The 57,671-nt window shown below is 62.2% G+C and carries 46 protein-coding genes (1 of these 46 running past the window's edge); 19 read left to right on the forward strand and 27 right to left on the reverse strand.

Translation table 11 applies throughout. The features are described from left to right. The 15 genes from P0D71_RS22610 to P0D71_RS22680 all read right to left on the reverse strand — a co-directional run. Positions 1-932: electron transfer flavoprotein subunit alpha/FixB family protein (locus P0D71_RS22610; RefSeq protein ID WP_408482204.1), on the reverse strand; the 932-nt coding region annotated here is incomplete at its 3' end. A 10-nt stretch (positions 933-942) separates the two neighbouring features. Continuing rightward, positions 943-1,692, reverse strand: a complete 750-nt coding sequence (locus P0D71_RS22615) for an electron transfer flavoprotein subunit beta/FixA family protein (RefSeq protein ID WP_091804525.1) — start codon at positions 1,690-1,692, stop codon at positions 943-945. Positions 1,693-1,732: 40 nt separating this feature from the next. Next, the gene (locus P0D71_RS22620; protein WP_408482206.1) at positions 1,733-2,893 is read right to left on the reverse strand and encodes a CaiB/BaiF CoA transferase family protein; all 1,161 of its coding nucleotides are present in this window, start codon (positions 2,891-2,893) and stop codon (positions 1,733-1,735) included. A 206-nt stretch (positions 2,894-3,099) separates the two neighbouring features. Further along, the gene (locus P0D71_RS22625) at positions 3,100-4,668 is read right to left on the reverse strand and encodes an AMP-binding protein (RefSeq protein ID WP_408482208.1); all 1,569 of its coding nucleotides are present in this window, start codon (positions 4,666-4,668) and stop codon (positions 3,100-3,102) included. Between the two features lie 130 nt (positions 4,669-4,798). Next, a complete protein-coding gene (locus P0D71_RS22630; protein ID WP_408482210.1) occupies positions 4,799-6,157 on the reverse strand; it encodes an MFS transporter in 1,359 nt (452 codons plus the stop codon). Positions 6,158-6,500: 343 nt separating this feature from the next. Further along, positions 6,501-8,057, reverse strand: coding sequence for an acyl-CoA synthetase (locus tag P0D71_RS22635; protein WP_408482211.1), 1,557 nt, complete (start codon positions 8,055-8,057; stop codon positions 6,501-6,503). A gap of 89 nt (positions 8,058-8,146) precedes the next feature. Next, positions 8,147-9,232 carry an NAD(P)H-dependent flavin oxidoreductase gene (locus P0D71_RS22640; RefSeq protein ID WP_408482213.1) on the reverse strand — a complete coding sequence of 362 codons (1,086 nt, stop codon included), beginning with the start codon at positions 9,230-9,232 and terminating at the stop codon, positions 8,147-8,149. After that, positions 9,225-10,019, reverse strand: coding sequence for a crotonase/enoyl-CoA hydratase family protein (locus P0D71_RS22645; RefSeq protein WP_408482215.1), 795 nt, complete (start codon positions 10,017-10,019; stop codon positions 9,225-9,227). The genes P0D71_RS22640 and P0D71_RS22645 overlap by 8 nt, the downstream gene beginning before the upstream one ends. 87 nt (positions 10,020-10,106) lie before the next feature. Next, positions 10,107-11,105: an acyl-CoA dehydrogenase family protein gene (locus tag P0D71_RS22650; RefSeq protein WP_408482217.1), complete on the reverse strand. Its 999-nt coding sequence runs from the start codon at positions 11,103-11,105 to the stop codon at positions 10,107-10,109. A 26-nt stretch (positions 11,106-11,131) separates the two neighbouring features. Next, complete coding sequence (locus P0D71_RS22655) at positions 11,132-12,289, reverse strand: acyl-CoA dehydrogenase family protein (protein ID WP_408482219.1); 1,158 nt, start codon at positions 12,287-12,289, stop codon at positions 11,132-11,134. Between the two features lie 48 nt (positions 12,290-12,337). Next, positions 12,338-13,906 (reverse strand): acyl-CoA synthetase, encoded by a 1,569-nt coding sequence (locus tag P0D71_RS22660; RefSeq protein ID WP_408482221.1) that lies wholly within the window; start codon positions 13,904-13,906, stop codon positions 12,338-12,340. 36 nt (positions 13,907-13,942) lie between these two features. After that, positions 13,943-14,878: an SDR family oxidoreductase gene (locus tag P0D71_RS22665; protein ID WP_408482222.1), complete on the reverse strand. Its 936-nt coding sequence runs from the start codon at positions 14,876-14,878 to the stop codon at positions 13,943-13,945. Between the two features lie 75 nt (positions 14,879-14,953). After that, positions 14,954-16,141, reverse strand: coding sequence for a lipid-transfer protein (locus tag P0D71_RS22670; protein WP_408183771.1), 1,188 nt, complete (start codon positions 16,139-16,141; stop codon positions 14,954-14,956). 26 nt (positions 16,142-16,167) lie between these two features. Further along, a complete protein-coding gene (locus tag P0D71_RS22675) occupies positions 16,168-17,307 on the reverse strand; it encodes an acyl-CoA dehydrogenase family protein (RefSeq protein ID WP_408482224.1) in 1,140 nt (379 codons plus the stop codon). A gap of 154 nt (positions 17,308-17,461) precedes the next feature. Further along, positions 17,462-20,206 carry a winged helix-turn-helix domain-containing protein gene (locus P0D71_RS22680; RefSeq protein ID WP_408482225.1) on the reverse strand — a complete coding sequence of 915 codons (2,745 nt, stop codon included), beginning with the start codon at positions 20,204-20,206 and terminating at the stop codon, positions 17,462-17,464. A 330-nt stretch (positions 20,207-20,536) separates the two neighbouring features. Between P0D71_RS22680 and P0D71_RS22685 the strand changes: the two genes are divergently transcribed. Then, positions 20,537-21,556 carry an SGNH/GDSL hydrolase family protein gene (locus P0D71_RS22685; protein WP_408482226.1) on the forward strand — a complete coding sequence of 340 codons (1,020 nt, stop codon included), beginning with the start codon at positions 20,537-20,539 and terminating at the stop codon, positions 21,554-21,556. Positions 21,557-21,770: 214 nt separating this feature from the next. After that, entirely contained in the window at positions 21,771-22,442 is a 672-nt protein-coding gene (locus P0D71_RS22690) for a hypothetical protein (protein WP_408482227.1), read from the forward strand. Between the two features lie 16 nt (positions 22,443-22,458). Here P0D71_RS22690 and P0D71_RS22695 read toward each other — a convergent pair whose 3' ends face one another. Further along, a complete protein-coding gene (locus P0D71_RS22695) occupies positions 22,459-23,034 on the reverse strand; it encodes a cytochrome b (protein WP_177205130.1) in 576 nt (191 codons plus the stop codon). 241 nt (positions 23,035-23,275) lie between these two features. Between P0D71_RS22695 and P0D71_RS22700 the strand changes: the two genes are divergently transcribed. The 3 genes from P0D71_RS22700 to P0D71_RS22710 all read left to right on the forward strand — a co-directional run bounded on the left by P0D71_RS22700 (position 23,276) and on the right by P0D71_RS22710 (position 25,840). Then, the gene (locus P0D71_RS22700) at positions 23,276-24,592 is read left to right on the forward strand and encodes a PQQ-dependent sugar dehydrogenase (RefSeq protein WP_091804570.1); all 1,317 of its coding nucleotides are present in this window, start codon (positions 23,276-23,278) and stop codon (positions 24,590-24,592) included. A gap of 298 nt (positions 24,593-24,890) precedes the next feature. Next, entirely contained in the window at positions 24,891-25,160 is a 270-nt protein-coding gene (locus P0D71_RS22705) for a hypothetical protein (RefSeq protein ID WP_408183759.1), read from the forward strand. 92 nt (positions 25,161-25,252) lie between these two features. After that, positions 25,253-25,840, forward strand: coding sequence for a hypothetical protein (locus P0D71_RS22710; protein WP_408183757.1), 588 nt, complete (start codon positions 25,253-25,255; stop codon positions 25,838-25,840). A 40-nt stretch (positions 25,841-25,880) separates the two neighbouring features. Here P0D71_RS22710 and P0D71_RS22715 read toward each other — a convergent pair whose 3' ends face one another. From P0D71_RS22715 to P0D71_RS22735, 5 genes are all read right to left on the reverse strand, one after another. Further along, positions 25,881-26,534 carry a response regulator gene (locus P0D71_RS22715; protein ID WP_091804579.1) on the reverse strand — a complete coding sequence of 218 codons (654 nt, stop codon included), beginning with the start codon at positions 26,532-26,534 and terminating at the stop codon, positions 25,881-25,883. Positions 26,535-26,867: 333 nt separating this feature from the next. Further along, positions 26,868-28,250 (reverse strand): MFS transporter, encoded by a 1,383-nt coding sequence (locus tag P0D71_RS22720; protein WP_408482229.1) that lies wholly within the window; start codon positions 28,248-28,250, stop codon positions 26,868-26,870. A 238-nt stretch (positions 28,251-28,488) separates the two neighbouring features. Continuing rightward, positions 28,489-29,748: a serine hydroxymethyltransferase gene (gene glyA, locus P0D71_RS22725; RefSeq protein ID WP_408482230.1), complete on the reverse strand. Its 1,260-nt coding sequence runs from the start codon at positions 29,746-29,748 to the stop codon at positions 28,489-28,491. A gap of 79 nt (positions 29,749-29,827) precedes the next feature. Then, positions 29,828-31,042, reverse strand: coding sequence for a M24 family metallopeptidase (locus tag P0D71_RS22730; RefSeq protein ID WP_408482232.1), 1,215 nt, complete (start codon positions 31,040-31,042; stop codon positions 29,828-29,830). Positions 31,043-31,179: 137 nt separating this feature from the next. Beyond that, complete coding sequence (locus tag P0D71_RS22735) at positions 31,180-32,190, reverse strand: GlxA family transcriptional regulator (RefSeq protein ID WP_408301544.1); 1,011 nt, start codon at positions 32,188-32,190, stop codon at positions 31,180-31,182. A 305-nt stretch (positions 32,191-32,495) separates the two neighbouring features. Here P0D71_RS22735 and P0D71_RS22740 point away from each other — a divergent pair, with 305 nt between their 5' ends. Next, on the forward strand, positions 32,496-32,846 hold the full coding sequence (locus tag P0D71_RS22740) for a DUF4148 domain-containing protein (protein WP_091804595.1): 351 nt from the start codon (positions 32,496-32,498) through the stop codon (positions 32,844-32,846). Positions 32,847-32,988: 142 nt separating this feature from the next. Further along, positions 32,989-33,774 (forward strand): alpha/beta hydrolase, encoded by a 786-nt coding sequence (locus tag P0D71_RS22745; protein ID WP_408183744.1) that lies wholly within the window; start codon positions 32,989-32,991, stop codon positions 33,772-33,774. Between the two features lie 109 nt (positions 33,775-33,883). Here P0D71_RS22745 and P0D71_RS22750 read toward each other — a convergent pair whose 3' ends face one another. Then, entirely contained in the window at positions 33,884-34,273 is a 390-nt protein-coding gene (locus P0D71_RS22750; RefSeq protein WP_408301548.1) for a hypothetical protein, read from the reverse strand. 430 nt (positions 34,274-34,703) lie between these two features. On the opposite strand from P0D71_RS22750, the gene oxlT reads away from it, so the two are divergent. From oxlT to P0D71_RS22785, 7 genes are all read left to right on the forward strand, one after another. Then, the gene (gene oxlT, locus P0D71_RS22755; RefSeq protein WP_408183740.1) at positions 34,704-36,035 is read left to right on the forward strand and encodes an oxalate/formate MFS antiporter; all 1,332 of its coding nucleotides are present in this window, start codon (positions 34,704-34,706) and stop codon (positions 36,033-36,035) included. Positions 36,036-36,099: 64 nt separating this feature from the next. Beyond that, on the forward strand, positions 36,100-37,842 hold the full coding sequence (gene oxc / locus P0D71_RS22760; RefSeq protein ID WP_408482234.1) for an oxalyl-CoA decarboxylase: 1,743 nt from the start codon (positions 36,100-36,102) through the stop codon (positions 37,840-37,842). A gap of 25 nt (positions 37,843-37,867) precedes the next feature. Then, positions 37,868-39,118 carry a formyl-CoA transferase gene (frc, locus tag P0D71_RS22765; protein WP_091804609.1) on the forward strand — a complete coding sequence of 417 codons (1,251 nt, stop codon included), beginning with the start codon at positions 37,868-37,870 and terminating at the stop codon, positions 39,116-39,118. A gap of 104 nt (positions 39,119-39,222) precedes the next feature. Beyond that, positions 39,223-39,654 (forward strand): PAS domain-containing protein, encoded by a 432-nt coding sequence (locus tag P0D71_RS22770; protein ID WP_091804612.1) that lies wholly within the window; start codon positions 39,223-39,225, stop codon positions 39,652-39,654. A gap of 161 nt (positions 39,655-39,815) precedes the next feature. Beyond that, on the forward strand, positions 39,816-40,742 hold the full coding sequence (locus P0D71_RS22775) for a LysR family transcriptional regulator (RefSeq protein ID WP_408482235.1): 927 nt from the start codon (positions 39,816-39,818) through the stop codon (positions 40,740-40,742). Positions 40,743-41,096: 354 nt separating this feature from the next. Continuing rightward, the gene (locus tag P0D71_RS22780) at positions 41,097-42,314 is read left to right on the forward strand and encodes a YbfB/YjiJ family MFS transporter (protein ID WP_408482236.1); all 1,218 of its coding nucleotides are present in this window, start codon (positions 41,097-41,099) and stop codon (positions 42,312-42,314) included. A gap of 159 nt (positions 42,315-42,473) precedes the next feature. Next, positions 42,474-43,745 carry an MFS transporter gene (locus P0D71_RS22785; protein ID WP_091804622.1) on the forward strand — a complete coding sequence of 424 codons (1,272 nt, stop codon included), beginning with the start codon at positions 42,474-42,476 and terminating at the stop codon, positions 43,743-43,745. Between the two features lie 18 nt (positions 43,746-43,763). On the opposite strand, the gene pstS (P0D71_RS22790) is transcribed toward P0D71_RS22785, so the two are convergent. Continuing rightward, positions 43,764-44,798 carry a phosphate ABC transporter substrate-binding protein PstS gene (gene pstS / locus P0D71_RS22790; protein WP_408482298.1) on the reverse strand — a complete coding sequence of 345 codons (1,035 nt, stop codon included), beginning with the start codon at positions 44,796-44,798 and terminating at the stop codon, positions 43,764-43,766. Positions 44,799-45,067: 269 nt separating this feature from the next. On the opposite strand from pstS (P0D71_RS22790), the gene P0D71_RS22795 reads away from it, so the two are divergent. Beyond that, positions 45,068-46,018, forward strand: coding sequence for a CHAD domain-containing protein (locus P0D71_RS22795; protein WP_408482239.1), 951 nt, complete (start codon positions 45,068-45,070; stop codon positions 46,016-46,018). 61 nt (positions 46,019-46,079) lie between these two features. Here the strand turns inward: P0D71_RS22795 and P0D71_RS22800 are convergent, their stop codons facing one another. Further along, positions 46,080-47,117 (reverse strand): transporter, encoded by a 1,038-nt coding sequence (locus tag P0D71_RS22800; protein ID WP_408183725.1) that lies wholly within the window; start codon positions 47,115-47,117, stop codon positions 46,080-46,082. Positions 47,118-47,425: 308 nt separating this feature from the next. Between P0D71_RS22800 and pstS (P0D71_RS22805) the strand changes: the two genes are divergently transcribed. Then, positions 47,426-48,451 carry a phosphate ABC transporter substrate-binding protein PstS gene (gene pstS / locus P0D71_RS22805; protein ID WP_091804637.1) on the forward strand — a complete coding sequence of 342 codons (1,026 nt, stop codon included), beginning with the start codon at positions 47,426-47,428 and terminating at the stop codon, positions 48,449-48,451. Between the two features lie 59 nt (positions 48,452-48,510). Here the strand turns inward: pstS (P0D71_RS22805) and P0D71_RS22810 are convergent, their stop codons facing one another. Further along, a complete protein-coding gene (locus tag P0D71_RS22810; protein ID WP_408482240.1) occupies positions 48,511-51,105 on the reverse strand; it encodes a DNA-binding protein in 2,595 nt (864 codons plus the stop codon). A 364-nt stretch (positions 51,106-51,469) separates the two neighbouring features. Between P0D71_RS22810 and P0D71_RS22815 the strand changes: the two genes are divergently transcribed. Then, the gene (locus tag P0D71_RS22815; RefSeq protein WP_408482241.1) at positions 51,470-52,126 is read left to right on the forward strand and encodes an arylsulfatase; all 657 of its coding nucleotides are present in this window, start codon (positions 51,470-51,472) and stop codon (positions 52,124-52,126) included. A 378-nt stretch (positions 52,127-52,504) separates the two neighbouring features. Then, entirely contained in the window at positions 52,505-53,137 is a 633-nt protein-coding gene (locus tag P0D71_RS22820; RefSeq protein ID WP_408482242.1) for a helix-turn-helix domain-containing protein, read from the forward strand. Positions 53,138-53,168: 31 nt separating this feature from the next. Here the strand turns inward: P0D71_RS22820 and P0D71_RS22825 are convergent, their stop codons facing one another. Both P0D71_RS22825 and P0D71_RS22830 read right to left on the reverse strand, forming a co-directional pair. Continuing rightward, the gene (locus tag P0D71_RS22825) at positions 53,169-56,168 is read right to left on the reverse strand and encodes an FAD-binding and (Fe-S)-binding domain-containing protein (protein ID WP_408482244.1); all 3,000 of its coding nucleotides are present in this window, start codon (positions 56,166-56,168) and stop codon (positions 53,169-53,171) included. Positions 56,169-56,208: 40 nt separating this feature from the next. Then, a complete protein-coding gene (locus P0D71_RS22830; protein WP_091804652.1) occupies positions 56,209-57,246 on the reverse strand; it encodes a DUF1338 domain-containing protein in 1,038 nt (345 codons plus the stop codon). Positions 57,247-57,411: 165 nt separating this feature from the next. Between P0D71_RS22830 and P0D71_RS22835 the strand changes: the two genes are divergently transcribed. Next, a protein-coding gene (locus tag P0D71_RS22835; RefSeq protein WP_177205131.1) for a LysR substrate-binding domain-containing protein crosses the window boundary here: on the forward strand, positions 57,412-57,671 show its 5' portion. Its footprint extends 673 nt past the window's final position; the window shows 260 of its 933 coding nt (coding positions 1-260); the start codon lies at positions 57,412-57,414; its stop codon lies off the right edge, out of view.

Here is a 57,671-nt window from a genome sequence, read left to right on the forward strand (position 1 = left end):
ACCAGTTGCGGCACGGCATCGAACAGATCGGCTTCCAGGCCGTAATCGGCAATGCTGAAGATCGGCGCCTCCGGATCCTTGTTGATCGCGACAATGACCTTCGAATCTTTCATGCCCGCCAGATGCTGAATCGCCCCCGAGATTCCGCACGCCACATACAGTTGCGGCGCAACGATCTTGCCGGTCTGGCCCACTTGCCAGTCGTTCGGCGCAAATCCCGCGTCCACCGCCGCGCGGCTCGCCCCCAGCGCGGCACCGAGCTTGTCGGCGAGCGGTGTGAGGACTTCGTTGAATCGATCGCTGCTGCCAAGCGCACGCCCGCCGCTCACGACGATCTGTGCACCGGCAAGTTCGGGCCGGTCACTTTTCGCGACCACGCGTTCGACGAAGGTGGACAAACCACTGTCCGCAACCGCGTCGACCGTTTCAATGTGCGCCGCGCCGCTTTCGACCGGCACGGCATCGAATCCCGTCACGCGCACGGTCAGCACCTTCACCGGGTCGCTGCTTTGCACCGTCACCAGCGCATTGCCCGCGTAGATGGGACGCTGGAACGTGTCCGGACTCACCACCCGAACGATATCCGAGACCTGCGCCACGTCGAGCAGCGCCGCGACGCGCGGCGCGACGTTCTTGCCAGCGCTAGTGGACGGAAACAGGATATGGCCGTAACCCTCGGCGAGCGCGACAACCTGGGCCGCGATATTTTCGGCGAGACCGTCGCCGAGATGCGGCGCATCTGCGTGGAGCACGCGCGTCACGCCTGTGATCGCAGCGGCGGCTTTTGCCGCACCGGTTGCTTCATGCCCGGCTACGAGCACATGAACCTCGGCGCCGCATTGCAGGGCGGCCGCAACCGTGTTCAGCGTGGCGGTCCTGATCGAAACCTGGTCGTGTTCAGCCACGACCAGCACTTGATTGGATGCAGTCATGTCGATTCCCTCAGATGACTTTCGCTTCGTTCTTGAGCTTCGCGACCAGCGCCGCGACATCGGGCACCTTCACGCCCGCACTGCGCGCGGCCGGCTCCGTCGTGCTGAGCGCCTTCAGACGCGGCGCGACATCCACGCCGAGTTGTTCCGGCGTGACGACATCGAGCGGCTTTTTCTTCGCCTTCATGATGTTGGGCAGCGTCGCATAGCGCGGTTCGTTCAGGCGCAAGTCGCTCGTAACCACCGCCGGCAGCTTGAGCCGCAACGTCTCGAGCCCCCCATCGATTTCGCGCGTCACCGTCGCGCAATCGTTCGACACCTCCACCCGGCTTGCAAATGTAGCCTGCGGAAAACCAGCGAGCGCCGCCAGCATCTGCCCGGTCTGGTTGCAGTCGTTATCGATCGCCTGTTTGCCGAGGATCACCAGCTGCGGTTGCTCCTTGTCGACCAGCGCCTTCAGCAGCTTGGCGACGGCGAGCGGCTGCAACTCTGCATCCGTCTCGACCAGAATGCCGCGATCGGCGCCGATCGCCATCGCCGTGCGCAAAGTCTCCTGAGAGGCGCCCGTGCCGCACGACACCGCGATCACTTCGCTGACCACGCCTTTTTCCCGCAGACGCACCGCTTCTTCGACGGCGATTTCATCGAACGGATTGATGCTCATCTTGACGTTCGCCAACTCGACGCCAGAGCCGTCCGACTTGACTCGAACCTTGACGTTGAAGTCCACCACGCGTTTCACCGCGACCAGTACTTTCATCTTTTGTCTCCAAACCCAACTTGTCTTTTCTGATGGCGCTTTACGCTTCAAGCCGGTAGCCCAAGCCGTGATCGCGCATGCGTGCAACAGCAGCTTCGTCGAAGCCCCAATCGCGCAATGCGGCGAGCCCATGTTCGCCGCGCTGCGGGGCCGGCTGCGCGATCTTCGAAGGCGTCGCGGAAAAGCGCGGCGCAGGCGCCGGCTGCACGACACCCGCTACCTCGACGAAGCTGCCGCGAGCACGGTGTTGCGGATGCGCCGGCGCTTCCGAGAAGCTCAACACCGGCGCAACACATGCATCGCTGCCTTCGAACACCGCACACCATTCGTCACGCGTGCGCGTGAGAAAGGCCGCTGTGAAGCGTTCGCGCAGCACGGGCCAGCCGCTGCGATCGTGCTGTGCCGGCAGGCCCGCTTGCGCGAGGCCGAGCTTCGAAAGAAGCTCCGCGTAAAAGCGCGCTTCGACCGCGCCAACCGCCATGTAGCCGCCGTCTTTCGTGCGATAACTGTCGTACCAGGGCGTGCCGCCATCCAGCAGATTGCTGGCGCGCTCTTCCCGCCAGTTACCCGAGGCGAGCAGACCCCAGATCACCGAGCCCAACTGCGCCGCGCCTTCGATCATCGCGGCGTCGACGACCTGGCCTTCGCCGCCGCGCTGCACGTTGAACAATGCCGCCACCACACCCAACGCCAGCAGCATGCCGCCACCGCCGTAGTCGCCCACGAGGTTCAACGGCGGCACGGGCGGCTCACCGGCGCGGCCAATACCCGACAACACGCCGGACAGTGCGATGTAGTTCAGATCGTGGCCTGCCCGCTCGGCGAGTGGCCCGGTTTGCCCCCACCCCGTCATGCGCCCGTACACGAGCCGGGGATTGCGAGCCAAAGCGGCTTGCGGTCCAAGCCCGAGACGCTCCATCGTGCCGGGGCGAAACCCTTCGATCACGACGTCGGCGCGCGACATCAGATCCAGCGCGGCCTCGACCGCCTGCGGCTGCTTCAGATCGAGCGTGACCGAGCGACGGCCGCGCCCTGTGACGTCCGCACGCTTGCCGTTGGTCTTCGGACCCAGATCGGCAGGTGGAAGCGGCCGGTCGATACGCAAGACATCTGCGCCCATATCGGCCAACAACATGGCGCCGAAGGGCCCCGGACCGATCGCCTCGAATTCCAGCACGCGAATACCGCTCAAAACACCCATCGTCCCTCCACTCTGCGTTTTGCATGACGGTGCGCCGCGCGCACCGTTATTGGTTGGCACCCACCGTTGAAGTCGGCCCTGCCTGAGTAGAAGTAAGCCAGAATGCGCGCAAACCGGCACCACCCCGGTCGGGTAGCAGGGCGGATCAATCTAACGGCCACTGATACAGCGCGGGCTCTTTTTGACAGAACGCTGAACCGCTGTCGCTAGCTGACCTGACGATCCTGACCCACCCAGTACTTTGCGCGAATGGCTTTCTTGTCGACCTTGCCGATCGCCGTCAGAGGCAAAGCAGTTTCGAAGAATAGAGTCTTCGGCGCCGACACAACGCCCTTGCGCGCAGCAACGAACTCGATCAACGCGCTTGCGCTCACCGTCGCCTGTGGTTTCAGCACGACCACGGCGGTCACCGCTTCGCCCCACTTCGGGTCGGGCACGCCAATCACGGCAGACATGGCCACCGCCGGATGGAGCGCGAGACAGCTCTCCACTTCGCTGGAATAGACGTTGAAACCGCCGGAAATAATCATGTCCTTGGCCCGGTCGACCAGATACACATAGCCCTCGGCATCCCTACGTGCCATGTCGCCCGTGTGCAGCCAGCCACCCGCGAAGGCTTTATCGGTTTCGTCAGGCCGGTTCAGGTAACCCGACATGACCAGCGATCCACGCACGCAAAGCTCGCCGACCTCGCCGGCCGGCACTTCCGCGTGATCGGCGTCGAGCAGTTTGACTTCGTTGCCGGGGAGTACACGGCCACAAGAAGCCAGCAGATGCGGCCTCGCAGGATCGTGCTCGTCCGAGCGCAGATAGCTCACCGTCATGGGGGCTTCCACCTGACCATAAATCTGCCCAAAGATCTGACCGAACTTCTGCAGTCCCTCCTCCAGACGCGCAGGCGTGATAGGAGACGCCCCGTACCAGAGGCGTTGCAGACTTGCCAGGTTGTAGTCGCCGAGGACCGGCGATTCGAGCAGCCCGTAGATCTGGCTGGGCACAAGAAACGTGCAATTAATGCCGTGGGTCTGAATAGTCTCGAGGAATCGCTCCGGGTGGTACTTGTCCATAAAGAAGACCGTGCCGCCGCGTAGAAAGGTGGGCAGGATGAACGCGCCCGCTGCGTGGGAGATCGGCGTTGCCGCGAGGAAACGAGGCTGCGCCGGCCATTCCCAGCACGCCAGTTGCTGCAGTGTCATCGTTACGATTGCGCGATGCCGTTGAAGCACGCCCTTGGATTGCCCAGTTGTGCCTCCGGTATAGGAGATCTTGGCAATGTCGTCGGGCTGGGCGTCATATTCCGCTTCGGAAGGATCCATGCTGGCCGAGGCCACCTGGATATCTGTGCCAAACGCAGACGGGCCCAGCGTGAGCACGTGCTCGACGATACCGAGGCGTGCCAACGCGGCCCCGCGCCCGGCATAGCGGGCGGTGTCCACTACCAGCGCTTTCATTCCACTATCGCGCAGCACATACGCATGATCGTCCTCAGAGCCAAGTGGATGCAACGGGATAAGACGCAGTCCGAACAGTTGCGCGGCGATCAGCACGACCACCGCATCAGGACTGTTGCCTGACAATAGCCCGATGCCATCCTGGGGGCGAACTCCGATGGACTCGAAATACGCCACCATACGCTTGCAACGGCACGCAAGCTCTTCATAACTTAGCCGCAAGCCATCACCGACAAGGGCTTCGCGCGACGCAAAGGCCTTAAAGGCTGAACGGTACAGCGCGCCTACCGTGGCGCCTTCGTGGGGCGCAATCTTGCTGGGCATTTCAACGTCCTTTTTGCTGTAGTGCTCGGGCACACGGGTGCTGACCGGTGCCCGGGATCGTTGCGCTGCCTCGCGCGAGGCAGCTTATACAATCGATCCACGCCTGAGCGCGCGACGGTTCACGCGAGGTTCACGCGAGGTTCGACGGGTATTCGACCGGTGCGGAGCCGTCGGTTGCGGAACGTTTCAGCCACAGCGCCACCGCCTGGATCAGCAGTGGAATCGCCAGCAGCGAAAACACCGTGCTCACGTCGAGGTTGAATTTCAGCATCAACCCACCTGCAACCGGACCCAACATACCGCCGAACCGGCCCATGCCGGTCATCCACGACACGCCGGTCGCGCGGCCGCTGGTTGGATAGAACGACGCAGCCAAAGCCGCCATCGACATCACCGCGCCATTCACGCACACGCCGGCAGCAAACGTACTGACCGCGAGAAGCATGAGACTGCCCTTTTGCTCGCCGAGTAGCCAGATGGCCAGCGCCCCGCCGGCAACGGCAATCGCCACGACGCTGTTCTTCTCGAAGCGCCCCATCAACCACCCCAGGCAAAGGGTGCCTGCCATACCGCCTAGCGAGAACAGCCCGGTAATGAAGGAAGCCTGACTGGTGGTAACGCCGCTGCCCCGCAGCAACAGCGGCATCCAGCCGTTCAACAGGTAATACACAAACGCAGCACAGAAGTAGGCGCACCACAGCATCAGCGTACCGAACCGGAAACCGCGCGACAAAATCACTGACACGCCCTGCTTTCCCCGGGTTTCCACGTCCTCTGAAATCACGAAGTGAGCCCCGTCGAAAGATGTATCGGGGGCGATGCGTCGCAGCACAGCTGCCACGCGCTCTGACGGCAAGCCTCGCGATACCATGAATCGCAGCGGCTCGGATAGCACGAATATCGACACTACGGCGAGGACGAGCGGTACCACGCCGCCGACGACAAAAATGCTCGCCCAGCCAAACGCGGGGACCAGGACCGCCGCAATCAGTCCACACGCCGCCGCGCCCAGCATGACGCCACAATTCACAAAATTGACGAGAAGCGGACCGCGGCGAGTTGGGGTGTATTCGTACACAACCGTTAAAGCCACCGGCATCGCCGCCCCCAACCCCAAGCCGGTGATGAAGCGCAGCGCCGCGAGTGCGGCAACGCTGCCGGCCAACGCGGTCAGGATGCTCCCGATTGCGGACGTCATCATCATGATGATCAACACCCGTTTAGGGCTGCTCCAGTCTGACAGCGCCCCCCCGAGCAGCGCGCCAGCCGTCATTCCCAGCACGCCAGCACTCATTGCAGTGCCCAATTGGGCTTTCGTGATATGCCATTCGCCAATGAGTGATGGCGCCGCATAGCCGATGGCAGCAATGTCATACGCGTCGACTGTGAGAATCAGAAAACACAACGCGATGACGAGCCATTGATAGTGCGAGAAGCTTCGGTTGTCGATGAACTGCTTTACGTCTATTGTCTGCGATGGCAAATGCATGCCTGTCTCCTATTCTTACCGGTCCGCAACATTCACGGAGTTATAGAAATATCGTCATTCATGGCACGCGGAATGAGTGAACTGCCAACCTCATCCACTGCCCCTGGGAACATCAAGCAGGTAATTCGATTCCGCCTGGAAGGTTTGTCGCACCCGCAGATCCACGCCCGTCGCTCCGCTTGCCATGTCCATCAGCGTCATTGCCAGAGCGACTTCCTCACAGATTTGTCTCCTTTTGTATTAGTTATACTTATTTAAAAAATAACAACTCAATCCATTCGGTATGGGTAGTACTGGTGTCCTCAACCACATCGAACGCCATGACGCGCGATGGCGAGGCTGGTCAATTAATGTTGCGTTGCCTGCAGGCCCAGTACGGCGCACGGATGTCCCGCTTCAGAACCTTGCCGGCAGCCGACAACGGCAGTTGCTCCCGGAACTCGACGGTCTTCGGGCACTTATAGGCGGCGATGAACAGGCGGCAATGTCCGCGAATATCGTCTTCGCTAAGCGTCTCGCCAGGCTTGCAGACCACCACGGCATGCACGGCCTCGCCCCACGTGTCGTGCGGAATTCCGATGACCGCGCAGGCGGCGACCGCGGGATGCCGCGCGATCACGCTCTCCACTTCGGCGGAGTAAACGTTCTCGCCACCGCTGACGATCATGTCCTTGATGCGGTCCACGATGTAGAGATAACCCTGCGCGTCCATGTACGCGCCGTCGCCGGTGTGCAGCCAGCCGTCGCGAACGGCCTGCGCGGTCTCCTCGGGCTTCTTCCAGTAGCCGGCCATGACGTTCGGCCCGCGCACGACGATCTCGCCGACCGTGCCGCGCGGCACTTCCTCGCCGTCGCTATCGACCACCTTCACCATCAGTCCCGGCAAGCCGCGACCGATCGAGCGGTACAGGCCGCTTTTGCGGCCCGCTTCATCGTGGTTGGAAGGTGAGTTCGCCGAAATGCTCGGACACGCCTCGGTCATTCCGTACGAATGCGCGAGCTGCAGACCAGGCAGGGCTTCGATCAGCCGGTCCAATAGCGTTTCCGGGATCGGCGACGCACCGTAGGTGAGGCGCTTCAGGCTGGTCAGATCGGTGCGGGCAAAGTCGGGATGATTGAGCACCGTCTGGATCATGGTCGGCACGAGCAGTGTGTCGCTTACGCGCTCCTCGCCGATCGCCTTGAGCACCTCGCCCGCGTCGAAGGCCGGAATGACGACATGCGCCTCGCCGGCGATGAACTGCACGAGCGCGCGTCCGAGTCCGGCGACATGGAAGAACGGCGCCGCATGCAGAACCGCGCTGTCGGGCAAGGGCGCGGACTCGGCAATTCGCATGATGCACGACGACCAGACGTTCAGATGCGTCTGCATCACGCCCTTCGGAAAACCGGTCGTGCCGCCGGTGTACATGATGCACGCGAGATCGGCGCCACCACGGCCGGCGTCAGGCATCGGCGCAGCGGCCGCGATCAACGCGTCGACCGAGAGCATGCCGGGCGGCGCCGCGCCGTCGCCGGCATGAATCAGGATCGGCGCGGTCCGGGCGAGCGCGCACACTTCCGGCGCGATATCGGCGAAGTGGTCGTCGACGATCAGGATGCGCGTGTCGCAATCGTTCAGCGAATAGGCGATCTCCGCCACGCTCCAACGAATGTTGACCGGGTTCAGCACGCCACCGCCCCACCACACGCCCATTACGTATTCGAGGTAGCGGTCGGAATTGAGCGCGAGCATGGCGACGCGATCATCCGCTGTCATGCCGATTCCACGCAACGCGGCCGCCAGACGCGCGGCCCGATCCGCGAACTCGCGAAACGTCCGCCGACGTCCCTTGAACGAAATCGCCACCCGGTCCGGGTTCTGCTGAAGCGAGCGATGCAGGCCCTGGGTCAGATACATGCTGGTCTCCTTGGCTGTGTATGAGCGTTTAAGGCCGCCGTGCTGCGAACCTCACCGGATCTTGCGCACGCACGCGAGGCAAGAGCGGTTCAAGCCACGGACATGGACGCGGGACACGAGCGCGCGTCCGCGCCGACAACGCGCTGCGCGAACGCGTGCGCTGCCTGCGCCGCGTCGCCGATCAATTGCTCGACGATCTGCGCGGCCGGAACAATCGCGTCCGCGAAGCCGCCTGCCGGTCCGAGCGATACGATGCCGGCCTCCACGTCGCCGTCCTGATAGACGCGTTGCCGCGTCCGCGACGACAGGATCAGATCGCCAAAGTCGCTGTGCCGGCGAGCACCCGCGGCTTCGAGCCGCTGGACCTCACGCGCGGCCTCGTTGTCCAGCACGCGCCAGGTGTCGCCGAGCGATGCGAGGATCGCGGTCGAGCAATGCGCGTCGGCGGCGACAATGCGCTGCTTCAACGCATCGTGTGCGGCGATTTCCGAGGCGACCATGAAGCGGCTGCCCATCACCACGCCGTCGGCGCCTAGCGCAAGCGCGGCGGCAATCTGACGACCGTTGCCGATACCGCCGCCGATCACGAGCGGAACATGAATCTTCTCTAGCGCATAAGCCCCGTTCACGAATGCGGAAAGCTGATTGGCGCCGGGATGGCCGCCTTCTTCAAGGCCCACCAATGCGAGTGCATCCACACCGAGGCGCTGCGCGCTCACTGCATGGCGCACGCTCGGGCATTTGTGGATCAACACACCGCCGCCCCTTCGAATCGGCTCTACCAGTTGCTCGGGCGACGCGCCCGCGCTTTCAAAGTGACGCACGCCTTCTTCGAGCGCGATCCTGATCCAGTCGGCGACGTCGCGATTCAGTGCGGCGCGGCGCGACAACGTCAGATTCACGCCGAAGGGCCGGCCCTCGGTCAACGTTCTGCAACGGCGCACATCGCTGCGCAATGCATCCGCACTGCTGAACGAGCGCGCGGTGATAAAGCCCATCGCACCCGCGTTCACCACCGCCGCGACAATGCCCGACTGGCCGAGGTAATGCATGCCGCCGAGCAGGATCGGATGGCGAATGCCGAAGCAATCGGTAATGCGTGTGCGAAAGCGCTGCGTGGTTGCCGGCTCGCGAGCGCCGTCGCATGCCAGACGATCGGCGGTCGCTCTATCCATTGAACGACGGCGACCGTTTCTCGATGAACGCCGCAACCGCCTCGCGATGGTCTGCCGTTTGATGCGAGAGCGCCTGATAAGCCGCCGACATTTCCAGTAGCGTATCCAGCCGGCAATGCATGCCTTCGCGCAGTAAGCGCTTGGCCAGCCGCACTGCGTGAGGCGGATTGGCGGCGATCGAACGCGCGAGGCCTTGCGCGACGGTGAGGAGTTCGCCGTGCGGCACGACGCGGGACACCAGATTCCATTCGAGCGCCTGTTGCGCGTTGATCATCTGGCCCGTGAAGGTCAACTCCGCGGCGCGCGACAAACCGATGATGCGCGGCAGCAGCCACGCGCCGCCGTCGCCGGGAATGATGCCGAGCTTGACGAAGCTCTCGGCGAATTTTGCAAGCTCGGACGCAATGCGGATATCGCACATGCAGGCAAGGTCGAGTCCCGCGCCGATCGCCGCGCCATTCACGGCGGCAATGACCGGCACCTCCAGATTGAACAACGCCAGCGGAAGTTGCTGAATACCGCGCCGGTAGTCCTGGCGAATCTCCATGCCGGGCAGCGTGCCCGACGCATGCCGTTCCATGTCGTGGATATTGCCGCCCGACGAGAACGCCGTGCCGGCGCCCGTCAGGATGACGGCCCGCACGGAACGGTCGGCTTCGATGCGCGCGATCGCCGTCAGAAACTCCTCCACCGCTGTGTTGCCGGTGAGCGGATTGCGTCGTTCCGGTTCGTTCATCGTCAACGTGACGATGTGTCCGTCCTGTTCGTACTTCAGAAATTGGCTCATAGGATGTCTAATCGTCTCCGCTGCTGTATAGGTTTTCCGCTGACGCCGGAGCGGCGTGAGCAGATGCGCTCTCTGCCATTCGCCTCTTCATGCGGCGGCGCATGGCGCGGTTCGCGCGAAGTCCGCGAACGTGCCGTGCTCCTGCGCGAGCACCGCGTTCCCCACCATGCGATTCCAGAATGCCTCCGAGCCGTCCGCCATGCGCCATTCATGCAGCCTGCGCGTATAGAGCTGGAGATCGTATTCGGCGGTGACGCCGATTGCGCCATGCAACGCATGCGCCGTCGACGCCACCAGCGGCACCGCCATGCTCGTGCGCGCTTTGGCGATCGCTGTCGCGAGCCGCTCGGGCACGGCGCCCGCGCCTGAGAACGCCAGTTCGGATGCCATCCCGGCCGACGCCACGTGCTGGGCCATCACGCTCAACTGATGCTGCACCGCCTGAAATTTGCCAATCGACTTGCCGAATTGCGAGCGATCGTTGCAGTACTGCAGCGTCATGGCGAACACGCGATCCATCGCGCCGGCGATAGCGGCCGCATGGATCGCAGCACTGAACCGCAGCACCTCTTCGCCGTTCGCGCCGAGCGGCGCGGGCACGGCATCGATGCCCCAACTCAGCGTGCCGCTAAAGCTGCCGTGCACGCCGCAGGGTTTGCGTTCGGCTCGCGCGGCGTCGAGCAGCAGCAAATCACCGTCGACATTGGCCAGTACGTGGTCACAGGTCATGCCGAACGGCACCTGAGGCGCCTCCAACGCGCCATTCTCGCGACGGCGGCAAGCGCCCGCGAGCGTCGTCATGCCGGCAGGCGCCGCGACTCCGGTGCCGCGCAGGAGCGCACGCGCCGCGATGCTCTGTGCGAGCGGCACGGGGACCGCATAGTGCCCAAGGGCCGTGAAAACCGGCGCGCTTGCCGGCAACGACAGTCCGGCGCCGCCGTCGCTTTCCGGCGTCAGCAACTCCAGAAAGCCGGCCTCCTCCACTGCGTTCCAGATAGACGCGGGCGTGCCGCCGTTCTCGATTGCGCGGATCGCTTCGGGTGTGGCGCGGTCGCGCAGAATAGCTTCAATGGCTTCGGTGAACATGCAGGTCTCTTCCTCGTCCAGATGGGTTAGCGCAAACCAAGACCGCGCGCGATCATGCCGCGCAGCACTTCGCGCGTGCCGCCGCGCAGCGAGAAGGTCGGCGAGATCTGGCTGAGGTAGGCCACCGTGCGATACAACTCGGGATCGATGGTCTGGGCAGGGTCCGCGCTGATCGCCGCTTCCAGTTGCGCGGGAATGGCCTGTTCGAACTCGGTGCCGATGTCCTTGACGAGCGCAGCCTCGACCACCGGGCTTTCGCCATGCGCGAGTCTCGCGGTCACCGCGATCGACAGGCAGCGCAGCGTGGCCAGTTGCGTTGCGAAGCCGCCGAGCAAGGCGAGGTCGGCGTCGTTCGCGCCGTGGCGGCGCAGTTGCGCGCGCCAGCAGTCGAGCAGCACCACGCTCGAATAAAGCCGCTCGGGGCCGCTGCGTTCGAAAGCCAGTTCGGCTGTGACCTGCTGCCAGCCGGCGCCTTCGTCGCCGATCAACGCGTCGTCGGCTAGGAATACGTTGTCGAACGTCACTTCGGAGAAGTGGGCGTCGCCAGTGAGATCCACGATCGGCCGCACGTCGACGCCGGACAGCGACAGATCGACGATGAACTGCGACAGCCCCTTCTGCCGATCCTCCGGCACGCCCGACGATCGCACCAGCGCGATCATGTACTGGCAATGCTGCGCGTTGGTCGTCCAGATCTTGCGCCCGGTCAGACGCCAGCCGCCGTCGCAGCGCACCGCACGGGTTCGCACGCTCGCGAGATCGGAACCCGAGTCGGGCTCGCTCATGCCGATGCAGAAGAACGCGCTCGCGGCACAGATGCGCGGCAGGTAGAAGTCCTTCTGCGCCTCGGTGCCGTAACGCAGAATCAACGGCCCGCTTTGACGGTCGGCGATCCAGTGTGCCGCGACCGGTGCACCCGCGGCCAGCAGTTCCTCGACCAGCACGAAGCGACGAAACGCGTCCATGCCCGCGCCGCCGTAACTCGCCGGCAGGGTCAACCCGATCCAGCCGCGCGCCGCGAGACGTCGGCTGAACTCCGCGTCGAAGCCCATCCAGGAACGGGCACGAACATCGTCCGGCGCCGCTGGCAGGTGCTCGTCAAGAAAGTGCTTCACGTCCGCACGGAACGCTTCGGCCGCGGCGGGCAGCGCCGTCAGGTGGAAAGCATCCAACAGGTTGTTCACGTCTCACTCCAGATTTTTGTAGTCGCCTCGCCGCTGCGCGTCTGCGGGTTATGAATCCGCACGCTCCGCTCGTGCGTCATAGCGCTCACGCAGTGCCTGCTTGTACAGCTTGCCGGTAGGCAGGCGCGGCATCGCGTCGATGAAATCGATCGAGCGCGGCACCATGTAGCGCGCCACTCGCGTGCGCAGGTAAGCCAATAGCCGTTCCGCGAGCGCGTCCGACGGCACCACGCCGGGCATCGGTTCGACAATCGCTTTGACCTGCTCGCCCATCTCGGCGTCGGGCACGCCGATCACCGCCGCATCCTGCACATCGGGATGCACGGCCAGCGCGTCTTCGATCGCTTGCGGATAGATGTTGACTCCGCCGGAGATGATCATGAACGCCTTGCGATCGGTCAGATACAGATAGCCGTCGCTATCCACATGACCTATGTCGCCGACCGCCGTCCACGCCGGATAGCGGGGATGTTGTGCGGCACGGGTCTTGTCGGGATCGTTGTGGTAGTGGAACGGCAACTGGTCCCGCTCGAAATAAACGGTGCCGGTTTCGCCGACCGGCAACTCGTTGCCGTCGTCATCGCAGATATGAATGACGCCGAGCAGCGGGCGGCCCACCGAACCGGGATGCGCGAGCCACTCCTCGGTGCTGAGCGTGGTCACGCCATTGCCCTCAGTCGACGAGTAATACTCCTCGATGATCGGCCCCCACCAGTCGATCATCTGCCGCTTGACCTCCTGTGGGCACGGTGCGGCCGCATGAATCGCCACCCGGTGGCTCGACAGGTCGAATGCATCGCGCAGCGAGGAGCCGAGCTTGAGCAGGCGGATCAGCATGGTCGGCACCCACTGGCTGTGCGTGACGCGATAGCGCTCGATCGCCCGCAGCGCTTCGAGCGGATCGAACTTCTCCATGAAGACCACGGTGCCGCCGCCGAACTGCGTCTCGATTCCGTAGCCGAGCGGCGCGGTGTGATAGAGCGGCGCCGGCGACAGATACACCGTTTGCGCGTCAAAACCATAGCGCTCGAACTGCGGGCGGCGCGCGGAACCGGAACCTTCGGTCACGCGGCCCTGAGGCTGCGCGCGAATAATGCCCTTCGGACGGCCGGTCGTGCCCGAGCTATAGATCATCATGGCGCCCAGCCATTCGTCGTCAAGACGACTGGCGGGATAGCGGCCGGTCATGGCTTCATAGCTTTCCCAGCCGGCAATGGTGCCGTCGACCATCAGCCGCAGACGGCACGTCGGCATCATGCTGGTCAGTCCGGCCGCGAGCTCGCGCATTGCATACGAACTGACCACCACTTGCGCGTTGCTGTCCTCGATGATGCCGGCTGCTTCCGCCGCGGTCAGGTAGCGGTTGACCGGCGTGATCATCAAGCCGGAACGCAGCGCCGCCCAACACACCTCGAAGCAGCGCATGTTGTTCTCGAGCACCATCGCGATATGGTCGCCGCGCCGCAGCCCCGCTGCGTACAGACACTGCGCGAAGCGATTCGAACGCTCGTCGAGTTCGCGATAGGTCAACACCTCGCCGCTCGTGCTGTTGATCGCGGCGGCCTTATCCGGTGTCAGTTCGGCATGGTCGCCGAGGTATTTCGGGGTTCCGCTCATGCAGACTCTCCTGCGATGCGTGAAGGTTTCGGGCGCTTACGCTACCGTCTCCGGAATTTCGCCGGAGGTCAGCGCATTCGGCGCGGCCTGCTCCACCAACCCCGGTATCAAAGCACCGAGTTCCGCCACATCCCAACGCCCGTCCTTCTCGATGCGCGGGCCGGCATGCCAGCCCTCGGCCACCGTGATACGGCCACCGCGCACGCCAAACACACGCCCGGTGATACCGCTCGACGCACTGCTGCCCAGCCATGCCACGAGGGGCGCGACATTGCCGGCATCCAGCGGATCGAAGCCCGGTGCGGCGCCCGCGGTGAATTCGTCGCGCCGCTTCGCGAAGATGTCCTCAGTGAGCCGGCTCATTGCGGTCGGATAGATCGCATTCACGGTCACACCATAGCGCTCCAGTTCGCGAGCCGCAATCACCGACATGGCGGCGATACCGGCCTTTGCCGCGCCATAGTTGGCCTGGCCAGGATTGCAGTACAGACCCGACGACGAACTGGTGTTGATGAGCCGCGCCACCCGCTCGCGACCCGCCTTGGCCTCCTCGCGCCAATATGCGGCGGCGTGGCGTGACGGCGCAAAAGTGCCGCGCATGTGCACGCGAATCACCGAGTCCCAGTCTTCCTCGCTCATGTTGACCAGCGTGCGATCGCGCAGAATGCCCGCGTTGTTGACCAGCACGTCGAGTCCGCCGAAAACGGAAATGGCCGTGTCGATCATGTTCTTCGCGCCCTGCCAGTCGGCCACGTCGTCGAAGTTCGCGACAGCTTCGCCGCCGAGCGCTTCGATTTCGGCGACCACATCAAGCGCGGGGCCGCTCGCCGCGCCCGAACCATCTCCCTTGCCGCCGAGATCGTTGACGACGACTTTCGCCCCCTGACGGGCGAACTCCAGAGCGTATTCACGTCCGAGGCCTCGACCGGCGCCGGTGACGACTACAACGCGATTCTTGCAAAGCTGCTGCATGGGAAATCCTCAGTGCTGTTTGCTATCCAGACGTTTGCGCAGGAAACGACTTGCCGCCGGCCTGCGCTCACGCGTTCAGTGCTTGCCGTACAGCGTCACGACACACGCGCCGCCCAGGCCCAGGTTGTGTTGAAGCGCGAGCTTCGCGCCTTGCACCTGGCGCTGGTCGGCGGTGCCGCGCAACTGGTGGGTCAACTCATAACACTGCGCGAGGCCGGTCGCGCCCAACGGATGCCCCTTGGAAAGCAGGCCGCCTGACGGATTGACCACCACCTTGCCGCCGTACGTGTTGTCACCGTCGTTGACGAACTTCTCGGCGCCGCCTTCCGGGCAGAACCCAAGCGATTCGTAGCAGATGACTTCGTTGTGCGCGAAACAGTCGTGCAGTTCGCACACGTCGATGTCTTCCGGTCCGATACCGGCCTGTTCGTAGACCTTGTTCGCGGCCGAACGCGTCATGTGCGTGCCGACGTAGTTCAGCATCGACGGCGGATCGAACGAAGCCGGCGGATCCGTCGTGAGGGATTGCGCAACGATCTGCACACCCGTGCGCAAGCCATGCTTCTTCGCAAACTTCTCGGAGACGAGGATCGCCGCCGCGCCGCCGCATGTCGGCGGGCAGGCCATCAGACGCGTCATCACGCCGGGTATCAGCACCGTGTCGTTCATCACGTCTTCGGTCGTCACCTGTTTGCGGAACAGTGCGAGCGGGTTGTTGGCCGCGTGGCGGCTCGCCTTCGCGCGCACCGCGGCGAAGGTTTCCATGCGCGTGCCGTAACGCTGCATATGCTCGCGGCCCGCGCCGCCGAATGTGCGCAGCGCCTGCGGAAGATGCGCGAGGTCGGCGGTGAGGCCGTGCATGATCGGCACGAAACGCGCACGCGTCACCGGCCGGTCGTCCCAGTGCGATTTCAATGCACCGGCCTGCATCTGCTCGAAGCCGAGCGCGAGCACGCAGTCGGCGTCGCCGGTCGCGATTGCCTGGCGCGCGAGATAAAGCGCGGTCGAACCCGTCGAGCAATTGTTATTGACGTTGACGATCGGAATGCCCGTCATGCCCACTTCGTACAGCGCGGTCTGGCCGCACGTGGAGTCCCCGTAGACGTAGCCCGCGAATGCCTGCTCTACGAGGTCGTACGCAATGCCCGCATCGGCCAGGGCGCGGCGGGTCGCTTCAGCGCCCATTTCGGTGTAGCTCTGGCTCGCGCCGGGCTTGGCGAACTGGATCATGCCGACGCCCGCCACCAGTACTTTTTCGCTCATGATGCTGCCTCAAAAGGTAAGGAGACTTAAAGCTTGCGCGAGATCAGATCCCGCAGAACCTCGCTGGTCCCGCCGAAAATGCGCGTGACGCGCATGTCGGCAAAGGCACGGGCAATCGGATACTCCAGCATGTAGCCGTAACCGCCATGCAACTGGACCATTTCGTCGATGCACTTCCACATCGCTTCGGTCGCGAAGAGCTTGGCGATGGCCGCTTCCTGCAGCGTGAGCTTGCGCTCCATGTGTTCGCGGATGTAGTAATCGACCAGCGTGCGGACCGCGACGGCTTGCGCCTTCACATCGGCCAGCTTGAATTTGGTGTTCTGGAAGTCCCACACGGTTTGATTGAAAGCGCGACGGTCCTTCACGTATTGCAACGTCAGTTCGAGTTGCCGCTCCAGCTTCGCGGCGCAATACACCGCGATGATCAGGCGCTCTTGCGGCAACTCTTCCATCAGGTGAATGAAGCCGCCGTTCTCGTTACCGATCAGGTTGCTTGCCGGTACGCGCACGTTGTCGAAAAAGAGTTCGGCAGTGTCAGCCGCGGCCTGCCCGACTTTCTCGAGCTTGCGGCCACGGCGAAAACCGGCACGGTCGGTTTCGACCATGATCAGGCTCACGCCCTTCGCACCCGCCGACGGGTCGGTCTTGCAGACCACGACCACCATGTCGCAGTTCAGGCCGTTGGAGATGAAAGTCTTGCTGCCGTTGATCACGTAGTCGTCGCCATCGCGCACCGCGGTCGTACGGATCGACTTCAGATCAGAGCCCGTGCCGGGCTCGGTCATCGCGATGGCGAGAATCTTTTCGCCGCGGCAAATGGGCGGCAACCAGTTGCGTTTCTGCTCTTCGGTGCCGAGGCGCACGATGTACGGCGCGGTGATATCGGAGTGCACGGAATAGCTGAAACCCGACACGCCGGCACGATGCAGCTCTTCCGCGACGATCGCCGAATGACCGAAATCTCCGCCGCCACCGCCGTATTCTTCCGGGACGGTCACACACAGCAGACCTTCCCGCCCCGCCTTCAACCACGTCTCGCGATCGACACAGCCGGCCTCGTCCCACTTCGCCTGACGCGGCAGGCATTCACGTTCGAAGAAACGCCGCGCGGTTTCACGCAGCATCTCGTGATCCTCGCGATAGACATTACGTTTGACTTCCACCGCACGCTCCTTATCGATTGAATGCGTTGGCAGCGCTGACCGGGTTTGTCGGTCGGCTGCTTCCATAAACGCATTGTGCGTGGCGGGGGTGGGGAGCGAGCCTACCCCCGTAGAGTGGGGGTAGGCAGATGGAGGACTGCGGGTGAGACGGCGGTTATCGCGCGCCCGCGTCGCGCATCCTGGCGACGGCGCCGTCGCGGCCCGACACTTCGAGCTTTCTGTAGATGTTCTTCAGGTGCCACTTCACCGTATCGAGCGAAACGTCCATGACCCGCGCAATCTTCTTGTTGGGCAGCGCGAGTGCAAGCAGACCCAGGACCTCGTTTTCGCGTTCGCTGAGCGACTGGATCGGCACGTGCATCGCAGCCGTCTGTGGCGCGGCTGGCGCCGTTGCCTGCCCGGCGTCGATCAGCCGTTGGGCATAGAAAGCGAGAACGGGATCGAAGCCCTGTTCCGACGGCAGCGGGTCGAGAATCTGCCGGCAGGGTCCAAGCTCGTCCAGCAGGCTGCGCATCAGCCCCAGCCGGTGCCCGAGACGCAGCGCCTCGACCAGATGCTCACGCGCCGCTCTCTCGTTGTGGCGCCCCGTCTCGGCAATCGACATCTGCAACCGCAGCCCGGCTACACGGCACCACCGCCCTCCCGCTTCGGACAACGCGCTGAGGGGCTTGAGCCGATTCATCGCGCCGTCGAAATCGTTCAGATGCAGGCACATGCGAATGCGCGCAAGATCGGCGCAGACGCTGATTTCCCATGCCGTGCTGCGTGCCGCGCCGGCATAACGCGCCGCGAGCGCTTCGCAGCGCAGCAGCGCCGCCTCGGCCTCATCGAGACTGCCTTCTTCCAGCAGCCAGCGCGAGCGCAAACAGAGTGCGTTGGCGAGGAGACGATCCACACCATGACGCTTCGCGTAGTCTTCGAGTCGATCGAGATAGTCGCGCGCCTCGAGCCGACGGCCCGCGAACCAGTGCGCGCCGGCGAGCACCACCAGCGCCCGCAACACGGTGTCCGGAATCGACACACGCTCTAGCACGTCGATGCGTTCGTCCAACAGACCGAGTGCGGCATCGACATCGTTCAGTTCGTAGAGCGCTTCGCCAAGCAGCGCCGCGGCCATACACGCAATGCCGACGTAGGCCGGCCCCTGTTTCTCCGCTTCCGCCAGCACGTCGCAAAAGACCCGCTCGGCGAGCAGCACCTGCCCCTCGGCGGCGTGCGTCATACCGCTCATGCACCGGCCAAGCAGGATGCCGCGCGGCGCGCCGCCATGCGGCGCACCCTCCTCCAGCACCTTGCGCGCCTGTTCATATTCGCCGCGATGGATGAACATCCACGAGAGGATATTGCCGCGACCCGCACGGGTGAAATCGTCCGCGTCCGCGGGGACGCGCTGCAGTTCAGGCAATAGCGCGACGACCGAATCCGTGTCGTCGCGCTGTAGCGCGAGGCCACCGCGAAGCAGCGCGAGCGCGTAGCGCTGACGCGGGTCCGGCCGTTCGCTGCGCGACGCTATCTGCTGGATGCTCTGCATGAGCGCATCGGTTTCCCCCGCATACATTTGCAGATAGGCGGTGATCACGCGCAGATCGAAACGCGCCGTGATCTGCGCCGGAGGCAACCGGCGCACCAGGCCCGCCAGCTGCCGGAGTTCGCCGCGCGCGAGCAGATCGTGCGCGCAGCCCTCCACGAGGTCGGCGGCAGCCTGTGCGTTGTCGGCCAGCACGGCATGATGCACGGCTTCGTCGACATAACCTTGCTCACTGAGCCACTGCCAGGCCGCCGCATGCAGTTCGCGCAGTTCCGCGGCCGGCAGCCCGGCGACCCGGCGCTGCAGCACCTCGCGCAGCAGAGGATGCAGGCGATACCAGGTTTCGCCGTTCTGCCCGACACCAATCTGGCTGATGAACAGATTGTCGCCCTCCAGGCGACTGAGTCGGGAGGCGACGTCTGCAACCGCGTCTGCATGCTGCATCAAGCTCGCGCAAAGGCGTGCGCAAAATCGTTCGCACAACGCCGCGCGAGTGAGCAGAAGCAGATCGTCCGGCGCGAGGCGCACCAGCACTTCGCGTTCGAAGTAGCGCGCGAACGTCTCGGCGTCGCGCACCGTTGCAGGCGCGAAGGCCGCGCCTTTGCGGGTCTTCAGGTCGATCGCGAACAATTGCAGGCCCGCCGCCCAGCCGTCGGTCAGTTCATGCACGACCTGCGCGTCCCGTTTTGCGATGTCGCCGAGTTGCTCGCGCAAGAACCGCTCTGATTCTTCGGCCGAAAAGCGCAGATCCCGTCGATCGAGTTCGGTCGCGAGACCCTGCGAGCGCAGGCGCGCCAGCGAAACGGGCAACGCCCGCCGCGAAGCCAGTACGACATGAAGCTGTGGTGGCGCGTAATCGAGCAGCCAGCGCATCGCTTCGAGAATGCGGGCGTTCTGAAGGTAATGAACGTCGTCGAGCATCAGCACCAGCTCGCGCTTGCGGCGTGCAATCCCGCGAACGAGCGTGATCACCCAATGCTCGACTGCCGTCTCGTCGCTTTCACGGCCGACCAGCAGTTCCGCTTCGCGCGCGATCGCCGGATCCACGCTGGCAAGGCTCGCGAGCAGACCGTGAAAGAACGCGGTCAGGTCGTCGTCCTCAGGCGCGAGCGACAGCCAGGCCACGTCGAAATCCAGCGTCAGCATGGCTTGCCGCAGGGCCAGCATCGTGCTGGTTTTGGCGCTGCCGGCCGGCCCCTGAATCACCACGCAACGCTGCCGCCGCGCTTCGAGCAGGCGCGCCATCAAGGCTTCGCGCGGCATGAGCTGGCGCGCCGCCCGAGGCGGAATCAATCTCGTACCGGTGACGGGCTCGATAGCGAGTCTGGGGGAGACGCGCACGTCTCCTGAGTGTTCATTGGATTCGGACATACGGAGAAAGCTGAGAGACCGGATAACGTGAGAGAAGTCTCGCGACGCGTACCGTCACGCCGGAACGCGCTTTGCCGAGTATAGGAGTGCGACGCCACCCGTCGGGCAATTTAGCGCCCACCTACCCGATTCGGGTGGGTAAAAGGCGCAGGGAGGGTTCGGCTCTACGGAAGCCGTGGGTCACTTGTGCCGCGCTCAGTGAGCCAGCCACCCGCCGCCGCAGGCGCAATAGCGCATGCTTCTTGCTTCGGCAGTGTGCTTGTCGGGAAGGCGACGCGCGATCATCCCGCAACGTGGCCGCACCTCCCCGCCAGTTCAGGGAGAGTCGTTATGCGAGGAATGAATGACACGGTACGCGCTGCAATTTTTGCCGTCGCGGTCTCACTGCTTTCGGCGTGCGGTGGGCACGACGGCAGTTCGAATAATGGCAGCACGGCGACGCCGGCAGGCGGCGTCCATCTGCAAATTGTCTCGTTCGGAGACAGCCTTTCGGATGTCGGAACCTACGCGCCAATCGCCGGCGCGGTTGGCGGAGGGCGTTTCACGACCAATCCCGGACAGGTGTGGACTCAGAATATCGCGCAATACTACGGCGACACGCTAAATGTCGCGTACACCATCGACATCACGCATAAGCTCAGCGCGCAAGGCGGCCTCGGCTATGCGGAGGGTGGCGCCACGGTGGCGACGCCGGCAAACCAGTCAGATTTTCTGACCAGCGTGATCGGCAACATCGAAATGCCGGTGAATCAGCAGGTTTCGAGCTATCTGGCCGCTCACGGGAATTTCAACTCGAATCAACTGGTGCTCGTCTGGGCGGGCGCGAACGATGTGCTCCGCGCCGGGGCGCTGCCAGCGGCTGCGCAGACGATCAACACGGCGGCTGCGACCCTCGCTCAGGTTGTCGGTCAGATCGTCCAGAACGGCGCCACACATGTCGTGGTGGTCAATGTGCCGAACATCGGACTGTCGCCGCACGGCATCGCCTCGTCCGATGGCGGGGCTAACTTGACCCAGTTATCGCAGCTGTTCAACAGCAGCCTGAACGCCGCGTTGCAGACCGATGGCCTGCAGGGCAAGGTCATCCAGATCGATTCCTATACCTGGCTGAACGGAATCATGGCGAATTTTCAGGCCAACGGCTTCGCCGTGTCGAACACCGGCGTTGCTTGCGACCCCAAGAAAACGCCCGACGACACGGCACTGCTGTGCTCGCCGCCAACCTACGTGAGCGCCAACGCGGACCAGACGTACATGTTCGCCGACGACCTTCATCCGACCACGCACCTGCACGCGCTATTTGCGCAGTACGTGGAGCACCAGATCGCCAGTACCGGTCTGGGTCATTGACGCAGCGCCCGGAAGCTGTCGATCTGATGAGCGCGGAGAAGGCCGCCGCGCAGCCCTTTTCGCCGATGCCTGGGGGAAGCCGCTGGCCGCGAGAGACCGTTCCCGGCCAATGTGCCAAAGCGGCCCGGCCGAATCGTTACAATGGCCAGATGACTTCCCCTAACAGCATCAAGTGCCGGACATACTGACTTCCCATTTCTGGAGTGGCGACGCCATGCGCAGTCGACGCGTGAGCGACATCGTGCTCTCAGGCTCGCTCGACGTACCTGTCCCACCTGTACGCCTGCTTGCGGATTGGGAACGGGAAATAGCGTCGCACATGGTCCTCGAACCCGGAGACGTGGAAGCCATGCCTCTCGCGCGGGCGCGGATGCGCTGGCCCGACTATTCGCGCTGCGTGCAGGCCGTGTCCGACTGGACCTCCGCGCTAGGAATGCCGGCGGTACTTGCCGCCAGCGACGTCGCCCTGATGGTCTGCCGCGGCGCGCGGTATCACCATGACGCCGAACAATATGGCAGTGCGGCCTTCTGCAATCTCTTCATGAGTGAGGACAAGGGGCTGGACCTGCATTTCCCGTCTTTGGGCCGGCGCATTCCTCTCTCGCGAGGAACGGTCGTGATATTCGACACGGGCCAGCCACATGGCGTCATTCAGCGCCACAGCAGCGGTTTTGATGCAGCCGAGTTCGCGCCTGACCGGGATTGCATCCAGATCTTCCTGACCTGGGAGCTCCCCATCGAAAATACCCATGTGGCGCATGCACTGGGTGTCACCTTCGACACGGCCCCTTCGACCTCATTGCACCTGGATGCGGAACAAATCCGGGTGAACGGCGAACAGGCCATTGTGTGCCCCGATTCCGGCCGCTGGTGCCGGGCTGACTGATCGTCGGGGCCAGACCTCAGCGGTTTCGCGGCGAATTATTCGACGGCCCCGCCTGGGGCAGCATGCGTTGGAGTACGTGGTCTTTCAGAACAACGCGATGGAACACCGCCGCGGCCACATGCAGCGCAATCAGCGCGAACAGCACCCATGCGAGAACGCCGTGCACATCACCCATTTCGTGGCCAAAAGCCGAGCCCTGTTCGCTGAGTGCCGGATATGGCACAAGGCCCAGCAAACTGACTGTCCAGCCGCGTGAAGACGCGTTGATCCAGCCAAGCAGCGGCACCACCACCAGCGCAGCGTAAAGCAGAAAATGCGTGATGCGCGAGACGACGCTCAATAGCGGCGGCAACTCGTCCGGCGTCGGCCAGTGAGTCAAACGCCAGATCACTCTAATCACCATGACGGCGATCAGCGCCGAGCCGACGCCGAGATGCCAGGCAATCAGGCCAACGGGCTGTGTGTCCTTGTGTATGTCCGGCATCGTCCAGCCGATCACGAACTGCACCGCGATCAACAGGACAGTTAGCCAATGTAGCGTGCGTGCGACTGCGTCATAGGCCGGACGCGTACCTTGCAGAACTTTAGCCACTCCCTCTCCTCGATGTTTCCCGTACCGCATTGAATTGATAAAACGCGTGGCCGGCAACCCAGATCGACTGCCGACAAACAGATGTCCATTCTAAACAATGCTAACGACCTTATCTTAAGGAAATCTGATGCCGCGCATGGAACCGGGAAATTGGCCAATGCCGCGTCCTGCCACCTGATAGGCAGGCTTCTTGCTGCACAGCTTTGAGCAGCATCCCCAAAGCCGATCGCCAAGAGAAAAAATGCGCCTATTCAAACGTCTGGTAGTTTTACTGATCTTGCCGCTGACCGCGTGCGCGATCGGCCCATCGAGTTCTGCTGATAACGGTTTCGGCGCCTCGCCCGCCATGCCGGCTCCGCAATCGACGCTGCTTCCGATGGTCAACATCGCGCCTGTTCAGGCGCGCCCAGATGGCTCTATGCCGAGCGCCCCCGACGGTTTTTCCGTCACCCGGTTCGCCGGCGGCCTCGCGCACCCACGCTGGATTTACACGCTGCCCAACGGTGACGTGCTCGTGGCGGAAAGCGATGCACCGAAAGAACACGACGAAGGAAGCGGCCTGTTCGGCTGGGTCAGACGGCAGGTAATGAAGCGCGCGGGCGCGGGCGTGAGCAGTCCCGATCGTATCGTGCTACTACGCGACGCGAACAACACGGGCGTTGCCCAGATGCAAACCGTGTTTATTGGCGGCCTTCATTCGCCGTTCGGAATGGCGCTGATTGGCAATGAACTCTACGTGGCCGATACGGACGCTCTCCTGCGTTTCGACTATGTCGAAGGCGCCACACAGATCACCGGCCCCGGGGTCAAGGTCGCCGATTTGCCAGCCGGTCCGATCAACCACCACTGGACCAAGAATATTCTCGCCGACCGCTCGGGCAAGCACCTCTATATCACGGTGGGATCGAATAGCAACGCGGGCGAAAATGGCATCGACGCCGAGCAGGACCGCGCACGGATACTCGAGTTCGACGTGAAAACCGGCGGTTTGCGTCCGTATGCGACGGGACTGCGCAATCCCAATGGCCTCTCGTGGCAACCCGACAGCGGCGCATTGTGGACGGCGGTCAACGAGCGGGACGATCTGGGCAACAACCTCGTACCGGACTACATGACCGCGGTAAAAGATGGCGCGTTTTATGGCTTTCCCTACAGCTACTACGGCCAGCACGTCGACCAGCGAGTCAAACCGCAACGTCCCGACCGCGTTGCTGCGGCGATTGCACCGGACTATGCGCTGGGCAATCATACGGCTTCGCTAGGTCTCGTCTTTTACGACCGAACGCTGTTTCCCGCGCACTATCGAGGCGGCGCATTTGTCGGCCAGCACGGCTCGTGGAACCGCAAGCCGCACGCTGGTTACAAGGTTGTGTTCGTGCCTTTCGTCGACGGAAAACCTGCTGGCGCTCCTGAGGATTTCCTGAGCGGCTTTCTGACCGCGGATGGCCACGCGGTAGGACGGCCCGTTGGCGTCGCACTGGATGCGCACGGGGCGTTGCTCGTGGCGGACGACGTAGGTAACACCGTCTGGCGAATCGCGCCACGTAGCAGCATGTGATGGATGCGCACTTGTGCGAACGGGTTTCGGGAACGGCCAAGGTCGATGCTGACGTTCAGCCGTGCCCGATTTACAGCCCGATTTACAGCCCGATCGCATTACCCATGTCAAACCAGTTGATCCTGGTCAACCGCCTCCAGCGCCCAAGGCGCCAAATAGACGTTGATGACCCCATTGCACTGTCTGCCATGTCTCTTTCGAAGATCGGGGCCGGAGATTGGTCGCCAATGGCCGTCAATCCGCGCTACTAGCGGATAGAAACTTTTCTTTGACGCCTTGACCTTCTGGAGGTACCAGCATGAAAAGAATTCTCCCGGCCCTATTGATTGCGCTCGCGTCTGTCGGCACGACGCAGGCTTTGGCTCAAAACGCCGCACCGTCCGGTGCACCGGGCGCTGAATCCAGCGACACCATTGTGCAAATGAGAAGTGAAATCCGTGCCGCAAATGAGACTTACCGTGCGAAAGTACGCGCGGCGAACAAAGTCCGGGATCGCGAAGTTGCCAAGGCGCAAGCCGAGCGGACCAAAGCCATCGAGGCCGCCCACTCGGGAGGAGGTAGTAGCTGAAGTGGCCGGAAGCCGACTCTGGCGTAGGCCACAGTCGGCTCGCAGTCGGCTGTTTCCTTGCGCCACTTCTCGTCCAAGCCAACGGAGTTCCTGTGGAAGAGCGGATACAGCATCTCTTGAACCAGATCAGCGTACTGGAGTCCGAACTGCAAACGGAGCTGCATCAACGCGAAATCAAGCTTTTCTATCGAATCACCGGCAAACGTGTCGAATTCGACGAAGCGGTGGGCAAGGTCCACCGGGAATTGAAAGTGGGCATTGTTAGCTGGATTCTTTCCAGCCGTCCACAGAACTTTCTCGCGGCTCCGTTCGTCTATGGGCTCGTTTTCCCTTTACTATTTCTCGATGTTTGCATTTCGGCTTACCAGGCAATCTGCTTCCCGATCTACGGCATCGTGAAAGTCAAACGTGCGGACTATATCGTGATGGATCGCTGGCAACTGCGCTATCTGAACTTTATGGAGCGATTCCATTGCGCATATTGTGAATATGCCAACGGCCTCATCGCTTACGCTACAGAAATCGCCGCGCGCACTGAGCAGTACTGGTGTCCCATCAAACACGCTCGCAAAGTGTTAGGCACTCATGCAAGGTATGAGCGATTTCTGACTTACGGCGAAGCGGAGCAGTATCAGGCACATCTTGCGCAGTTTCGCGACGCACTGCGTAAGCAGGAGTGATAGTGCGTGGTGGACTGGTCTCCTGAATTGTCTGGATGGCTCAGATTGCTTCGAGACCGCCATCCTCAAAGAGGTTGTGGTGCACCGCGTATCGCACAAGGGCCGCGTCGTTAGGAAGGCTCGATTTTTCCAGAATCTTCGTCCTGTGGGTGCTGACCGTTTTCGCGCTCAACCCTAGTTTCTCGGCGATAGCAGTCACGGATTCGCCTGCCGCGATCAGAAGAAATACTTCGAATTCCCTCGCCGACAAACGCTGGTGAGGCAATGCGGAACCCGTATCGGCGAGGCCGTGGGCGAATTGATCGGCCATTGCAACACTCACATATATACCGCCTGTCCCAACCTTTCTCGCGGCGTCGAGGAATTCCGCGGCCGAGCAATTTTTGGTGATGTACCCGGATGCTCCCGCTTTGAATGCACGGGCCGCAAACGATTCCTCGGCGCGCATGGTGACAACGAGAATGCGCAGCGCGGGATTTTCGCTCTTGATCAGGGAAATGAGATCGAGTCCGTGGACGCCAGGCATGAGCAAGCCGAGCGTCAAAACGGCCGCATCAGTTGTTCCCGCAAGCAAGAGCGTGCTTGCGCCATCAAAGGCCTCGCCAACGATGCTGAAGTCCCCCGCGCAACGGAGAATCGCGCGTAAACCCTCCCGCACGACGCCGTGCGCGTCAGATATTGCCACCTTGATCATGGAAACTCTCATGGAAAGGGAGCGAGATTGCCCTTTCATCATGTTCCGTTGACTGCGCATGTCGAACGCTATTTTGTAACTGTCCGGACCTTCCGGTTTGTTTCTTGCAGAGAGCGGATTTCACCTGTGAGCGCCTGGAACTGGGTACTTATGATTTAGAACGTCACAGCTTTGTCCGTGATGTGTTGAAAACACGTCTCGAACGAATCGTATGTCAAAGGCTAATGAACCGCTATCGACCCGGCCAGGACGCTCAACCTGAGCGAGTCGACTGTTCTTCTCCTGCTCATCGGCGACGAGATACCAGTAAGGTTGCCCCCACGCTACCGCTACTCAATCATCTGCCAGCGGACTGCGCGACGTCTCCTTACTCGCGAGCATCGCCACGAGTGCAACGCCTGCCGCGCCAACCAGATACCACGCTGGCGCAAGCTTGTTGCCCGTCACGCCAATCAACCACGTGGCGACCAGCGGCGCCGTGCCGCCGAATAGCGCATTCGCCGCATTGAAGCAGAACGCAAAGCCGCTGTAGCGCACGCGCGTCGGAAAGATCTCGGACAGAAAGCACGGCAGCGTACCGTCGTTCATCGTTAGCAACGCGCCGAAGGCAATCTGAATCATCACAATCGTCACGAAGTTTGCGCCAACCAGGCTCTTGAAAAGCGGCACGGTCAGCACCGCGAACAGAATCGACGCGCCAATCAACATCGTCTTGCGGCCGACGCGATCGGACAGCGCCCCCATCAGGAAGATGAGCCCGATGTATGCGGCAAGCGAAATCGTTGCGGCGATGAACGACTCCGTTTCGCCCACGCCCATTTCCGTCGACAGATACGTCGGCATATAGCTGAGCACCAGATAAAACGCCACCGCATTCAGGCAGGTCACGCCGAAAGCGACCAGCATCTTGCCGCGATGTACGCTCATCAACTCTTTTACGGGTGCGCGCGGAACGTGATGGGACGCTTCTAGCGCCTTGAACTTTGGCGTGTCTTCGAGACGCACGCGAATATATCGCCCAATCAGTCCGAATGGCGCGGCAAGGAGGAACGGCAAACGCCAGCCGAATGAGTGCAGTTGTTCTGTCGTCAGCACGCCGTGCAACACCGCCACGAACACCGAACCGAACAGCAGTCCCGCCGCGGTGCTCGCCGGCACGATGCTCGTATAGACGCCGCGTTTGCCCTCGGGCGCGTACTCGGCGAGGAAGGCGGACGCGCCGGCATATTCTCCGGAAGCCGAAAAGCCCTGCACCACGCGAACCAGCAGAAGCAGGACCGGCGCGAGCACGCCGACTTGCGCATACGTAGGCAGAAACGCGATGACGAATGTCGAGCAGGACATGATCAGGATAGAAAGCGAGAGTGCCGTTCTACGCCCGATCTTGTCGCCGAAATGGCCCCAGACTATGCCGCCAATCGGCCTGACGATAAATGAAATCGCGAACACGCCGTACGCGGCAAGCAGTCCTGTCACCGAATCCGTCTTCGGGAAAAAGACGACCGCAATGATCGTCGCAAGATAGCCGTACGACGCGTAATCGAACCACTCGACAAAGTTGCCGATAAAGCTCGCCGTCGCCGCGCGTTTGAGCAGACGTCCGTCGGCATGGTTACGACCCTGCGCGGCACCCGATCCTTGCAATGGAGCGACGCCACCCGGCGCCATCACGCCGGCACCTGCTGAATGACCTGAAACCGCCTTTCTGGTACTCATCTACGATCTCCAAACGTGAAAGCATGAAACTGCCTGGTTGTGTTGACGACTCTTGCGACGGTCTCTACGGGTCTCGTTTGCTCGACACACGCGTAGGCCGTTTGCGCCAATCATCGGTAGCCAAGTGCGCTGTGGCGCCGGTCAGCTTGACGCCGAGCGCCCGCATCGGTTGGTAGGGTTGGCGTCATTGAATCCGGGCAGGAGCAAATTCAAAAGTGCTGCCGTTCACGGCTTAAGCTCAGAAACCCGCATACACGGGAAAGCGTGCGCACAATTGCGACACCTGTTCGCGCACACGGTTTTCGGTTTCTGCGTCATTAAGGTTGTCGAGCAGGTCGCAGATCAGCGTCGCGGTCAGTGCCGCTTCCGCCTCTCCGAATCCGCGCGTCGTGATCGCGGGTGTGCCGATGCGGATGCCGCTTGTCACGAAGGGCGACTGCGGATCGTTCGGCACCGCATTCTTGTTGACCGTGATATGCGCGCGCCCAAGCGCGGCGTCCGCGTCTTTGCCGGTGATGCCGTTTGCGATCAGGCTCACCAGGAACAGATGATCGTCGGTCCCGCCGGACACGACGTCGTAGCCGCGCTCGTTGAATACGGTCACCATCGCACGTGCATTCGCCAGCGTTGCCTGTTGATAGGCCCTGAATTCTGGGCACGACGCTTCCTTGAACGCCACCGCCTTGGCCGCGATTACGTGCATCAACGGGCCACCCTGCGTGCCGGGAAACACCATCGAGTTCAGCTTTTTCTCGATCGCCTCGTTCGCCTTCGTGAGAATCAGGCCGCCACGTGGCCCGCGCAGTGTCTTGTGCGTGGTCGTCGTGACCACGTGCGCAAACGGCAGCGGGTTCGGATAAAGGCCTGCGGCAACCAGTCCCGCCACATGCGCCATATCGACAAAAAGATAAGCGCCCACACGATCCGCAATCTGCCGGAAACGCGCAAAGTCGAGTACACGCGAATACGCCGAGAAGCCGGCCACGATCATTTTCGGCTGATGCTCGACGGCCAGACGTTCAATCTCGTCGTAGTCGATCAGACCGGTTTGCGGATCCACGCCGTATTGCACGGCGTTGTAGAGCTTGCCCGAGAAGGACACCTTCGCGCCGTGTGTGAGGTGGCCGCCATGCGCGAGACTCATGCCGAGAACCGTGTCGCCGGGTGCGAGGAGTGCCAGATACACCGCCGCGTTCGCCTGTGAGCCGCTATGTGGCTGTACGTTTGCATAATCCGCACCGAAGAGAAGCTTGGCGCGCTCGATAGCCAGCGACTCGACTACATCCACGTGTTCGCAGCCGCCGTAATACCGCTTGCCCGGATAGCCTTCCGCGTACTTGTTCGTCAGCACCGACCCCTGCGCTTCCAGCACGCGCGGGCTCGCGTAGTTTTCCGACGCAATCAGCTCGATATGCGCTTCCTGACGCTTGCGCTCGAGGCGCATTGCGTCGGATAACTCCGGATCGAATCCGGCGATGGTCTGTTCTTTTGAAAACATCGAAAAGTCTCCTGCAACATCATGTTTACGCCTGCGGCCCCAGCCGCAGGACCAGGTCGCGACTGATCCGGTTCAGCCCCTAGCGAGCTTTGATGATGTTGTGGTCCGGGCCGTACTTGAAGCCGGTGATGTTCGTCGCGTCTTTTTCGCCCACCACCAGGATGTCGTGCTCGCGGTAACCGCCCGCACCGGGCAAGCCTTGCGGCACCATGATCATCGGCTCCATTGAAACGACCATGTTCGGTTCGAGTACGGTGTCGATGTCTTCACGCAGTTCGAGCCCCGCTTCGCGGCCGTAGTAGTGCGAAAGCACACCGAACGAATGGCCGTAGCCAAACGTGCGGTATTGCAGCAGGTTGTACTCCGCGTAAATCTTGTTCAGTTCGTGAGCGATATCGCTGCAACGGGCACCGGGTTTGAGCAGCTTCAGACCGGCTTCATGCACTTCGACGTTGACCTTCCACAACCGCAAATGCGCATCGGAACAGTGATCGAAGAACATGGTGCGCTCGAGCGCCGTGTAGTACCCGGCAATCATCGAGAAGCAGTTCAGGCTGAGAATGTCGCCCTTCTGCACTTTGCGCGTAGTGACTGGATTGTGGGCACCGTCCGTGTTGATTCCGGACTGGAACCATGTCCACGTATCCATCAGTTCGGAATCCGGGAAACGTTTGGCGATTTCGCGCACCATCGCCTGAGTCGAGGCCAACGCGACTTCATGTTCGGGCACGCCTTCGTGTACGGCCGCCGCGAGGGCCGCGCCGCCCACGTCGCAAACGTTGGCACCGTGCTTGATGATTTCGATTTCTTCGGCCGACTTGATCATGCGCATGCGCATGGTCTGCGCGCTGATATCCACGAACTCCACGGACGGAAGCGCCGCTTTGAGTTTTTCCAGCACCCCCACCGGCACGTGATCGAACTCGATGCCCACGCGCCCCCTGTTAGCGATTTCCTGCTGCACGCCGCGAAAGAAGTTGTCGCGCTGCCAGTCTGTATAGACCACGTTGTAGTCGCCGACCGTTCGACGCCATGGCTGGCCACCGTCGATATTCGCCGAGATGGAGACCACTTTCCCCGGCGTCACGACGAGCCCGTACTTACGGCCAAACGAGCAATACAGGAAGTCCGCGTAGTAGTTGATGTTGTGATACGACGTGAATAGCACGGCGTCGATATTCTCGTTGGCCATCAACGCGCGCAGCTTGCCTTGGCGGTTCGCATATTCCGCATCCGAGAAGGTGTGCTTTACCTTTTCGCCATTCTCGATTCGAATCAGATTTTCCAGTTTCATGCGCTCGCTCCTTGGTGAAAACGCCAGTAGGTGTGAGCGAATGGTAGGAGTTCGGCGGTTTCGAAAGTTTTCTAAAGCGACACTACATTTATTGATTTCGACATCGAGGGTTTACCACGGCGGGGGGCTTTACAGCTTTAGAGTGCGCTCTGGTAGCGCCGGCGGTCCGCCATCGGCGAAATCTGGAACTGCGCCTTGTAGCGCGTCGCGAAGTGCGTCATGGAAGCGAAGCCAGTGCGCGCGCACACTTCTTCGAGCGGCTTGCCGGTGCGATAGAGCAACTGCCGGGCACGCAGCAGCCGAATCTCCAGATACGCCTGAGCCGGTGTCTTGCCGAGCCGCTCACTGAACCAGCGTTCGAGCTGGCGTTGCGAGACGCCCAGATAAGAAGCGACTTCCGCCACGGAGAGTGGCTCTTCCACGTTGCTCTCCATGATTTGCAGCGCCTCGTCGAGCTTGACATGTTCGGCGCCCATGTACTGCCGCAGCGACGTACGTTGCCGTTGCTCGTGACTGCGCCGCTCGGCGACCAGCAATTCGAGCACGCGCGCAGCAAGTGACCGGCTGCCGGGCGGCATGCCGAGCAGATGCACCATCAGGTCCAGTGGCGCGACGCCGCCGCTGCAGGTATAGCGGTCACGATCCACCTCGTAGAGACGGTTGGAGACGATCAGTTTCGGGAATTGCCCTAGCAATACATCCTGATCTTCCCAGTGAATCGTGCAGCGGTAGCCATTCAGCAAACCCGCACGGGCGAGAAAGTAGCTGCCCGTGTCGAGACCGCCTAACGCCGTGCCGCTGCGTGCGTGCAGACGGAGCCAGTCGAGCACCGCGCCAATGCCTTTGCGTGGAATCGGATTGGGGCCGACCACGAACACGGCGTCGAACGACCCCGAGTCGGCGATCGTTGCATCGGGCAGGACCTTGATGCCGTCGCTGGACTGCGCATAGTCCCCGCCCGTTCCGATCAATTGATAGTCGTAGACTCTGCGTCCAACGATCATGTTCGCGATTCGCAAAGGATCGACTGCGGCGCCGAGCGCGATCAGGGAGAAATTGTCTAGCAGCAGAAATCCATATTTTCTGACGCCGAGGTCATGCAGCCCGTTCGGGTTGGATTCTTCAGACGCGACCACAGTGGCTGGCATAAATGGAATGCGGACGGGACGAACAATGGAAGGCGCTTGATGGTGCAGCCACCATCATAACGGCGTTTCCTTCGACTGCCGCAGAGATCAAAATCCCCAGCCGGACAAGGCCTCGGCGCTTTCTGTCAATCTTGTAATCAAGCGGTGGGCGTCACGTCACCTTCAAAGTCGCAATATGGTGTCCAGACGTTCACGGAAAGCGAGCCCGGAGCGCCTCTCTCCGATGATAGTTCGACATGCAGCCCCAAGTATTCTCGCAAAATGCTCGCCAATTAAACATCGCATTTATTTAGGAGTATCAAATCATGAAGAAAGCTCTTGTTTGTCTCGCCCTCGCCGCAAGCGCCCTGTCCGCACCGATGCTCGCCCTCGCGCAATCAAACGCGCCGGTGACACGCGCCGAAGTTCGCAGCGATCTCGTGAAGATTGAAAAGGCAGGCTACAACCCGGCCGAACGTGATGACGCTACCTATCCGGCTGATATCCAGGCCGCGGAAGCGAAGGTCGTGGCGCAAACCAGCCAGCAACAGGCGACGCAGGGTTATGGCGGTTTGGCGCACAGCGGCAGTTCGTCCTCGGGTTCGCGCTCGTACGCCGCGACGCATACCAACTGCGTCGGTCCGGCCAGCTTCTGTACGCCGTACTTCGGCAGCTGAATGGTGCAGTCTCAGGTCTCTTTCGGGTCTCGTGCCGTCACTGCGCGCGCGGGGCCTGACTTGATCCTGATGTGATCTTCGCCATTTGATTTTCACCACCACTCACTCGCTTTAGTCGAAAACGGAGTCTCTCGTGAGATTGATGCCTCTCTTAGCCTCAGCCTTGTCATTGTCAGCCGGTCTTCTCGCGTCGAGCGGCGCAATGGCACAAAGCGCCCCGCCCAAAACCGCTGCAATCAAGAATATCGTTCTGGTGCACGGAGCGTGGGTGGACGGATCCGGCTGGAAACCGGTGTACGACATTCTGACCAAAGACGGCTACCACGTCAGCCTTGTGCAGGAACCGTTGACGTCACTTGAAGACGACGTAGCCGCAACGAAGCGCGTTCTCGATTTGCAGAACGGCCCGACCATCCTCGTGGCTCACAGCTATGGCGGCTCCGTCATCACGGAGGCGGGCGTTCATCCGAATGTGGTCGGACTGGTCTATGTCGCCGCGCATGCGCCGAACATCGGCGAAGACGAAGCGGCGCTCGGCAAAGGCATGCCCAGTTACACGTCGCAACAGGCCGGCGCGATCAGGAAAACCGACGATGGCTACACGTACTTGAACCCCGCGGATTTTCCGAAGGACTTCGCCGCCGACCTGCCGCTCAAGACAGCGACATTCGAATCGAATGCTCAGATCCTGACTGCGGCGAAGGTGTTCTCGACCCCGCTGACGGCCGCCGCCTGGACGACCAAGCCGAGTTGGGGCATCGTGGCCGCCGACGACAAGATCATCAATCCCGATCTCGAGCGCTGGTACTACGCGCGAGCGCATAGCCACACGACGGTCATTCCCGGCGCGAGCCATTCGGTGTATGAGTCGCGTCCGAAGGAAGTGGCGGCAGTCATCGAAGACGCCGCACGGCACGCGCACGACTAACGCGCGACAGGGTCGGGAATCCGCACGCAATAGGCGTCCGGACAGCACGTCCGACCGTCCCTCGCTGCCCGCGTCCCGGCAAGGAACGCGTGCACGCCGCACTCCGCGCCTATACCCCCGCCAGCGCAGGCAGATCTATCTCGAACGAAACGCTGTCGCGTCGGCCGCTTACCTCATGCGGACGTGTCACCTGCGTCGAACGCGGCGCGTCCTCCATACGTCGTGGCAAAGGCGCTGGATAGCGCGCGCGTTTTTTTCCGAGAATGGCCTGACTCAGAAACTCGGCGCTATAGGCGTTCAGCAAGTGCCCATGGTGCGCTTCGATATACGCGGCGATCTGCGCCTGTTCGCCGTCGATCATAGCCAGCGACGCGAGCGTATGCGCATCCCAGCGGAAGCGCAGGCCGAGTTCGTCGAAGGCGGCGTTGTAAGCGCATAGTTGCGCCTGGATTTCAGCTTCATGCGCGCTGTCGCCAGCGTTAGATTGGGCGGGATTCACGGTCTTCTCCTTCAGGCAGGTAGCAGGACGAAGAGTAGAAGCACGCACGAATAAACAACAGTTAAAGTTATTTCGAAAAACAATAACCTATTGTTTATATTTTGGTTTACCCCAACCCGCAAAAAGCGATCGAAATCCGTCCGTCCGCAGAGGGATTCCCACCCCCGATCGCCCTATGGATAAGGGCTGCGCCCCATCCATTACGAATGCCTAATGCAAACCATAAAATGTTTTAACTTTCCCTTATTCCTGTTCTCGCGCAGCATCTTCTCAGACGTGCTGCACCTACGGTTAGGGTTTTCATTGGTGCAGTTCCTTCTGGCCGACCATTGGCGCTTCACTGCCTGACAACCAACCGGCGGCGAAGCGATTCGATCATGTAAGTCCAGCGTGCCGCTCGAGCGCGACGGAAGAGACAGGAGACGGAGACATGGGACATTCCGACGTATCGGACAGAGGCCGTACCGCGTTCACACATCACCGCTGGGTGCAACTCGCCATCGGCATTGTCTGCATGGGGCTCGTCGCGAATCTGCAGTATGCGTGGACGCTGTTCGTCGTGCCGATGGACAACGCCCACCATTGGGGACAAGCGGCGATCCAGAGCGCGTTCACGATCTTCATCGTTACCGAAACCTGGCTCGTGCCAGTCGAAGGCTGGCTCGTCGACAAGTTCGGGCCGCGCCCGGTTGTGATCGGCGGTTCGGTATGCGCGGCGCTCGGCTGGATCATCGACGCGCATGCCAGCAGTCTGACCGCGCTATACGTTGCCGCGGTCATTGCCGGGATCGGCGCCGGCTGCGTGTACGGCACGTGCGTCGGCACGGCGCTCAAATGGTTTCCGGACAAACGCGGTCTCGCGGCAGGCTTGACCGCAGCGGGTTTCGGCGCAGGCGCGGCAGTCACCGTGATTCCAATCGCCGACATGATCCAGCGTTCGGGCTACGAGCACACGTTCATGTTCTTCGGCATTTTCCAGGGTGTTTGCATCCTGTTGCTCGCCACCATGCTGATTCGGCCGAAGCCGCCCGCGACCGCGGTCGTCGCCCGGCGCGTGGTGGCAAGCAAGATCGACTACACACCTGGCGAAATGATCCGCTCGCCGCTCTTCTGGGTGCTGTATCTGATGTTCGTGTTCGTCGCCGCTGGCGGCATCATCGCGACCGCGCAGCTCGGGCCGATTGCGAAAGAATTCGGCTTTGCCAAGCTGCCGGTGAGTCTCATGGGCATCACGCTGCCGCTGCTCACCATGACGCTCTCGATCGACAACCTCTGCAACGGCTTCACCCGTCCCCTGTGCGGCTTTCTGTCTGACCGCATAGGCCGCGAGAACACGATGTTCATGATCTTTCTCGGCGAAGGGGTCGCGTTGCTGGGATTGATGCAGTTCGGCCATAACCCCTACGCATTCATGTTCTTCGCAGCCGCTGTGTTTCTGTGCTGGGGCGAGATCTTCTCGATCTTCCCCGCCACCTGCGCCGACACGTTCGGCAGCAAATACGCCGCCGCCAACGCCGGGACGCTTTATACCGCGAAAGGCACCGCTTCGATGCTGGTGCCGATTGCCTCGGTGTTGTCGGCGAACGGCGGGTGGAGCACGGTGTTCATCTCAGCGGCCGTGGTGTCGATCGCGGCAGCCGTGTCCGCCAAGTTCGTCCTCGCCCCCATGAGAAAGCGCTGGATCGAAAACTCGGGTGCGCGAGCCGGCGTGGTCATCGCCGAAGCGCGGCTGCAGCCGTCGTCCGGCGGCTCCCCCGAATAACCGACACCGTGAGCATCCAGCTCGCGACACACCCCACAACGCCCCGCCAACAAGGAGAGATGTCATGGCAGAAGCCGACCAGCCCACAACAGACGATACGTTGAAACAACAGGCGACCGAAACGACCGACGGATTCCATCTCGTCATCGATGCGCTGAAACTGAACGACATCGACACGATCTTCGGCCTGGTCGGCATTCCGATCACCGACCTGGCGCGGCTGGCACAAGCGGAAGGAATGCGTTTCATCGGCTTTCGCCATGAACAACACGCAGGCAACGCGGCGGCCATTTCCGGCTATATGACGCAGAAGCCGGGGATTTGCCTGACGGTCTCGGCGCCGGGCTTTCTGAACGGCCTGACCGCGCTTGCCAACGCGACCACCAACTGCTTCCCGATGATCCTGATCAGCGGCTCCAGTGAACGCGAAATTGTCGACTTGCAGCAAGGCGATTACGAAGAAATGGATCAGTTGAACGCGGCCAAGCCTTATGCGAAGGCCGCTTATCGCGTGCTGCACGCGGAGGATATCGGCATCGGCGTAGCGCGGGCGATTCGAGCCGCCGTGTCGGGACGACCCGGTGGTGTGTATCTGGACTTGCCCGCCAAGTTGCTCGCACAAACGCTGGATGCCGTGAAGGCGCAGCAGTCGCTGGTACGAGTGGTCGACGCGGCGCCGCGCCAGTTGCCGGCACCGGAGTCGGTCAAGCGCGCAATCGATGTCCTCAAGAGCGCCAAACGGCCGCTGATTCTGCTCGGCAAGGGCGCCGCATACGCACAGGCTGACGCGGAGATTCGCGCGTTCGTGGAAGAAAGCGGCATTCCGTATCTGCCGATGTCGATGGCCAAAGGCCTGTTGCCGGACACGCACGAGCAGTCCGCCTCGGCGGCGCGATCGTTCGTGCTGCAGGAAGCCGACGTCGTCGTGTTGATCGGCGCGCGTCTGAACTGGCTGCTGTCGCATGGCAAGGGAAAAACGTGGGGCGCGGCACCGAAGAAGTTCGTTCAGGTGGATATCTCGCCGACCGAAATCGACAGCAACGTGGCGATTGCCGCGCCGGTGATCGGCGATATCGGTTCGTGCGTGGCGGCGCTGCGCGCCGGTATCGCTGCGGGTTTCACGAAGCCGGCCACGGAGTGGACCGGTGCAATCGCGGAGCGCAAGAACAAGAATCTCGCCAAGATGGCCGCGACGCTCGACAAGAACCCGTCGCCGATGAATTTCCACAGCGCGTTGCGCGCGATCCGCGATGTGCTGAAAACACGCCCTGACATCAACGTCGTGAATGAAGGCGCGAACACGCTCGACTACGCGCGCAGCATCATCGACATGTATGAACCGCGCAAACGCTTCGATTCGGGCACGTGGGGAATCATGGGTATCGGCATGGGCTTCGCGATCGGCGCGGCGGTCACGAGTGGCAAACCCGTCGTCGCGATCGAAGGCGACAGCGCATTCGGCTTCAGCGGCATGGAGCTCGAAACCATCTGCCGTTACGACTTGCCGGTCTGCACGATCGTATTCAACAACAACGGCGTGTATCGCGGCACGGACGTGAACCCGACCGGCGGCAAGGATGTCGCGCCGACCGTGTTCGTGAAGAACGCGCGCTACGACAAGATGATCGAGGCATTCGGCGGCGTCGGCTATCACGCCACCACGCCGGAAGAACTGACGAAGGCACTGCTCGAATCGATCGCCTCAGGCAAACCGAGCCTGATCAACGCCGTCATCGACGAAGCGGCTGGCACCGAAAGCGGTCGACTGACCAATCTGAATCCGCAAAGCGCGGCAATGAAAAAGTAATCTGGGCAACCACGGAGATTTCAACATGACCAAACCTCTCGAAGGCATCAGGATCATCGACTTCACCCATGTTCAAGCCGGTCCCGCCTGCACCCAGTTGCTCGCCTGGTTCGGCGCGGACGTCATCAAGGTGGAACGGCCGGGTTCGGGCGACGTGACGCGCAATCAGTTGCGCGACATTCCCGACGCCGACGCGTTGTACTTCACAATGCTCAACAGCAACAAGAAGTCGCTGACGTTGGACACAAAGAAGCCCGAAGGCAAGGAAGTCCTCGAGAAGCTGATCCGCGAGTCCGACGTGCTGGTGGAGAACTTCGGCCCGGGCGCGCTGGACCGGATGGGTTTTTCGTGGGAACGCCTGAACGAACTCAATCCGAAGATGATCGTCGCCTCGGTGAAGGGCTTCAGCGACGGTCACCACTACGACGACCTGAAAGTCTACGAGAACGTGGCGCAATGCGCGGGCGGGGCGGCCTCCACTACCGGCTTCTGGGACGGTCCGCCGACTATCAGCGCGGCCGCGCTCGGTGACAGCAATACCGGCATGCATCTGGCCATTGGCATTCTGACCGCGCTTCTCGGCCGCGACAAAACGGGCAAGGGCCAGAAGGTCGCCGTGTCGATGCAGGATAGCGTGCTGAATCTGTGCCGCGTGAAGCTGCGCGACCAGCAGCGGCTGGAGCGCGTCGGCTATCTCGAGGAGTACCCGCAATATCCGCACGGCGAATTCAGCGACGTGGTGCCGCGGGGCGGCAATGCGGGCGGCGGCGGCCAGCCGGGTTGGGTGCTCAAGTGCAAAGGCTGGGAAACGGATCCGAATGCGTACATCTACTTCACGATTCAGGGCCACGCGTGGGAGCCGATCTGCAAGGCGCTCGGCAAGCCCGAGTGGATCGATGACCCGGCCTACAAGACGGCGGAAGCACGTCAACCGCATATCTTCGATATCTTCCAGACCATCGAAGCCTGGCTCGCCGACAAAACCAAATTCGAGGCGGTCGACATCTTGCGCAAGTTCGACATTCCGTGCGCGCCGGTGCTGACCATGAAGGAACTGGCCAACGACCCGTCGTTGCGCGCGAGCGGCACGATCGTCGAAGTGCCGCACAAGAAACGCGGCACGTATCTGACTGTCGGCAGCCCGATCAAGTTTTCGGATCTGAAGCCGGAAGTCACCGCGTCGCCGCTGCTCGGCGAACACACCGAGGAAGTGTTGGCGAGCCTCGGCTACAGCCAGCAGCAAATCTTCAACCTGCGCGAAGTCAAAGCGGTTTGATGGTGCTACGCAAGCCCGGCCATCGGCTCGGGCTTGCGGATACGGCGTCGCTGGCGACGCCGTATCCCATTCAGGCATCCGTGTTTTCACAATCGGGGGGCGTCATGCAACATGCCATCGACTTCGAGCAACTTGCCAACGCAATCGGCGACGCGATTGTTATTTCGGATGCTCAAGGCAGCATCACATTCTGGAACCCCGCGGCCGAACGCATGTTCGGGTTTGCGCCAGGCGAAGCGCTCGGCAAGTCGCTCGACCTGATCATTCCGGAACGGTTACGCGGCCGCCATTGGGACGGCTATCACAAGACCATGGCAACGGGCGAAACCCGCTATGGCAACGACGTGCTGCGTGTACCCGCGGTGCACAAGGACGGGCGGTCCATGTCGATTGCCTTTACGGTCGCGTTGCTGCATTCGCCGCAACACGAGCTCACCGGCATTGTCGCCGTGATCCGTGACGAAACCAGCCGCTTTCAGGAGGATCGTCTGCTGCGCAAACGGCTCGCGGAACTGGAGGCGTCCGCCGGCGCGTGAACCGGCGCATGAGCACACGCACACACGCATAATCGCAGACCCACTGAAGGCCGGCGCGAGCCGCATCACCTGCGCCGGCTTCAAAGCGTTCTCGCCGCTGCCCGCGTCCACGCTGTAAACTCTGCCGAATCCCGCTCTCAATCACGCCCGGATCAGGCAACATGGACCGCATCGACGCAATGAAGGTGTTCGTCGCCACGCTCGACGAAGGGAGCCTGGTCGGCGCGAGCCGTCGACTCGGCCGCTCACCCGCGGCGGTGAGCCGGGCTATCGCGTTCCTCGAAGAACATGTCGGAACGGCTCTGCTGCATCGCACGACGCGGACGATCAGACTGAGCGAAGCCGGCGAACGATACGCCGCCGCTTGCCGCCGCATTCTCACCGACCTGGAAGAAGCCGATCTGCTGATCGCCGGCGAGCGCTCCGCACCGCGCGGGCTGCTCACGATCACCGCACCGGTGGCGGCCGGTCAGGACATGCTGCGGGCGATCATCGACGATTTCATCGATCGCTATCCGGCCGTCTCGGTCCGGCTGGATATGCTCGACCGCCCAGTGAGCCTGATCGACGAAGGAATGGACGTGGCGCTGCGCATCGCTCACCTGCCCGATTCGACGCTCGTGGCGATCCCGGTGGGCGAAACGCGGCGGGTCGTCACGGCGTCGCCTCGCTACCTGGCCAAGCACCCGCCGATCGTCGAACCCGCCGATCTTGCCCGGCATCAAATCATCTCCATGACCCACTTCGGCCTGGATTCATGGAGCTTTCCGCCGCCGAATGGCTCGACGATTCCACGTGTCGTGCAGTTCACTCCGCGCTTTATCGTCAACAGTATTCAGGCGGCCGTGGCTTCGGCCGTCGCGGGACATGGCGTCACCCGCCTGTTTTCCTATCACGTCGCCGAGCAGGTCAAGGAAGGATCGCTCGAGATCGTCCTGAGCGACAACGAACCCGCCCCGCTACCAGTCCACCTGTTGACGCCGCAAGGGCGTCTCGCGGTTCCCAAGGTGCGAGAATTCGTCGATTTCGCGGCGCCGCGCCTGCGCCGCCACTTCACGCAACCCCAGCGGACTACGAAGCGCAATTGAATCGACTCGCGGAAGAATGTCTGCCGGTCTACGTGGATTCTCTCTGCAATCGGTTCAATCTAGACTGTGTTCATCGAGATTGCACAGCTCATGCCTTCGGGCCGTACCGGCGAATTCACTGACACGCCCTTCCCCGCACCCGACTCGAACCGGCATTCCTCGTAACGGGCATCAGCCCACGCAGAGACGGCGGCAACGGCGTCGACGCCCAAGGCACTGCATGTCATGTTGCAACTCATTGTGGATTTGATTTGCGATCCTCATGAAATGCATGGCGAGCTGTGAGTTTCGCGCTTATCGCGTCGCGGCCGCCCGGCGGCCGGGTCGGCGCGTAACGGAACAGTGGAGGCAGTCATGCAACGAGCAGTCGCCAATGGATCGATCGCGCCCGCATTCAATGTCTGGCGCGGCACGCTGGCGGGAGCCAGCGCGAGCCTTGTCGGGATAGGCCTCGCGCGTTTCGCCTATACCCCGTTATTGCCGGCTATTGTCAGCGCGCACTGGTTTCCGGCGTCGACTGCAGCCTATCTCGGCGCAGCCAATCTCGGCGGCTATCTGGCCGGCGCGCTCGCAGGCGGCTGGCTGGCGCGGCGATTCGACGCCGCGTCCGTGCTGCGCGCGATGATGCTGCTCGCGACCGTTGCGTTCGTCGCCTGCGCCTTTCCGGTTTCCTTTCTCTGGTTCTTCGTCTGGCGCTTCGCATCCGGCTTGTCGGGCGGTGCACTGATGGTGCTGGCCGCGCCGACGATCCTCGCCCATGTGGTCCCATCGCGCAGAGGCTTTGCAAGCGGCGCGATTTTCAGCGGTATCGGTTTGGGTATCGCGGCGTCCGGGACAATCGTGCCGCTCCTGCTGCGTCAAGGTCTGACCCAAACGTGGCTGGGTCTCGCCGCGCTCTCTCTGGCGCTGACAGCCGTCGCATGGAACGGTTGGCCCGGGCGGGCCGAACCCGCCGTGCAGCACGCGGCGCCTCACGCCGGCCACGGCCGCGCCTATCCGGCGGCCTCGATGCGCGCGCTGTACGCCGAGTATGCGTTGAATGCCGCGGGCCTCGTCCCGCACATGATCTTTCTCGTGGATTTCGTGGCGCGCGGTCTTGGCAAGGGCCTCGATGCCGGCGCGCAATACTGGGTGCTGTTCGGACTGGGTGCGATCGCAGGCCCTCTGCTGACCGGTCACCTGGCCGACCGTGCCGGGTTCGGTCCTGCGCTGCGCGTGGCCTATGTCCTGCAAATCGCCGCAGTCGCGTTGCCGGCTGTCGTACCAGGACCCGTCGCGCTGATCGTGTCGAGCGTCGTGGTCGGCGCGTTCGTGCCGGGCATCGTGCCGCTCGTGCTCGGCCGGGTCAATGAATTGCTCGCGCACCATCCCGCTGCGCAAAAAGGCGCGTGGAGCGCGGCGACCACCAGTTTCGCGGTATTGCAGGCAGTCGCGGCGTATGGCCTGTCATTTCTGTTCGCGCACGACGGTGGCAATTACGCGAGCTTGTTCCTGATTGGCGCGACCTCGTTGGCGCTTGCGTTGGTGGTCGATCTATTCACGGCGCTTCGCGGCGCTCCGAAGCAGCAATAGCGTTGGCGTCACCCCGTTTTCAGCCGACGGCATCCCTCACTCGAACTGGGAGAACCCCATGATCCCGACACACGGTCCCCGCAAGGACTGCGCACCCGTGAACGAACTCGCCGAAGCAGAGGCTCGGCTGTACGCACATTCGGTGTTGGAGAAGACGATATGAGCGCGCGTCCCAATCTCGCTTTGGAGGCCGCTCCGGATATGCGCGGCCTCGACTATTCGGCGCGACACGAGCGTTACTGGCGCCGTAATCTGGCCGTGTGCGTGTTCGGCTCATTCACCACGCTCGTCAGTCTGAGCATGCTGCTGCCGTTTTTGCCCATTTACGTCCAGCAACTCGGCGTGCAGTCGCAGTCCGCCGTCATTCAATGGTCGGGAATCGCGTTCGGCGCCACGTTTCTCGGTACGGCCGTCACCGCGCCCTTGTGGGGACGCCTCGCCGATCGCTATGGCCGCAAGCCGATGCTGGTGCGCGCGGCCGTCGGCATGGCGGTGGTGATGTCGTTGATCGGCATCGCCCACAACGTGCACGAACTCGTCGGCCTGCGCTTGCTGGCTGGACTCGTGGGCGGCTATTCGTCGGCTTCGACGGTAATGGTCGGTACGCAGGCTCCGAAAGCGCGCGCCGGTTGGGCGCTGGGCGTGCTCTCGACCGGTGCGCTCGCCGGCAATCTGATCGGGCCGCTCGTCGGCGGTTTTCTGCCGGGATGGCTCGGCATTCGCGGCACGTTCTTCGCAGGCGGCGCCATGATCGCGGTGGCCGCTTTGCTGACGATTTTCGTCGTCAAGGAAGATTTCGACCCGGCCACGCATTCAAGCCGGCGAGCCGCGGAACATGTGCCGGCGAGCACGCATCGCAACGATTACCCAGTGGTCGCCGCATTGCTGGTCACGGCGATGATGGTGCTGCTCGCCAATATGTCGATCGAGCCGGTCATCACGGTCTATGTCGGCAGTCTCGGCGTGCCGTCGCTTCATCTCGCCCGCGTGGCAGGTGTCGTAATGGCCTGTTCGGCTTTCGGCAGCATGCTGACGGCCGCGCGCCTCGGCGCGTTGGCCGATCGGATCGGCAGCTGGAACGTGATCGTCGCTTGCCTGGTGCTGACCGGTCTCGTGATGGTTCCGCAAGCGTTCGTTCACGCGTGGTGGCAACTGGCCGGATTGCGCGCGCTGATGGGCATGACGTTAGCCGGCCTCCTGCCTGCGATTGCGAAACTGGCGCGCCACGCAGTGGAAGAGCACAAGACCGGTCAGATGCTCGGTTATCTGCAGTCGGCGCAATTCAGCGGACAGGTGGTCGGTCCGATCATCGGCGGCGCGATCGCTGTTCATCTCGGGCTGCATGCCGTGTTCTTCGTGACCGGTTCGTTGCTGGTGGCGTGCGCCGCGCTCGCGCACTGGGCGCGTACCCGTCAGCGCGCGGTGCTTTGATCGGGGCGATCGCTCACCTCATTGACCTGCGACGGCTCCGCCCGACGGATTCCTCACCTTTGCGTGCAACTGCGCGCGAACCTCGTTCCCCACCGCCGGCGGCAACGGGATATAGTCCAGGTCCTCCGCGGCCTGGTCGCCGTTGGTTAGCGCCCAGTCCAGGAATTTCAGCGTTGCCTCACTGCGTTCCGGTTTGTTCAGCGTGCCATGTAGCAACACATACGTCGCGCCGACGACAGGCCACGCGTTCGCGCCCGGTTCATTGGTCAGCATTGGAACGAGAGATCTGGACCAGTCCGCGCTCGCGGCAGCGGCCTTGAATGTCTCGGGTCCCGGCTGAACCACGGTACCCGCGGCATTTTCCATGGCCGTGTACGACATATGATTCTGCTTCGTAAAATCCCATGCAACGTAGCCGATTGCGCCTGGCAGATGTTGCACGAAAGTGGCGACCCCTTCATTGCCTCTTCCGCCTATGCCGCGCGGCCAGCGCACTGAACTTCCCTCACCGACCCTGCTCTTCCACTCGGGGTTGACCTGCGCCAGATAATGCGTCCAGATCAGTGAGGTCCCGGAACCGTCGAGGCGACGCACAACGGCGATTGGCGCGTCAGGCAGCTTGAGCCCGGGATTGATGGCAGCAATGGCTGGAGCATTCCAACTGATGATTTTGCCGAGATAGATATCCCCAAGCACACGCCCCGAGAGAACCAGCTCACCGGGCTTGATACCCGGCAGATTGACGACCGGCACGACACCGCCGATCACCATGGGAAACTGGAGCAGGTCATTCCTGGCAAGCTCGTCGTCGCTGAGCGGCGCATCCGATCCGGCGAAATCCACCTGACTCTCCATGATTTCCTTCACCCCTTCGGTCGAGCCGACACCGCGATAGCTCACCGTGCCGCCGCCTGCCCGCTGGTATGCGCTGGCCCATTTCGTATAGATGGGTGCGGCGAAGGTACTGCCAGCGCCGGTGATGTCAGCGCTGTGCGCTGTGACCGACAAGAACGCGCCGATCACACCGGTCAACAGTGTTTGTGTATAACTCACGAAAGACCTCACTTTAGGTTTGTTGTTGAGGCTCATGAAGTGAAGCTCGCCGAGTAACGAAACCAGTTCTCCCCATTACAGGATGCTGAAGGTCGGGAGGCAAATTGAATCGCTCTATCACAGCCGCATTGCTTCCAACGCGATGCCGGCATGGTTTTGAAAATTGATACGCTGTAGGATTGAAATCGCAGTTTGCAAACCGCCTGACCCGCGCCACCTTACGTTCACCTCACTACCGTCCGCTTCGGGGACTCGATCGATTTGAACCGATGAACTCCACACCACCCATGCGCGACGTTGCTTCTGCAGAAGAGCGGGTTCCGGACGATTCCGGCAAACGCGGCGGGACCGTTTTGCCAGACATGCCGCCGGCCGTGGCCTTCTCGACACTGGTCACGCCAATGGTTGCGCAGGTGGCGCAACGCGTGGGCACTCTATGCGTCAGTGCCGATCCGGAAAGTCTGCACAAACTTCGTGTCGTACTGCGTCGTCTGCGCTCGCTGTGGTGGGCTTACGATCCGCTTATCGACGGATCGCGAGCGAGGCGACAGCGGCGCGAATTCAAGGCGCTGGCCGACTCCGCCGGTCAAACACGTGACTGGGATATCCTGAAACACTTACTGGCAGAGGAGACGGCAATGCCGCGTTCTTTTGCGGCGCTGATCGAAAGTGTCGATTTATTGCGCGGCGATGCGCTCCTGCACAGTCGCGCAACGATCGCCGACGCCAACGTTGAAGCAGTATTGAACCAGGCAATCGCGGGCGTGATGCAGCAACTCGAACCTCGTTCGTTTGACGAGTCGCTTTCGGTATTCGCCGCGAACCGTATTGCAACGGCCAGGAGGGCGCTGCGAAAACGGATGAAGCGTTTGCTTAGGGATCCCAATTCCGGATACGCGGAGTTTCACGAGGTCCGAATTGCCGCGAAAAAGGTGCGCTACCTGCTGGAGTTTTTTGCGCCCGTGATCGAGAGCGGAAACGGGATAGGCGTCGTCGAACTCACGCAAATACAGGACGAACTGGGAAAACTCAACGACGTCGTTGCGAGTGAATCGTTGCTTGTTACGCATGCGCTTCGCCTCGGCGAGCGCGGTATTGCAGACGATGCAATCGCGTATCTGAGGGATCTCAAAGGCGATCGCATGCAGAGCGCCGAAGCATTGTTACGCGCGCTCAGCGATAGGCTCGTTGACGAGCGTCCCGGCTTCGGCATCAACTAGCGGTACTGCGCGCAGCGCCACGAACGCAGAAATCGGGCGCATTGCTTCCCTCTGGCCTACCCTACCGTTCCTTGCGCCGGCGAAATGCCCACCATCCGGCCAGCCCTGTAAAACCGGCCACGAGTAACACCATCACCCAGAAGCCGTGCCGGTTTTCAGCGAGCGGAATACCACCCACATTCATTCCGAAAAAACCCGCGACGATATTGATCGGCATAGCCAGTACCGTCACCAATGTCAGCGTGAAGAGCGTGCGATTGTTCTGCTCTTCCAGACGGGAAATGATCTCCTCCTGCAACAGCCTGACCCGTTCGATCAGACCGGCCACATCCGAGAGAACCACCGAAAACTCCTCGGTCGACTCGCGCAGATCCTGCACGTCATCTGAATGAAGCCAGCGCGGCGGTCTCGCCAGCAGCCGGAAGATCGCGCCAGGTTCAGGCGCGAGCATGCGTTGCAAACGCGTCAGCATACGACGCATCGCGCCCAGATCGATGCGGTTCTGCGTCGGCCGTTGCGACAGGAATCGATCCTCTATCCGGTCGACGTCGGCGCTGGTTCGGCGCACGATCTGCACGAGCAGGTCGGCCTGATCGCGCATCAGGTGAACCAGCAATTCCGCCGGAGACCTGAAAAGCTCGCCTTCCCGAACCGACGCGCGCAATCTGTCGACCGAACGCAGTGGCTTCAGACGCGCGGTCACGATAATCCGCTGGTTCGCGTAAATCCACAGCGTCGCTATTTCGGAGGGAATGAACTCGAGATTGAACATGACGTCGTTGACGACCGCGCGCAGCGCGCCGTCCGCATGCTCGATACGCGTCGAGTGCGAGCCTTCGCGCAAGGCATCGAAAAAAGTCTCGGGTAGATCGAGTTGCGCTCTCATCCAGCGTTCGCTCGCACTATGCGCCAGATTGAAGTGAAGCCAAAGAAACTCGCTCCCTTCTCTTGCGGTGCCGTTCGCGTCGTGCGCCTGTAACCATTCGACGACTTCATCCGCGTCGACGGGCCGGCCGGCATGAGTCGAAGAAAAGAGAAAGCCACAGACCATGCCGGACGAGTCGGCGCCGTAGGTTTGCAGTAGCAGGTCAGATTTCATAAGTCATTCAGCGTTTGCTTCCCATGCGGGTTTGGCATATCCAGTAATTGCCGGCCGATAGTGGAAGCATGACGATCGCCCACCGATGCCGGCCGCAGGCGTCGCACGGATTGAACTGGATGCAAAGGCCCGAGCATATCGCGACCCATCAAAAGAAGGTTAACGTGGTCGTTCTCGCTCGATCGACCTGGATGATCCTTATGATTCCGCAGTCGAATCATTTAACCTGAACGGTCACGAGAACGTCATATTTCAGCCTTAAGTTGCAGCCCATCGAAGGCGACCTCATCGCCACAAGGAGTCTCGACATGAAACTCAAGCAACTTACGCTGTTTCTGTGTGCGCTGTGTGCCAGCGCCGCGCACGCCGCCGACATAACCGGCGCCGGCAGTACTTTCGCCGCGCCGATTTACACAAAATGGGCCGATGCCTATCAGAAAACAGGCGGCGGCAAGGTCAACTATCAGGGCATTGGTTCGTCGGGCGGTATCAAGCAGATCATCGCGAAGACCGTGGATTTCGCCGGTTCGGACGCGCCGCTGAAAGACGACGAATTGGCCAGGAACGGCCTGTTCCAGTTCCCCACGGTGGTCGGCGGCGTGGTGCCGGCGATCAACGTGCCGGGTCTGAAGGCCGGCGAACTGGTGCTGTCGGGTCAAGTGGTCGGCGACATCTATCTGGGCAAGATCAAGAAGTGGAACGATCCCGCGATCGTCGCGCTGAACCCGAAAATCAAGCTCCCTGATACCGACGTCGCGGTGGTGCGCCGCGCCGACGGTTCGGGCACGAGTTTCATCTGGACGAACTACCTCTCCAAGGTGAATCCGGAGTGGAAATCGAAAGTGGGCGAAGGCGCTACGGTGAACTGGCCGACCGGCACCGGCGGCAAGGGCAACGACGGCGTGGCGGCATTCGTGCAGCGTCTGCCGGGCGCGATCGGCTACGTCGAGTGGGCCTATGCGAAGCAGAACCACATGACCTACGCCGCGCTGAAAAATGCATCGGGGACCGTGGTCGAGCCGTCGACCGACACGTTCAAGGCGGCAGCGGCGGGCGCCGATTGGTCGAAGTCGTTCTATCAGATCCTCACGAACGAGCCGGGCAAAAACGCGTGGCCGGTGGTCGGCGCGACGTTCGTGCTATTGCATACGACGCAGGACAAAGCACCGCAAGGCGCGGAAACGCTGAAGTTTTTTGATTGGGCCTTCAAGAACGGCGGCAAGGCAGCCGACGATCTCGACTATATTTCGCTGCCCGAGTCCGTGACGGCCGAAATCCGCTCGCAGTGGAAACAGAAGGTCAAGGACGCGTCAGGCAAGCCTGTCGCGCCCTAGGCTGCGGATAAATCCGGCGCGCGCCGTTCATCACCACGCAACCGACCATTCAGCGCTTGTCAGGTCACGACCTTCGACATCACCGCCGTGGCCGGGTCATAGCGGTAGCCCTTTTGCGCGAGCTGGTGGCTCATCGTCGAGCTGATCAGTTTCTGCTGGGTCTCTCTGGCGATCAACTCGTGATCCGGCTTGAGGCGCTCCAGTTCGGATGAAAGCCGTCTGACGAGCGCCACCTCACCGGTGCTGCGTGCGTCGATGAACAAGATCCTCTCGCTCGCCAGACCAAGCCGCTGTTTGAGGTCTTTCGCGTGGGCGACCCATTGTTCCGCCGTGCCGCGAAGCTCGCTGAGCGCCTTTGCATGAGCTTTGGCCTGCGCTGATATCTGGCGTTGCAACGCCGCGATCTCCTCCGCGCTCTCGGCCCCGTCGGTTCGAGCTTGTTGTGCAATGGCTTCGGCTTGCGCGGCCAGCCGTTGCTCCAGTTGCGCAACCTGCTGTTCGGCGGCCTCTGCGCGGTCTCTCGCGGCAGATGCATCCTGCGATAGCCGAGCCAGGTCGGCGCTCGTGGCCACCTTCGCCTCGTTCATGCTCTCGATCTGCCGCCGCGTCTCTTCCAGTTCCAGCGTGACGCGCTGCAGTTCGCTAAGGTGAGCCGACGTTTCGTCGGCCCGCGCCGCGGCTGCCTGATGCTCCGCTGCCAGCGCAGCGCGAGCTTGCTCCAGTTCGCCCTCCAGCGCGGCGAGTTGTGTGAGGCGCTCGCTTGCCTGCGCCTCGGCGGCTTTCGCGTGCGCCAACGCCGCACCCAACTCCGTCGACAACTGTGCCGCTTCTTCCGTTTTGGCTTGATGGGCGTCGTTCAAACTGAGGAACTGCTGCTGCGCCTGGTCGCGTTCCTGAGTGGCGCGCGCTATTTCTTCGTTCTTGCTCGACACGGTTGCGGACAACTCTGCTCGTGCCTTGCGCTCTTCGTCCAGCAATGCCGTCATGGCTTGCTGATCGGCAGCGTGTGCCGTTACGCGCTGCGTGAGTTCTTCAACACGTGCCTGTGCCGCTTGCGCAAGTGATGTCGCCGCGTTCAGTTCGTCGGCGAGCCGCGTCACTTCTTCTGACTTTGCCTGATGGGCGTCGCGCAGAGCGGCGATCTGCTGCCGCGCCTGCTCGTGCTCCTGAGTGGCTCGCGTGATTTCGTCGTTCTTGCCGGAGATGACCGCGTTCAGTTCATCACGTGCTTTGCGCTCTTCTTCCAGCGACGCATTCACCGCGGTCAGATTGGCCTGATCCGCCGACGCACGCTGCACGAGTTCTTCTACACGCACCTCGGCTGCCTGGGCGCGTGACATCGCCGCACTCGCTTCCTGTGACCAGCGCGTCGCTTCCTGCGAGCTTGCCTGATAAGCGGCGTCCAACGTCGCGACCTGCTGCAACGCCTGATCGCGCTCGTGCGTGACTCGCGTTACTTCATCGTTCTTGCTCGAAACAATTGCTGCCAATTCTTCACGAGCCTTGCTCTCTACTTCGAGCGATGCCTTCGTCGCTTCGAGCGATGTCGTCGTCGCTTCGAGGCTGGCATCTTGCGACGCTACACGCTGCGCAAGTTCTTCCACGCGCGCTTCCGCGACCTGTGCACGCGACGCAGCCTCGCTTGCCTCTTGCGACCATTGCGCGACTTCTTGCGACTTGGCCTGATAGGCGTCGCGTAGAGTGGCGATTTCCTGCTGAATCTGATCGCGCTCCCGAGTGACGCGCGTGACTTCATCACTCTTGCTTGCGACATCCGCCGACAACTCTTCACGAGCTTTGCGTTCTTCTTCGAGCGATGCGTTCGCCGCTTCCAGGTTGGCGTGGTCCACCGACGCACGCTGCGCGAGTTCTTCAACGCGCGCCTCGGCCGCCTCAGCACGCAATGCGGCCGCGCCTGCCTGCTCCGACCAGTGCGTCGCTTCTTCTGTCTTCGCCTGACAGGCATCGCTCAATGTTGCGATCTCCTGCCGCGCCTGATCTCGCTCCTGAGCGACCTGAGCAACTTCATTGTTCTTGCTCGCGAGCGCCGTGGCCAACTCTTCGCGCGCGAGGCGTTCCTCGTCGAGCAATGCCCTCATGGCCTCCAGATCGGCGTCTTGTGCAGACACACGCTGAGCGAGTTCTTCGACATGAGCTTCAGCTGCCTCCGCCCGGCCCGCAGCGGTTGCGAGTTCCGTTTCGAGGCGCAGAGCGGTACTTTCCGAGGCACTCAGCGCCTCCGTCAGCGCGACGACCCGATTGCGCCCCGTTTCGACGTCGTCGATCGTTTTCTGATACTCGGAGAGGGCTTCGTCCCGTTCCGCGCGGGCCGCTTCGAGGTCCTGGTTCACTGCAGCCAAACGCTGATTGAAAGCCCGTTCGGCATCGTGCTGGGATGCCGTCCAGATGCGATCCGCCGCGCTCATCACTGTCTCAGCGAGGCCCTCCGGCAACCCGGGCTGGACCTGCGGTGCCGGCGTTTCGGCCTGCCGCGCTTCGCGCCAGCGCTGCAAGGCCGCGACGATCGACGCAAGCGAACCGCCGCGAACCTCTTTCCAGATCGTCACCGGCGAAACTCTTCTGCCTTCTTCGACCATGCGATCGGCGATGGCGGCGATCTGTTCATCGGTGATTGTGTCTGCGTCCGTGGACATAAGCGCCTCAAGAATCAATGTAACGGGGCGAAAGGTTAAATCTTCAATACGTTACTACGTCTGCAGACGTCCGGCGACGTTCGCAATACAAGGCAAATGACAGGTAGCCTGACGCGGATGGCATCTTATAGCTCAATGACTTTTTCGAATCCGGGGAACAACGGACCATAACGCGGCCAAATCGCCGCGCAATGCCTGTCCGAGACGGGTACTAGCGATACTGGTAGAAGCTCCCGCCTTGTTGGCCTGCGGCGACGTTGCAACAATGCAGACGAATCGATTGGCCCGCCCTTGGGCGTGAACGCCACGAACCGGCATCGGCACGATGCATCTGATTCACGCAACTTCACCGAGGCATACGGCAATGCGTATTTCGTTTTTGCACACGATGGACGGGAACCGGCAAGTCTTTGAGCAGGCCGCAAAAGCACTCGGCATGCGTGCTGATGATCTTCACCACGAAGTGAGAGCGGATCTGCGCGAGGCGGTCGGTCTGGCAGGGACGTTCTCACACGAATTGAAAGCCGAAACAAACCAGCGTCTTCTCGCGCTGGCAGCCCATTCCGACGCCGTTATTCTGACTTGCGCCACGCTTGGGGCGGCCGTGGCGGATATCGTGAGTCCACCGGTGCCCATCGTCAGGGCGGATATCGCCTTGGCCGCTGCGGCAGCGGAACTGGGCGGGAAAATCGTCGTGTTATGTGCCGCTGACTCTGCAATCGAATCCACCAGAATGCTGTTTGCGGAGCACATACACGGAACCGGTGCGTCAGTGGAGGTCGTTCACCTTCCTCAGGTTTGGGCACGGTTCAAAGCGGGTGATCTCGAAGCGTGCCTCGCTGCAACCGCATTGGCCGCGGAAGACGCATACGAGGCGGGCGCGACGGTTGTCGCATTCGCTCATCCGTGGATGGCGCCCGGCGCGGACCTCGTTCGAACGGGAAAGCGGCCGCTCGATAGTCCGAGCGCGGCGCTTCGCGCTGCAATGCAACGGTTCGGCGAACACCCGAGCGACGCCTGACCACGAGCGGCACTCAATCAGCCATCACAGGCTTAAGCCCGCAATAGCTTCGCCAATCAAAATAAATCTAAAGGCGAAGCGATTATCTCGCCCGGGATATGAAAGAGACGCGCCGCCGAACTGGTCACGCGACACCTGCAATGCGCCACCCAGTCTGCACCCGCGGAAGTTTCCGATGAGAAAAGCGCCTGGATGCTTCTCCGCCACCGATCAACCTCAACAGGGCCGTCACTCAGGCCATGCACAAGCGATCCGGGCATTTTCCGCGGGCGCGGCGGCAGACGTCCCACCGCCTTCCGATCGGGACCCATCGCGCCAAATGTTATTATCGGAAACAACACCGTCCCCTCAAAGCGTGCATTCGAAGCATCAAGCCCTATGGACACCCATCTCGCCAAATCCGCCGACCCGTCCACCACCGACCTCGGCCGCCGCGTCCGCGCCGCCCGCCAGGCGCAGGACCTGACGCTGGAAACCGCCAGCCGCCTCTGCGGCGTTTCGCGCTCGACGCTCTCCAAGGTCGAAAACGGCCTGATGTCCCCCACGTTCGATGTTCTGCAAAAAATTGTGCTCGGACTGAAGATCGAGATCGGCGAGCTGTTCGGCTCGACGCCGAAAGTCAGCGCCAGCGGCCGCCGCGCGCTCACCCGCAAGGGCGAAGGCCAGCGCCATGCCTATCGCGGCTACCAGATGGAACTGCTTGCCACGGACCTCGCGCACAAAGCGATGCTGCCGTTTCGCATCCGCATCTCCGCGCACACGCTCGACGCCTTCGACGACTGGGGTCGTCACGAAGGCGAGGAATTTCTGTATGTGATCAGCGGCAGCGTGTGCCTGTATTCGGAGCTGTATGCGCCGACGCACCTGAACGCCGGCGACAGTCTCTACTTCGACAGCCGCACCGGCCACGCGGCGGTCTCCACGAGCGAAGAAGACGCCGAAGTATTGTGGATGGCCACCAGCGCCGACATCCCGCACACCCCGCCCGCCACCGAATCGACAAAGAAGTGACGCACGCCTCCACACCGCGCAGCAACGCGGCCTAACGAGCCGCCAACGCCCGCTGAGCGAGTTGCGCAATATGCATTGCGTGACGCCCCGTGCCTTGCTCGATCTGTTCGCGGCAACTGAAGCCATTGGTCAGCACGATCGTGTCCGCGGCCGCGTCGCGCACCGCCGGAAATAGTTTGTCTTCGCCGATCTTTTCGGAAAGCGCGTGGTGCTCTGCGTTGAAGCCGAACGATCCCGCCATGCCGCAGCATCCTGTATCGAGAAGCTTCCATTTCACGCCGAGCTTGTTCAGCAACGCCGTGTCGCCCTGCATGCCGAACAGCGCCTTTTGATGACAATGCCCGTGCACGATCACGTCGGCGGTCAGCGTCGGCCAATCGAACGGCTGCCGCGCGACGAAATCGGAGAACAGGAACGTCTGCGCGGAGAGCTTCTTCGCTAACGCATGACCGGGCAGTTGCTTCAGCAATTCGTCCTTGAATACCGACAAACAACCCGGTTCGAGACCGACCAGCGGCACGCCCGCGGCGATATCGTCCGCGAGGTCGTCAAGGATGTGCGCGAGAAGTTCGCGCGCACGTTCGAGCAGGCCAAAGTCATAGAGTGGACGCCCGCAGCACAGCCGGTTCTTCGGCAACACGACGTGCCAGCCCAACTGCTTTAAAACGTCGGCGGCGGCTTCAGCGACCTCGGGCGTGAAGTGATCATTGAAAGTATCGACCCACAGAATGACCTTTTTTGCTTCGCCGCGAGAGGCGGACGCTGTTTGCGGCGCACGCCGTGCGATCTGCCTGTAAGTGGCGCCTGCGAACCGTGGCAGTTCGCGCGCTTGCGCCACGCCTGCCACCCACTTGCCGAACGAAGCCAAGCCCGGCGCCGACGTCATGAAGTTCGTCAAACGCGGGAAGCGCGCCGCCCACGGCGCCCATTCACCGATGCGCCCCATGAACAGCGCCTGCCGTGGCCGTCGATTCGTCTCGTAGTAATGTGAAAGAAATTCGGCTTTGTATGAAGCCATATCCGTATGCGTCGGGCAATCCGATTTGCAGCCCTTGCACGCAAGGCATGTATCCAGCGCTTCTTTCACTTCGCGGCTTTGCCAGCCATCGACGATCACGTCGCCTTGCAGCATTTCCCAGAACAGATGCGCACGGCCACGGGTCGAATATTTCTCTTCGCGGGTCGCGCGATAACTTGGGCACATCGTGCCGCCTTCGAGCGAACGGCATTTGCCCATGCCAATGCATCGCTCGATCTCGCGCTGAAAGCCGTCGCCTTCCTGGCTGGCAAAGGTGAGCCTGGTTTGCAACGTGACAGGTTGATAGGCGGGACCCATGCGCAGATTCTCGTCGGCGCGATACGCATGCACGACCTTGCCCGGATTCAGACGATTGGCCGGATCCCAGATCGCCTTGAACTGTTCCATTGCCTGCATCAGCTCGGCGCCGTACATGATCGGCAGAAACTCGGCTTTGGCCTGGCCGTCGCCGTGTTCGCCCGAGAGCGAGCCGCCGAATTCGACCAACAGCTCGGCCGCTTCGCGCAGAAACTTGCGCCAAGTCGAGATACCTTCCGCGCTGCGCAGATCGAACGTGATGCGCGCATGCACGCAGCCATCGCCGAAATGACCATAGAGGCTCGTCTCGTAACCATAGCGATCCACCAGCGACTGGAACGCGCGCAAATAATCGCCGAGACGCAGCGGATCGACCGCCGCATCTTCCCAGCCGACCACCGGATCAGGCGTGCCGGAATCGACAGACAACGCCACCGCCGAGGCGCCGGTCTCACGAATCGACCATACCTTGGCCTGTAATGCGCGATCTTCGACGAGCATCGCCGAGACATTCGGCCCCGCCTCGCCCGAGCGAAAATAGGTGGCAGCGGCTTGCGCTTGTAGCATCACCGCCTCTTGCGTCTCCGCGCCGAATTCGAGCACGACCCACGCATCGCCTTCGGGCAGCAACGCGATCTCGTCCTTCTTCAACCCGCGCGCCTCCAGCCCGCGAATGATTGCGCGGTCGAGTCCTTCGATAGCGATCGGCCCGCAGCGCATGAAATGCGGCACGGCATCCGCCGCCGTGTAGATATCCGTGAAGCCGACCACCACGATCACGCGCTTCGCAGGACTCTTCACGAGGCGCACTTTCGCCTGCAATGTCACCGCGCAGGTGCCCTCGGTGCCGACCAGGGCACGCGCCACGTTGAAGCCGTTTTCCGGCAGCAGTTGATCGAGGTTGAAGCCCGACACGCGCCGTTTGATCTGCGGGAATTTCGCGCGGATCTGGTCAGCGTAGGTATCGCGCAACCGTTTCAACGCGGCGTAGATTTCGCCTTGGCGACCGCCTGCCGCGATGATGCGTTCGAGTTCGCTCTCGGATGTCGGACCGACCCAGAAACGCGCGCCGTCGAAGGTCGCAATCTCCAGCGCCTCGACGTTTTCGACGGTCTTGCCGGCCATCACCGAATGGGCGCCGCACGAGTTGTTGCCGATCATGCCGCCGAGCGTGCAGCGGCTGTGTGTAGCCGGATCGGGTGCGAACGTGAGGCCATGCTGTTCGGCGGCATCGCGCAAGGTATCGCAGACCACGCCCGGCTCGACGATCGCGACGCGCGCGACCGGATCGACCGACACGACACGGCTCACATATTTGCTTGCGTCGACCACCACCGCGACGTTCACGCATTGGCCGTTCTGCGAGGTGCCGCCGCCGCGCGCGAGAAACGGCACGTCGTTGCGACGACAGGCGGCGAGTGTCGCCAATAGATCGTCGACATCCGCGGGCACGACCACGGCGAGCGGCACTTGCCGATAGTTCGACGCATCTGCCGCATACAACGCTTTGGAGCCCTGATCGAAGCGCACTTCGCCGCGCACATGGCTGCGCAAATCGGCTTCGAGCGCCTGCATCACGGCGGCGCTGCCTGCGAAAGGCGTAGCAACACGCAGCGCATTCTTCGGCGCGCGACGGCCGGCGTCGTCCAACCCGTTCAGGCCCGCGCCCTGCTCTTCATCCAATGACGTTCCCACCGCGCTCCCCGTTTCTCGTGCCTGGACCGCCGCCCTGCGCTCAGGCAGCCTGGCTCGCGGTCATCTTGAAGATGCCCTGTGCGTTGCCCGCGTCGAAACGCAGGTCCGTTTCCCAGCGACGCGCGTCCTGATCGAAAGTCCGCTTGCGCGTGATGAACTCGTAGAACGAGCCCGGCACTTCGCGCGTCACCACGCTTGCGTCAGCCGCACGAAACTCGCGCAGCACCGTGTCCGCGCGATACGCTGTCTGAAACACGCGGCCCGAGCGCGAACGCTCCACTTCCGGTTTCATCGGACGGCCCTTGGCCTTCTCGTCGTCGGAGAGTTGAAAGACGTCCGCGACGCGATCGGTGGCGTGGTTGAACGCATTGCCTTCGGTCGCGATCCACGCCATTTCCGGCGATTCCTTCAACAATACTTCGTAATCGGCTTCGCGTGGCGTCTCGTGCTGGCGCGCGAATGCGCCGACGATGACCGGCAGCAGTTCATGGGCCGCCTCGAGCGGCAGCACGCCGTCGCGCTCGAGCTCCCACAACTGGCCGACAGCGCGCGGCGTCAACGGATCGCGCGACTGGCCGATCACGTTGGTCACCGCCTGTTGAAACTCCGCCGAGAACCGCTCGGGATGCAGCTCGCTCACGAAGAACTGGGCGATCTCATCGGGCGCGTCGTCATGCGCCCACGCGCGCCCGGTCATGCCGAGACGATCGAGCGGATACCGGCCGTTGATGCTGAAGCCGAGCGGACGCAGAATGCGGGCAAATGCGGCTTCGCCAGTCGGCAGCGCGCCGCTGTGCGGCCAGCGCACCGTGCGCAGCGCGCCGTGGTCGAAGTACACGCTGCCGCCCGCCGCGACCGTCTCTTCCGTGTAGCGGCGGCCATTCGCCGAGCGCGCCAGCAGATCCTCGAAGAGCGCCATGTTCATCGCCTGCGCGAGTTCGGCGCGCGTGACGATGCCGTCTTCCCATTCGTTGAGGATCTGCGGATGATTCAGCGTCGCAAAGAGCCGGGCGGTTTTGTCGGCGCCGAGCAGCGTCAGCAGCAGTTGTTCGAGATTCGCATTCTTGATGTTTGGCATATCGGTTCTCTAAATGACTCTACGCGCGCTATCTGACGTGCTGGAGTGCCACGCCGGTCGGCTCGCAAGGCACAGAACGGCATGATCAAAGGCGTGATTATTCAAAACGCCAGGGTCGCCGTAAAGAGAGATAAAATCGCCACTTAATGCGTTTTTGGAATCAACGTGCGAAAGTTCAAGATCCCCAACATGGGTGCGCTGCTCGCTTTCGAAGCGGCCGCACGGCACGAGAGCTTCACGCACGCGGCGCGCGAACTCTTCCTGACCGAAAGCGCGGTGTCGCGGCAAATCAACACGCTGGAAAGCAACCTTGGCGTGCGGTTGTTCGTGCGCGTCAAACAGCGCGTGGTGCTGACCAAGGCAGGCAAGGTTTATAGCGCGCAGGTGCGGCGCTCGCTGGAACAGCTCGATCGCGACACGCTGTC

Source organism: Paraburkholderia sp. RL17-383-BIF-A (assembly GCF_046028015.1).
In the GTDB taxonomy this organism is placed as follows: Bacteria; Pseudomonadota; Gammaproteobacteria; order Burkholderiales; family Burkholderiaceae; genus Paraburkholderia.

Bases quoted from the DNA above. Each gene is read 5' to 3' on its own strand.
- P0D71_RS22615 (WP_091804525.1), bottom strand. From the start codon at position 1,692: ATGAAAGTACTGGTCGCGGTGAAACGCGTGGTGGACTTCAACGTCAAG.
- P0D71_RS22620 (WP_408482206.1), bottom strand. From the start codon at position 2,893: ATGGGTGTTTTGAGCGGTATTCGCGTGCTGGAATTCGAGGCGATCGGT.
- P0D71_RS22625 (WP_408482208.1), bottom strand. From the start codon at position 4,668: ATGCCCAGCAAGATTGCGCCCCACGAAGGCGCCACGGTAGGCGCGCTG.
- P0D71_RS22630 (WP_408482210.1), bottom strand. From the start codon at position 6,157: ATGCATTTGCCATCGCAGACAATAGACGTAAAGCAGTTCATCGACAAC.
- P0D71_RS22635 (WP_408482211.1), bottom strand. From the start codon at position 8,057: ATGTATCTGACCCAGGGCCTGCATCGCTCGCTTCAGCAGAACCCGGAC.
- P0D71_RS22640 (WP_408482213.1), bottom strand. From the start codon at position 9,232: ATGGATAGAGCGACCGCCGATCGTCTGGCATGCGACGGCGCTCGCGAG.
- P0D71_RS22645 (WP_408482215.1), bottom strand. From the start codon at position 10,019: ATGAGCCAATTTCTGAAGTACGAACAGGACGGACACATCGTCACGTTG.
- P0D71_RS22650 (WP_408482217.1), bottom strand. From the start codon at position 11,105: ATGTTCACCGAAGCCATTGAAGCTATTCTGCGCGACCGCGCCACACCC.
- P0D71_RS22660 (WP_408482221.1), bottom strand. From the start codon at position 13,906: ATGAGCGGAACCCCGAAATACCTCGGCGACCATGCCGAACTGACACCG.
- P0D71_RS22665 (WP_408482222.1), bottom strand. From the start codon at position 14,878: ATGCAGCAGCTTTGCAAGAATCGCGTTGTAGTCGTCACCGGCGCCGGT.
- P0D71_RS22670 (WP_408183771.1), bottom strand. From the start codon at position 16,141: ATGAGCGAAAAAGTACTGGTGGCGGGCGTCGGCATGATCCAGTTCGCC.
- P0D71_RS22680 (WP_408482225.1), bottom strand. From the start codon at position 20,206: ATGTCCGAATCCAATGAACACTCAGGAGACGTGCGCGTCTCCCCCAGA.
- P0D71_RS22685 (WP_408482226.1), top strand. From the start codon at position 20,537: ATGCGAGGAATGAATGACACGGTACGCGCTGCAATTTTTGCCGTCGCG.
- P0D71_RS22690 (WP_408482227.1), top strand. From the start codon at position 21,771: ATGCGCAGTCGACGCGTGAGCGACATCGTGCTCTCAGGCTCGCTCGAC.
- P0D71_RS22700 (WP_091804570.1), top strand. From the start codon at position 23,276: ATGCGCCTATTCAAACGTCTGGTAGTTTTACTGATCTTGCCGCTGACC.
- P0D71_RS22705 (WP_408183759.1), top strand. From the start codon at position 24,891: ATGAAAAGAATTCTCCCGGCCCTATTGATTGCGCTCGCGTCTGTCGGC.
- P0D71_RS22715 (WP_091804579.1), bottom strand. From the start codon at position 26,534: ATGATCAAGGTGGCAATATCTGACGCGCACGGCGTCGTGCGGGAGGGT.
- P0D71_RS22720 (WP_408482229.1), bottom strand. From the start codon at position 28,250: ATGAGTACCAGAAAGGCGGTTTCAGGTCATTCAGCAGGTGCCGGCGTG.
- glyA (WP_408482230.1), bottom strand. From the start codon at position 29,748: ATGTTTTCAAAAGAACAGACCATCGCCGGATTCGATCCGGAGTTATCC.
- P0D71_RS22730 (WP_408482232.1), bottom strand. From the start codon at position 31,042: ATGAAACTGGAAAATCTGATTCGAATCGAGAATGGCGAAAAGGTAAAG.
- P0D71_RS22735 (WP_408301544.1), bottom strand. From the start codon at position 32,190: ATGCCAGCCACTGTGGTCGCGTCTGAAGAATCCAACCCGAACGGGCTG.
- P0D71_RS22740 (WP_091804595.1), top strand. From the start codon at position 32,496: ATGAAGAAAGCTCTTGTTTGTCTCGCCCTCGCCGCAAGCGCCCTGTCC.
- P0D71_RS22745 (WP_408183744.1), top strand. From the start codon at position 32,989: ATGCCTCTCTTAGCCTCAGCCTTGTCATTGTCAGCCGGTCTTCTCGCG.
- oxlT (WP_408183740.1), top strand. From the start codon at position 34,704: ATGGGACATTCCGACGTATCGGACAGAGGCCGTACCGCGTTCACACAT.
- oxc (WP_408482234.1), top strand. From the start codon at position 36,100: ATGGCAGAAGCCGACCAGCCCACAACAGACGATACGTTGAAACAACAG.
- frc (WP_091804609.1), top strand. From the start codon at position 37,868: ATGACCAAACCTCTCGAAGGCATCAGGATCATCGACTTCACCCATGTT.
- P0D71_RS22770 (WP_091804612.1), top strand. From the start codon at position 39,223: ATGCAACATGCCATCGACTTCGAGCAACTTGCCAACGCAATCGGCGAC.
- P0D71_RS22775 (WP_408482235.1), top strand. From the start codon at position 39,816: ATGGACCGCATCGACGCAATGAAGGTGTTCGTCGCCACGCTCGACGAA.
- P0D71_RS22780 (WP_408482236.1), top strand. From the start codon at position 41,097: ATGCAACGAGCAGTCGCCAATGGATCGATCGCGCCCGCATTCAATGTC.
- P0D71_RS22785 (WP_091804622.1), top strand. From the start codon at position 42,474: ATGAGCGCGCGTCCCAATCTCGCTTTGGAGGCCGCTCCGGATATGCGC.
- P0D71_RS22795 (WP_408482239.1), top strand. From the start codon at position 45,068: ATGAACTCCACACCACCCATGCGCGACGTTGCTTCTGCAGAAGAGCGG.
- P0D71_RS22800 (WP_408183725.1), bottom strand. From the start codon at position 47,117: ATGAAATCTGACCTGCTACTGCAAACCTACGGCGCCGACTCGTCCGGC.
- pstS (WP_091804637.1), top strand. From the start codon at position 47,426: ATGAAACTCAAGCAACTTACGCTGTTTCTGTGTGCGCTGTGTGCCAGC.
- P0D71_RS22810 (WP_408482240.1), bottom strand. From the start codon at position 51,105: ATGTCCACGGACGCAGACACAATCACCGATGAACAGATCGCCGCCATC.
- P0D71_RS22815 (WP_408482241.1), top strand. From the start codon at position 51,470: ATGCGTATTTCGTTTTTGCACACGATGGACGGGAACCGGCAAGTCTTT.
- P0D71_RS22820 (WP_408482242.1), top strand. From the start codon at position 52,505: ATGGACACCCATCTCGCCAAATCCGCCGACCCGTCCACCACCGACCTC.
- P0D71_RS22830 (WP_091804652.1), bottom strand. From the start codon at position 57,246: ATGCCAAACATCAAGAATGCGAATCTCGAACAACTGCTGCTGACGCTG.